The 57109-nt window shown below is 75.6% G+C and carries 53 protein-coding genes (1 of these 53 cut by a window edge); 30 read left to right on the plus strand and 23 right to left on the minus strand.

What is annotated here, in order from left to right; genetic code table 11:
• From EPD83_RS02645 to EPD83_RS02665, 5 genes are all read left to right on the plus strand, one after another.
• A partial coding sequence (locus EPD83_RS02645) for an ammonium transporter (RefSeq protein WP_165566175.1) occupies positions 1-1070 on the plus strand: 1070 nt, incomplete at its 5' end.
• The gene (locus tag EPD83_RS02650; protein WP_128367876.1) at positions 1067-1405 is read left to right on the plus strand and encodes a P-II family nitrogen regulator; all 339 of its coding nucleotides are present in this window, start codon (positions 1067-1069) and stop codon (positions 1403-1405) included. The genes EPD83_RS02645 and EPD83_RS02650, both read left to right, overlap by 4 nt.
• Before the next feature lie 3 nt (positions 1406-1408).
• Positions 1409-3805 carry a [protein-PII] uridylyltransferase gene (locus EPD83_RS02655; RefSeq protein WP_165566176.1) on the plus strand — a complete coding sequence of 799 codons (2397 nt, stop codon included), beginning with the start codon at positions 1409-1411 and terminating at the stop codon, positions 3803-3805.
• 159 nt (positions 3806-3964) lie between these two features.
• On the plus strand, positions 3965-5578 hold the full coding sequence (ffh, locus tag EPD83_RS02660; RefSeq protein ID WP_165566177.1) for a signal recognition particle protein: 1614 nt from the start codon (positions 3965-3967) through the stop codon (positions 5576-5578).
• Between the two features lie 516 nt (positions 5579-6094).
• Positions 6095-6901, plus strand: coding sequence for an alpha/beta fold hydrolase (locus tag EPD83_RS02665; protein WP_128368409.1), 807 nt, complete (start codon positions 6095-6097; stop codon positions 6899-6901).
• An 8-nt stretch (positions 6902-6909) separates the two neighbouring features.
• On the opposite strand, the gene EPD83_RS02670 is transcribed toward EPD83_RS02665, so the two are convergent.
• The 4 genes from EPD83_RS02670 to EPD83_RS02685 all read right to left on the minus strand — a co-directional run bounded on the left by EPD83_RS02670 (position 6910) and on the right by EPD83_RS02685 (position 10576).
• Entirely contained in the window at positions 6910-7773 is an 864-nt protein-coding gene (locus tag EPD83_RS02670) for a helix-turn-helix transcriptional regulator (protein ID WP_165566178.1), read from the minus strand.
• 31 nt (positions 7774-7804) lie between these two features.
• Positions 7805-8587: an SDR family NAD(P)-dependent oxidoreductase gene (locus EPD83_RS02675; protein ID WP_128367777.1), complete on the minus strand. Its 783-nt coding sequence runs from the start codon at positions 8585-8587 to the stop codon at positions 7805-7807.
• A 68-nt stretch (positions 8588-8655) separates the two neighbouring features.
• Positions 8656-10002, minus strand: a complete 1347-nt coding sequence (locus tag EPD83_RS02680; RefSeq protein ID WP_128367778.1) for an MFS transporter — start codon at positions 10000-10002, stop codon at positions 8656-8658.
• On the minus strand, positions 9995-10576 hold the full coding sequence (locus EPD83_RS02685; RefSeq protein WP_205859383.1) for a winged helix-turn-helix domain-containing protein: 582 nt from the start codon (positions 10574-10576) through the stop codon (positions 9995-9997). Before EPD83_RS02685 ends, EPD83_RS02680 begins: the two co-directional genes overlap by 8 nt.
• A 315-nt stretch (positions 10577-10891) precedes the next feature.
• Between EPD83_RS02685 and EPD83_RS02690 the strand changes: the two genes are divergently transcribed.
• A complete protein-coding gene (locus EPD83_RS02690; RefSeq protein ID WP_205859384.1) occupies positions 10892-11977 on the plus strand; it encodes an amidohydrolase family protein in 1086 nt (361 codons plus the stop codon).
• A gap of 155 nt (positions 11978-12132) precedes the next feature.
• Positions 12133-14241: a transglycosylase domain-containing protein gene (locus EPD83_RS02695; protein WP_165566179.1), complete on the plus strand. Its 2109-nt coding sequence runs from the start codon at positions 12133-12135 to the stop codon at positions 14239-14241.
• Here the strand turns inward: EPD83_RS02695 and EPD83_RS02700 are convergent.
• Positions 14231-15154 carry a sulfite exporter TauE/SafE family protein gene (locus EPD83_RS02700; protein WP_128367268.1) on the minus strand — a complete coding sequence of 308 codons (924 nt, stop codon included), beginning with the start codon at positions 15152-15154 and terminating at the stop codon, positions 14231-14233. The two genes, EPD83_RS02695 and EPD83_RS02700, sit on opposite strands and share 11 nt — an antisense overlap.
• Positions 15155-15274: 120 nt before the next feature.
• Here EPD83_RS02700 and EPD83_RS02705 point away from each other — a divergent pair, with 120 nt between their 5' ends.
• The 5 genes from EPD83_RS02705 (at position 15275) to trmD (ending at position 18491) form a co-directional block, all read left to right on the plus strand.
• A complete protein-coding gene (locus tag EPD83_RS02705) occupies positions 15275-15733 on the plus strand; it encodes an RrF2 family transcriptional regulator (RefSeq protein ID WP_128367269.1) in 459 nt (152 codons plus the stop codon).
• 181 nt (positions 15734-15914) lie between these two features.
• Positions 15915-16400 carry a 30S ribosomal protein S16 gene (gene rpsP, locus EPD83_RS02710; protein ID WP_128367271.1) on the plus strand — a complete coding sequence of 162 codons (486 nt, stop codon included), beginning with the start codon at positions 15915-15917 and terminating at the stop codon, positions 16398-16400.
• Between the two features lie 2 nt (positions 16401-16402).
• A complete protein-coding gene (locus EPD83_RS02715; protein WP_128367270.1) occupies positions 16403-16645 on the plus strand; it encodes an RNA-binding protein in 243 nt (80 codons plus the stop codon).
• A gap of 76 nt (positions 16646-16721) precedes the next feature.
• Positions 16722-17258: a ribosome maturation factor RimM gene (gene rimM / locus EPD83_RS02720; protein WP_205859385.1), complete on the plus strand. Its 537-nt coding sequence runs from the start codon at positions 16722-16724 to the stop codon at positions 17256-17258.
• A 6-nt stretch (positions 17259-17264) separates the two neighbouring features.
• The gene (gene trmD / locus EPD83_RS02725) at positions 17265-18491 is read left to right on the plus strand and encodes a tRNA (guanosine(37)-N1)-methyltransferase TrmD (RefSeq protein WP_128367057.1); all 1227 of its coding nucleotides are present in this window, start codon (positions 17265-17267) and stop codon (positions 18489-18491) included.
• A gap of 33 nt (positions 18492-18524) precedes the next feature.
• Here the strand turns inward: trmD and EPD83_RS02730 are convergent, their stop codons facing one another.
• Positions 18525-19283 carry an ABC transporter permease gene (locus tag EPD83_RS02730; protein WP_128367056.1) on the minus strand — a complete coding sequence of 253 codons (759 nt, stop codon included), beginning with the start codon at positions 19281-19283 and terminating at the stop codon, positions 18525-18527.
• A 258-nt stretch (positions 19284-19541) separates the two neighbouring features.
• Here EPD83_RS02730 and rplS point away from each other — a divergent pair, with 258 nt between their 5' ends.
• Genes rplS through EPD83_RS02755 form a run of 5 tightly spaced genes read left to right on the plus strand, consistent with a single transcriptional unit; the run spans position 19542 to position 22324 of the window.
• A complete protein-coding gene (gene rplS / locus EPD83_RS02735; protein ID WP_128367060.1) occupies positions 19542-19901 on the plus strand; it encodes a 50S ribosomal protein L19 in 360 nt (119 codons plus the stop codon).
• Between the two features lie 56 nt (positions 19902-19957).
• Positions 19958-20326 carry a S26 family signal peptidase gene (locus EPD83_RS02740; protein ID WP_128367055.1) on the plus strand — a complete coding sequence of 123 codons (369 nt, stop codon included), beginning with the start codon at positions 19958-19960 and terminating at the stop codon, positions 20324-20326.
• Complete coding sequence (lepB, locus tag EPD83_RS02745; protein WP_235950306.1) at positions 20323-21132, plus strand: signal peptidase I; 810 nt, start codon at positions 20323-20325, stop codon at positions 21130-21132. Before EPD83_RS02740 ends, lepB begins: the two co-directional genes overlap by 4 nt.
• Positions 21129-22013, plus strand: a complete 885-nt coding sequence (locus tag EPD83_RS02750; protein ID WP_322095764.1) for a ribonuclease HII — start codon at positions 21129-21131, stop codon at positions 22011-22013. The genes lepB and EPD83_RS02750 overlap by 4 nt, the downstream gene beginning before the upstream one ends.
• A complete protein-coding gene (locus tag EPD83_RS02755) occupies positions 22010-22324 on the plus strand; it encodes a DUF2469 domain-containing protein (protein WP_128367054.1) in 315 nt (104 codons plus the stop codon). The genes EPD83_RS02750 and EPD83_RS02755 overlap by 4 nt, the downstream gene beginning before the upstream one ends.
• A gap of 19 nt (positions 22325-22343) precedes the next feature.
• Here EPD83_RS02755 and EPD83_RS02760 read toward each other — a convergent pair whose 3' ends face one another.
• Positions 22344-23723, minus strand: coding sequence for an aldehyde dehydrogenase family protein (locus EPD83_RS02760; RefSeq protein WP_165566180.1), 1380 nt, complete (start codon positions 23721-23723; stop codon positions 22344-22346).
• 196 nt (positions 23724-23919) lie between these two features.
• Between EPD83_RS02760 and EPD83_RS02765 the strand changes: the two genes are divergently transcribed.
• The 5 genes from EPD83_RS02765 to EPD83_RS02785 all read left to right on the plus strand — a co-directional run bounded on the left by EPD83_RS02765 (position 23920) and on the right by EPD83_RS02785 (position 29633).
• Complete coding sequence (locus tag EPD83_RS02765) at positions 23920-24306, plus strand: YraN family protein (RefSeq protein ID WP_128368322.1); 387 nt, start codon at positions 23920-23922, stop codon at positions 24304-24306.
• Positions 24303-25847 carry a YifB family Mg chelatase-like AAA ATPase gene (locus EPD83_RS02770; RefSeq protein WP_128368292.1) on the plus strand — a complete coding sequence of 515 codons (1545 nt, stop codon included), beginning with the start codon at positions 24303-24305 and terminating at the stop codon, positions 25845-25847. Before EPD83_RS02765 ends, EPD83_RS02770 begins: the two co-directional genes overlap by 4 nt.
• Positions 25844-26965: a DNA-processing protein DprA gene (gene dprA / locus EPD83_RS02775; RefSeq protein WP_165566181.1), complete on the plus strand. Its 1122-nt coding sequence runs from the start codon at positions 25844-25846 to the stop codon at positions 26963-26965. Before EPD83_RS02770 ends, dprA begins: the two co-directional genes overlap by 4 nt.
• Positions 26966-27160: 195 nt before the next feature.
• Positions 27161-28072: a tyrosine recombinase XerC gene (locus tag EPD83_RS02780; protein WP_235950307.1), complete on the plus strand. Its 912-nt coding sequence runs from the start codon at positions 27161-27163 to the stop codon at positions 28070-28072.
• On the plus strand, positions 28065-29633 hold the full coding sequence (locus EPD83_RS02785) for a hypothetical protein (RefSeq protein WP_128368251.1): 1569 nt from the start codon (positions 28065-28067) through the stop codon (positions 29631-29633). Before EPD83_RS02780 ends, EPD83_RS02785 begins: the two co-directional genes overlap by 8 nt.
• Before the next feature lie 6 nt (positions 29634-29639).
• Here EPD83_RS02785 and EPD83_RS02790 read toward each other — a convergent pair whose 3' ends face one another.
• The 3 genes from EPD83_RS02790 to EPD83_RS02800 all read right to left on the minus strand — a co-directional run bounded on the left by EPD83_RS02790 (position 29640) and on the right by EPD83_RS02800 (position 32870).
• Positions 29640-30290 carry a M23 family metallopeptidase gene (locus EPD83_RS02790; RefSeq protein ID WP_128368250.1) on the minus strand — a complete coding sequence of 217 codons (651 nt, stop codon included), beginning with the start codon at positions 30288-30290 and terminating at the stop codon, positions 29640-29642.
• Positions 30291-30443: 153 nt separating this feature from the next.
• A complete protein-coding gene (locus tag EPD83_RS02795) occupies positions 30444-31610 on the minus strand; it encodes a pyridoxal phosphate-dependent aminotransferase (protein ID WP_165566183.1) in 1167 nt (388 codons plus the stop codon).
• 9 nt (positions 31611-31619) lie between these two features.
• Entirely contained in the window at positions 31620-32870 is a 1251-nt protein-coding gene (locus EPD83_RS02800; RefSeq protein WP_128365501.1) for an MFS transporter, read from the minus strand.
• Positions 32871-33175: 305 nt separating this feature from the next.
• On the opposite strand from EPD83_RS02800, the gene rpsB reads away from it, so the two are divergent.
• Entirely contained in the window at positions 33176-34225 is a 1050-nt protein-coding gene (gene rpsB, locus EPD83_RS02805; protein ID WP_128365500.1) for a 30S ribosomal protein S2, read from the plus strand.
• A gap of 78 nt (positions 34226-34303) precedes the next feature.
• Positions 34304-35140 (plus strand): translation elongation factor Ts, encoded by an 837-nt coding sequence (gene tsf / locus EPD83_RS02810; protein WP_128365499.1) that lies wholly within the window; start codon positions 34304-34306, stop codon positions 35138-35140.
• 75 nt (positions 35141-35215) lie between these two features.
• On the opposite strand, the gene EPD83_RS02815 is transcribed toward tsf, so the two are convergent.
• The gene (locus tag EPD83_RS02815; RefSeq protein ID WP_128365498.1) at positions 35216-35599 is read right to left on the minus strand and encodes a nuclear transport factor 2 family protein; all 384 of its coding nucleotides are present in this window, start codon (positions 35597-35599) and stop codon (positions 35216-35218) included.
• An 83-nt stretch (positions 35600-35682) separates the two neighbouring features.
• Between EPD83_RS02815 and EPD83_RS02820 the strand changes: the two genes are divergently transcribed.
• Entirely contained in the window at positions 35683-35880 is a 198-nt protein-coding gene (locus EPD83_RS02820) for a hypothetical protein (protein WP_128365497.1), read from the plus strand.
• A gap of 48 nt (positions 35881-35928) precedes the next feature.
• Here the strand turns inward: EPD83_RS02820 and EPD83_RS02825 are convergent, their stop codons facing one another.
• From EPD83_RS02825 to EPD83_RS02875, 11 genes are all read right to left on the minus strand, one after another.
• A complete protein-coding gene (locus tag EPD83_RS02825) occupies positions 35929-37116 on the minus strand; it encodes an MFS transporter (protein WP_165566184.1) in 1188 nt (395 codons plus the stop codon).
• 50 nt (positions 37117-37166) lie between these two features.
• Positions 37167-37802 carry a flavoprotein gene (locus tag EPD83_RS02830; RefSeq protein ID WP_128365495.1) on the minus strand — a complete coding sequence of 212 codons (636 nt, stop codon included), beginning with the start codon at positions 37800-37802 and terminating at the stop codon, positions 37167-37169.
• The gene (locus EPD83_RS02835; RefSeq protein ID WP_128365494.1) at positions 37799-39070 is read right to left on the minus strand and encodes an ABC transporter permease; all 1272 of its coding nucleotides are present in this window, start codon (positions 39068-39070) and stop codon (positions 37799-37801) included. Before EPD83_RS02835 ends, EPD83_RS02830 begins: the two co-directional genes overlap by 4 nt.
• Positions 39067-39774 carry an ABC transporter ATP-binding protein gene (locus EPD83_RS02840; protein WP_128365493.1) on the minus strand — a complete coding sequence of 236 codons (708 nt, stop codon included), beginning with the start codon at positions 39772-39774 and terminating at the stop codon, positions 39067-39069. The genes EPD83_RS02835 and EPD83_RS02840 overlap by 4 nt, the downstream gene beginning before the upstream one ends.
• Entirely contained in the window at positions 39719-42388 is a 2670-nt protein-coding gene (locus EPD83_RS02845; protein WP_128365492.1) for a S41 family peptidase, read from the minus strand. Before EPD83_RS02845 ends, EPD83_RS02840 begins: the two co-directional genes overlap by 56 nt.
• A 385-nt stretch (positions 42389-42773) precedes the next feature.
• A complete protein-coding gene (locus EPD83_RS02850) occupies positions 42774-43421 on the minus strand; it encodes a GNAT family N-acetyltransferase (RefSeq protein ID WP_128365491.1) in 648 nt (215 codons plus the stop codon).
• Entirely contained in the window at positions 43414-45945 is a 2532-nt protein-coding gene (lanKC, locus tag EPD83_RS02855) for a class III lanthionine synthetase LanKC (protein WP_128365490.1), read from the minus strand. Before lanKC ends, EPD83_RS02850 begins: the two co-directional genes overlap by 8 nt.
• Complete coding sequence (locus EPD83_RS02860) at positions 45938-47572, minus strand: thiamine pyrophosphate-binding protein (RefSeq protein ID WP_164896123.1); 1635 nt, start codon at positions 47570-47572, stop codon at positions 45938-45940. Before EPD83_RS02860 ends, lanKC begins: the two co-directional genes overlap by 8 nt.
• The gene (locus EPD83_RS02865; RefSeq protein ID WP_128365488.1) at positions 47569-48831 is read right to left on the minus strand and encodes a beta-ketoacyl-[acyl-carrier-protein] synthase family protein; all 1263 of its coding nucleotides are present in this window, start codon (positions 48829-48831) and stop codon (positions 47569-47571) included. Before EPD83_RS02865 ends, EPD83_RS02860 begins: the two co-directional genes overlap by 4 nt.
• Position 48832: 1 nt before the next feature.
• The gene (locus EPD83_RS02870) at positions 48833-51505 is read right to left on the minus strand and encodes an aldehyde dehydrogenase family protein (RefSeq protein WP_128365487.1); all 2673 of its coding nucleotides are present in this window, start codon (positions 51503-51505) and stop codon (positions 48833-48835) included.
• A 129-nt stretch (positions 51506-51634) separates the two neighbouring features.
• Entirely contained in the window at positions 51635-52384 is a 750-nt protein-coding gene (locus EPD83_RS02875; protein WP_128365486.1) for a GAP family protein, read from the minus strand.
• 110 nt (positions 52385-52494) lie between these two features.
• Between EPD83_RS02875 and EPD83_RS02880 the strand changes: the two genes are divergently transcribed.
• The 5 genes from EPD83_RS02880 to EPD83_RS02900 all read left to right on the plus strand — a co-directional run bounded on the left by EPD83_RS02880 (position 52495) and on the right by EPD83_RS02900 (position 56872).
• Positions 52495-53736 (plus strand): sensor histidine kinase, encoded by a 1242-nt coding sequence (locus EPD83_RS02880; protein ID WP_165566185.1) that lies wholly within the window; start codon positions 52495-52497, stop codon positions 53734-53736.
• The gene (locus tag EPD83_RS02885) at positions 53733-54404 is read left to right on the plus strand and encodes a response regulator (protein ID WP_128368625.1); all 672 of its coding nucleotides are present in this window, start codon (positions 53733-53735) and stop codon (positions 54402-54404) included. The genes EPD83_RS02880 and EPD83_RS02885 overlap by 4 nt, the downstream gene beginning before the upstream one ends.
• A gap of 123 nt (positions 54405-54527) precedes the next feature.
• Positions 54528-55265, plus strand: a complete 738-nt coding sequence (gene pyrH / locus EPD83_RS02890; protein ID WP_205859388.1) for a UMP kinase — start codon at positions 54528-54530, stop codon at positions 55263-55265.
• Positions 55266-55353: 88 nt separating this feature from the next.
• Positions 55354-55911, plus strand: a complete 558-nt coding sequence (gene frr, locus EPD83_RS02895; protein WP_128366388.1) for a ribosome recycling factor — start codon at positions 55354-55356, stop codon at positions 55909-55911.
• A 7-nt stretch (positions 55912-55918) separates the two neighbouring features.
• Positions 55919-56872, plus strand: coding sequence for a phosphatidate cytidylyltransferase (locus tag EPD83_RS02900; RefSeq protein ID WP_128366387.1), 954 nt, complete (start codon positions 55919-55921; stop codon positions 56870-56872).
• A gap of 117 nt (positions 56873-56989) precedes the next feature.
• Here EPD83_RS02900 and EPD83_RS02905 read toward each other — a convergent pair whose 3' ends face one another.
• Positions 56990-57109, minus strand: partial view of a hypothetical protein gene (locus EPD83_RS02905; RefSeq protein WP_128366386.1) — the 3' end only. It continues 636 nt past the right edge of the window; 120 of the gene's 756 nt are visible here — the last part of the coding sequence; the start codon falls outside the window, past its right edge — the gene reads right to left on this strand; its stop codon occupies positions 56990-56992.

A 57109-nucleotide genomic window follows, 5' to 3' on the forward strand; every position in this document is an offset into this window, starting at 1 on the left:
CCGAGCTCGCCTTCGTCGGGTTCCAGCTGACCTTCGCCGTCATCACCGTCGCCCTCATCAGCGGCGCCGTGGCCGACCGCGTGAAGTTCTCGACCTGGATGGTCTTCGCCCCCATCTGGGCCACCCTCGCCTACTTCCCGATCGCCCACATGGTCTGGGGCGGCGGCATCCTCGGCGGCTCCGGCAGCAGCATCTCCGGACTGCTCTTCGGGTCCACCGACGGTGCGGCCGACGTCGCGCCGATCGACTTCGCGGGCGGCACCGTCGTCCACATCAACGCCGGTATGGCGGGCCTCGTCCTCGCCCTCGTCGTCGGCAAGCGGGTCGGGTTCGGCAAGGTCCTCATGCGCCCGCACAACGTGCCGCTCGTCATGATCGGCGCGGGCCTGCTGTGGTTCGGCTGGTTCGGCTTCAACGCCGGCTCCGAGCTCGCGCCCGACGAGACCGCCGCGCTCGTGTGGGTCAACACCACCGTCGCCACCTGCGCCGCGATGCTCGGCTGGCTCGTCGTCGAGAAGGTCCGCGACGGCAAGGCCACCTCGGTCGGCGCCGCCTCCGGTGTCGTCGCCGGTCTCGTCGCCATCACCCCGGCCTGTGGCAGCCTCTCGCCCATCGGCTCGATCATCCTCGGCGCCGTCGCCGGTGGCCTCTCGGCCCTCGCCGTCGGCCTCAAGTACAAGTTCGGCTACGACGACTCGCTCGACGTCGTCGGCGTCCACCTCGTCGCCGGCCTCTGGGGCACCGTCGGCGCCGGCCTCCTCGCGACCGAGACCGGCCTCTTCTACGGCGGCGGCATCCAGCAGACCGTCGTCCAGGTCGTCGTCGCCCTCGCCACGGTCGTCATCTCCGGCGTCGTCACCCTCGTCATCGCCCTCGCGCTCAAGGCCACGATGGGCTGGCGCATCGACGAGGACGTCGAAGTCTCCGGGATCGACCAGGAGGAGCACGCCGAGTCCGCCTACGAGTTCGCCACCCGGGGTGGCCGGATGGGCGGCTCGTTCGCCCCGGCCCCCACCGCCTCGGCCCGTGAGCACGAGGAGACGCACGACCTCGAAGGAGTCCAGCGATGAAGCTCGTCACCGCCATCATCAAGCCGCACCAGCTCGACGAGGTGAAGGAGGCCCTCGAGGCCTTCGGGATCCAGGGCATGACCATCAGCGAGGCCCAGGGCTACGGCCGGCAGCGCGGGCACAGCGAGGTCTACCGCGGCGCGGAGTACACCGTGGACTTCGTGCCCAAGACCCGCCTGGAGGTGCTCGTCGACGACATGGACTCCAGCTCCGTCGTCGACGTCGTCCTCAAGGCGGCGCAGACCGGCCGCATCGGTGACGGGAAGGTCTGGGTGACCCCCGTCGAGGAGGTCGCCCGGGTCCGCACCGGGGAGCGCGGGGTCGAGGCGATCTGAGCGATGCCGACCTCCTCGAGCGACATCGGCTCCCGGAGGCTCGACCTGGCCGGCACCCGCGACTTCAACGTCGCCGGTGCCGGCCGGGCGCGCCGGGAGGCGTTGTCCGCGTTCAACCGATCGTGGCTCGCCGAGGTGTGGCGCTCCGCGACGGGCGGGGCGCGCACCGAGGGGGTGGCGCTCGCCGCCGTCGGCAGCCTGGGCCGCGGTGACGCCGGCCCGCTGTCCGACTACGACCTGCTCCTGCTGCACTCCGAGCGCTCGATGCCCGCCAAGGAGCTGACGGCGCTCGCCGACCGGGTCTGGTACCCGATCTGGGACGCGGGGGTCCGCCTCGACCACGGGGTGCGCACCGTCACCCAGTGCCGCCAGGTGGCCGCGTCCGACCTCACGGCCGCCGTCGGGCTGCTCGACCTCTCGGCGGTCGCGGGGGACGCCGAGATCGTCGCCGCCGCCCGTTCGACGGTCGCCCACGACTGGCGCGGCAACGCCCGCAAGCGGCTGCCGCAGCTCGTCGAGGCGCTCGCCGCCCGCTACGCCCGCCAGGGCGAGCTCGCGCAGACCATCGAGCCGGACCTCAAGGAGGCCCGCGGCGGCCTGCGCGACATGACCGTGCTCACCGCCCTGGCCGAGGCCTGGCTCGCCGACCGCCCGCACGGCGGGCTCGACGCCGCGTACGGGCTGCTGCTCGACGTGCGCGACGCCGTCCACGTCGTCACCGGCCGGGGCCGCAACCGGCTCGGCCGCGAGGACCACGACGCCGTCGCCGCGCTGCTCGGGCACTCCGACGCCGACGACCTCCTCACCTCCGTCTCGGACGCGGGCCGGCTCATCGCCTACGCCCTCGACGGCACGATGCGCCGGGCCGGGCAGTCGCAGCGCGCCCGCACCCTGCGCGTCGGGCCGCGCCGGCCGCAGATGACCCCGCTGGGACACGGCCTCTTCGCCAGCGACGGGGAGGTCGTCCTCGGCTCCTCGCGCCTGGCCGAGGCCGACGCCGGCATGCCGCTGCGGGCCGCGGTCGTCGCCGCCCGGGCCGGGCTGCCGCTCGCCCCGGCGACGCTGGACAACCTCGCCGGCGCCGGTCCGCAGCTGCCCGTGCCGTGGCCGGACCACGCCCGCGACCTGCTCGGCGACCTGCTCGCGTCCGGGCCCGGGCTCGTCACGGTGTGGGAGGGCCTGGACCAGGTCGGCATCGTCGAGCGCTGGCTGCCGGAGTGGACCGACGTGCGCTCTCGGCCGCAGCGCAACGCCGTCCACCGGCACACCGTTGACCGGCACCTCGTCGAGACCGTCGTGCGCGCCGCCGGGCTCGTGCGCCGCACCTCGCGTCCGGACCTGCTGCTCGCCGCCGCGCTGCTGCACGACATCGGCAAGGTCCGCGGCGCGCACGACCACTCCGTCACCGGGGCCGCGATCACCCGCGCCGTCGCTTTGCGCTGGGGCTTCCCCGAGCGCGACGTCGACGTCCTCGAGCTGCTCGTGCGCGAGCACCTGACCCTCATCGAGCTCGCCACCCGCCGCGACCACCAGGACCCGGCCACCGTCGACGCCGCCGTCGCGACGGTCGGCGGGGACCGCGAGGTCTTCGAGATCCTCCTCGCCCTCACCGAGGCCGACGCCTCCGCCGCAGGACCGCTGGCCTGGACCGACTGGCGCGCGACGCTGCTCGAGCAGCTGGCCGTCGCCGTCCGGGCACGGCTCGACGCGCCCCGGCCGGCGGCGGGGGAGGACGTGCCGGTCGCCGTCACCCCGGTCGGCGCGCTCGACCCGGCCGTCGCCGACGCGGTGCGCTCCGGCGAGCCGCAGGTGCGGGTCGTCTCCGGGGGCGGGTCGCACCGCCTCGACATCCTCGACACCGACAGGGTGGGGCTGTTCGCCGACACCGCCGGGCTGCTCGCCGCCGAGGGGCACACCGTGCGGACCGCGATCCTGCGCACCGTCGACGGGGTCGCCGCCAACGAGTGGCACGTGGAGTCGCCGAGCGGCGCCGTCCCCGAGCCGGAGCGCATCGTCCGCGGCCTCTCCCGGCTGGCCCGCGGCGACCGCGGCCCGCTCCAGACCCTCGACCGCCGCCGGGCGCACCTGGCCCGACCCTCGCGCGACTCCGGCGTCGGCTCGCCCGGCCAGGCCCGTGCCCTCGTCGTCCCGGGCGCGAGCTCGGAGGCGACGGTGCTCGAGGTCCGCGCCCAGGACCGGCCCGGCCTGCTCTACGAGCTCGGGGCCGCGTTCGCCAGGGCCGGCATGTCGGTGCGGTCGGCCCACATCGCCACCTACGCCGGGCAGACCCTCGACACCTTCTACCTCACCGGCAGCGACGGCCTGCCGCTGCCGCCCGCCCGCGTCGCGCAGGCCGTGAGCCTCGTCATCGACACCTGCGACGGCGTCACCCCCTCCTAGTCCGCCGCGACGTCTCCCACGTCCGGGGTGGGCCGACGCCGGCGCTTCTCGCCGGGGCAGCGTGTGCCGGCGGAGCGCGGTCCACCCGCGGCGGCCCGGGACGCGGGTGGCGGACGCGGTCGGGGCGGGCGGGGGCGGGCCAGCCGTTAGGGTTGACCGGTGTTCACGAGCCTGTCCGACCGCCTGACCGAGACCTTCCGCAACCTGCGGACCAAGGGCCGCCTCAGCGAGTCCGACGTCAACAAGACGGTCCGCGACATCCGGCTGGCGCTGCTCGACGCCGACGTCGCGCTGCCGGTCGTCAAGGCCTTCACCGCCAACGTCCGCGAGCGGGCCCTCGGCGCCGAGGTCAGCGAGGCGCTCAACCCGGCGCAGCAGGTCGTGAAGATCGTCAACGAGGAGCTCGTCGACATCCTCGGCGGCGAGACCCGCGGCATCCGCTTCGCCAAGCAGCCGCCCACGGTCATCATGCTCGCCGGGCTCCAGGGCTCCGGGAAGACGACGCTCGCGGGCAAGCTCGGGTACTGGCTGCGCGAGAAGGGGCACACCCCACTGCTCGTCGCCGCCGACCTCCAGCGCCCGAACGCCGTCACCCAGCTCGAGGTCGTCGGCGAGCGGGCCGGGGTCAAGGTCTTCGCCCCCGAGCGCGGCAACGTCGCCGGGCACGACGCCGTCGGCGCCGACATCGAGGGCACCCGCTCGCACGGCGACCCCGTGTCCGTCGCGCGGGCCGGCATCGCCGAGGCCACCGCCCGCCAGCACGACGTCGTCGTCGTCGACACCGCGGGCCGGCTGGCCGTCGACGCCGACCTCATGCAGCAGGCCGCCGACATCCGCGCGGCCATCGAGCCCGACGAGGTCCTTTTCGTCATCGACGCGATGATCGGCCAGGCCGCCGTCGAGACCGCCGAGGCGTTCCTCGAGGGCGTCGGGCTCACCGGCGTCGTCCTGTCCAAGCTCGACGGCGACGCCCGCGGCGGCGCCGCGCTGTCGGTCGCCTCGGTCACCGGGCAGCCGATCATGTTCGCGTCCACCGGCGAGAACACCAAGGACTTCGAGGTCTTCCACCCCGACCGGATGGCCTCGCGCATCCTCGACATGGGCGACGTGCTCACCCTCATCGAGCAGGCCGAGAAAGCGTTCGACCGCACCCAGGCCGCGGAGATGGAGCGCAAGTTCCTCGCCGCCGAGGACTTCACCTTCGACGACTTCCTCCAGCAGATGGCGGCCATCAAGAAGATGGGCTCGCTGAAGTCGATCCTCGGGATGATGCCGGGCATGGGCCAGATGAAGGCCCAGCTCGACTCCTTCGACGAGCGCGAGTTCGACCGCGTCGAGGCCATGGTGCGCTCGATGACGCCGTTCGAGCGGACCCACCCCAAGCAGATCAACGGCTCGCGGCGGGCCCGCATCGCGAAGGGCTCGGGCGTGACGACCTCCGAGGTCAACCAGCTGCTCGAGCGGTTCGGCGACGCGCAGAAGATGATGAAGCAGCTGGCCAAGGGCGGGGGCATGCCGGGGATGCCCGGGATGCCGGGCATGGGCGCCGGTCCCGGCAAGCGCGGCGGGAAGCAGCAGCCGCAGCGCAAGAAGTCCAAGTCCGGCAACCCGGCCAAGCGCGCGGCCGAGGAGCGCGCCGCCCGCGAGAAGTCGACGCAGCCCCGGCCCACCGGCACGAGCTTCGGCGGCGCCGACGGCCCCGGCGGCTTCGACCCCTCCTCCATCGACCCCTCGCAGCTGCCCAAGGGGTTCGAGAAGTTCCTCGGCAAGTGACCGCCCGGCCGGCGACGCGACCCGTCGTGTCGCCGCCCCCGTCGCCGCGCGCCACCCCGTCGCCGACGAGCGGACGACACGATGGTCGTCGGACCCGGCGACACGCCGCTGTCGGTGGCTTGCGGACCCCGTCGTGTCGTCCTCCCGTTGCGTCACGCACCCAACGGGCGGACGACTCGACGGTCGTCAGGCCCGGCGACACGCCGCTGTCGGTGGCTTGCGGACCCCGTCGTGTCGTCGCCCCGCTACCCCGCGCCACCCCCGTCCCCGACGAGCGGACAACACGCTGGTCGTCGGACCCCACCGACACGCCGCTCCTGGGGGTTTTTGGCCCCGTCGCGTGTCGTCGCCCCGCTGCCCCGCGCCACCCCCGTCCCGGACGAGCGGACGACACGACCGTCGTCGGACCTCACCGACACGCCGCTGTCGGCGGCTTGCGGACCGCGTCGTGTCGCCCCCCCGTCGTGCCGTCGTCCCCGGCCGCCGTCGGCGTCGACCGGTGAGTAGGCCCGCCGCATGAGCACACCCCTCAACACCCTCGCCGTCGGCACGGCCGGGCCCCGGGTCGCCTTCCTCCACGGCCTCTTCGGGCAGGGCCGCAACTGGACCCAGATCGCCAAGGCCCTGAGCGGCCCGGACGGCGACGCCGCGCGCTGCCTGCTCGTCGACCTGCCCGACCACGGCCGCTCGCCGTGGTCGGAGGATTTCTCCTACGCGGGGTACGCCGACGCCGTGGCCGCGACGCTCGAGGCGCACGCGCCGGGGGAGCAGTGGGTCGTCGTCGGGCACAGCCTCGGCGGCAAGGTGTCGATGGTCCTCACCCTGACCCACCCCGACCTCGTGGCGAGCCTCGTCGTCGTCGACATCGCGCCCAGGGGCTACGGCAGCCTCGAGCGCTTCCAGGGCTACATCGACGAGATGCGCGGGCTGCCGCTGGCCGCGCTGACGAGCCGGGCCGACGCCGAGGGCCGGTTCGCCGAGCCCGACCCGGGCGTCAAGTCCTTCCTCCTGCAGAACCTGCGCCGCAGCGGCACGGAGTGGTCCTGGCAGGCCAACCTCGACCTCGTCCACGCCGACGCGGAGCGGGGGAGCGGCTCGCTCATCGCGGGCTTTCCGGACCTCGCCGGCGCGCGCTGGGACGGGCCCGTCGTCTGGCTCGCCGGCGGCGAGTCGGAGTACGTCCGCGACGAGGACGTCCCGGCGATGCGCGCCCTCTTCCCCCGCACCCGGCTCGTCCGGGTCAACGGCGCGGCGCACTGGGTCCACACCGACGCCCCGGGCGTCGTCGTCGAGACGCTGCGCCGGGTGCTGCGCGCCCTCTGACCGAAGCCTCAGGCGGGCTCGTCACCGGGCGGGAAGGACGTCGTCCCGATGACGCCGAGCAGCCGCAGCCGCTCCGCCGTCTCGGCGCTCGCCGCGGTGAAGACGAGCAGCGACTGGCTCTGCTCGGCGTCGAACAGGGTCGTGCAGTAGACCTCGAGCAGGCCGACGTCGGAGACGAGCCGCTTGCGCTGGGAGTGCTTGTGTCGCACGTCGTGGCGCGCCCACAGCGCGCGGAACTCGGCGCTCTCGGCGGTCAGCGCGGCGACGACCTCGCCCGCGGTCGAGGCGTCCCCGTGCCGGGCGTAGGCGGCCCGCAGGTCGGCGACCATCTCGGCCCCGCGCTGCTCCCGGTCCTGCGCGGGGTAGACCTCGCGCGAGGCCGGGTCGGTGAACCACCGGTGGACGGCGCTGCGCCCCGGCCCGTCGGCGCCGGTGTGGTCGCCGAACACCGCCGCCGCGGGCGGGGTGATCGCCAGGCACTCGCCGGCCGCGCCGAGGACCATCGCCGGGGTGTCCTGGAGCCGGTCGAGGATCCGCATGATCCCGGCGTCGACGTGCTGGTGGCGCCCGGCCCGGCTCGGCGTCGGGAAGCCGCCGAGCCGGAACAGGTGGTCGCGCTCGTCGAGGCTGAGCCGCAGCCCGCGGGCGAGGGCGGCGAGCATCGGCTCGCTCGGGTGCGGGCCGCGCTGCTGCTCGATCCGGCCGAGGTAGTCGCTCGACATCCCGGACAGGGCCGCGACCTCCTCGCGGCGCAGCCCGCCGGTCCGGCGGCGCGGACCGCGAGGCAGGCCGACGTCCTCGGGCCGGAGCGCCTCGCGACGGGTCCGGAGGAAGTGCGCGAGCTGCGCGCGGTCGCCTCTGGTGCCGGTCACGCGTCCATCCTCGCGCGGGAGGCGGGCCCGGTCACAGGAGCATCCCGCCCGAGGCCTCGATCCGCTGCCCCGTGACCCAGCCCATGCGGTCGGAGGCGATGGCGGCGACGGCCGACCCGATGTCCTCGGGCCGCCCGACGTGGCCCATGGCGATGACCTGCGCCAGTCCGGCGCGGATGCCCTCGTCGTCGCGCAGGCCACCCCCGCCGAAGTCGGTGGCGGTCGCCCCCGGCGCGACGGCGTTGACGGTGATCCGGCGCGGCCCCAGCGCGTGCGCGAGGTAGCGGGTCCAGACTTCGACGGCGCCCTTCACGGCGCCGTAGACGGCGTAGGTGAACATCGAGCTGAAGCGGGCCAGGCCGCTGGAGGTGTTGACGACGCGCCCGCCGTCGACGAGGTGCGGGACGAGGGCGTCGGTGAGGAGGACGACGCCGGTGAAGTGGACGTCGACGAGCGAGGTGACGTGCTCCCTGGTGATCTGGCCGAGAACGGTGTCACCGGAGATGCCGGCGTTGTTCACGAGGACGTCGAACGTGTCGCGGCCCCACGTCGAGCGCAGGGTGTCGACGAAGGTCGCGGCGAACGCGGGGATCGCGTCGTGGTCGGCGGTGTCGAGCCGCAGGGCGGCGGCGCGGCGTCCGAGGCCCTCGACCTCGGCGACGACGGCGCGCGCCTCGTCCTCGTGGCTGCGGTAGGTGACGACGACGTCGACCCCGTCCCGGGCGAGGGCGAGCGCCTCCTCGCGGCCGAGACCGCGGTTGGCCCCCGTGACGAGGGCGATCTTCTGCTGGGTGCTGGTGGTGTTCTCGGTCATGGCTCCAGCGTGCGGAGTCGACGCGAGCGGAGGAAGGCCGCACCTAACCCCGGACGAGGAGTCCCCGGCTACGGCCGCCGGAGTCGGCGGGGCGGGGCGGCGGGAACCGGCAGGTCCTCGATGGTGCGCAGTCGCAGGACGGGGGAGCGGACGATCCAGACGAGGCAGAGGACGCCGCCGAGCCCGCCCACGACGATCGCGGGGCCGGTGCCGACGAGCCCGGCGAGCAGGCCGCCGCTCGCCGCCCCGAGCGGCCGGACCCCGTAGTTGACGGTGGTGAACGCCCCGCTGACCCGGGCCCGCACGGCGTCCGGGATGACGACCGTCTTCACGGCGTTCGCAGGGATGTCGAAGAGCATGACCCCGAACGCGCTCACGCACTCGACGGCGCCTAGGACCACGGCCTTGCCCAGCTGGCCGCCCTGAGCCAGCGGCATCGCGGCGAGCGGGGCGGTGAAGAGCAGTGCGCCGACCGCGAGGGTCCGGCCGACGCCGAGCCGGGTGATCGTCCGGCTCGTGACCGCCGCCCCGACGAGGCCGCCCACCGCCCCGACCCCCATCGCCAGGCCGATCGTGCCGGCGGGCAGGCCGAGGTCGCGGCTCGCGAAGACGACGGTCAGCGAGAACACGACCATCGTGAAGAAGTTGACCCACGTGACGCAGCGCAGCAACGGGGCGAGGTAGGGGTCCCGCAGCAGGAAGCCCACGCCCTCCGCGAGGCGGCGGCGCAGCGACGTTCCGTCGTCGGGGTCGGGCGCGGGCTCGGTGACGTCCACCGTGCGCAGCAGCAGGGCGGACGCGAGGAAGGACAGCCCGTCGACGAGCAGGGCGACCGGGGCGGTGAGCAGCTGGACCAGCCCGCCGCCGACGGCCGGTCCGGCGACGAACGACCCGGACCTCGTGGCGCTGAAGAGGCTGGTGGCCTCGACGTACTGCGAGCGGTGGACCAGGGCGACGAAGAAGGGGTTCCACGCCGAGCGGAAGAACGTCGACCAGGCACCGAGCAGCACGGCGACGGCGAACAGGTGCGCCAAGCCGAGGACCCCGAGCAGTGCGGCGACGGGCACGGTGACGACGACGGCGGCGCGCACGACGTCGGCCAGCACGAGCAGCCGGCGCTTGCGGTGCTGCCGGTCCACCCACGACCCGACGAGCAGGGCGAGGACGTTCGGCAGCCAGACGACCGCGGTCAGCAGGGCGACCTCGGTTGCGCTCGCGTCCAGGAAGGTGACGGCGACGAGGGGCAGGGCGAGCTCGGAGACGCGGTCGCCGAGCTCGGAGACCCCCTGGGCGCCCCAGGCCCGGACGAACCGGCCGGTGCGCCACAACGGCAGGCGTGACGGGACCGGCGCGTCCGGCGGGTCGTGCACCTCTCGCGGCGGGCCGCCGGCCGCGACGCCGGTGCCGTCAGTCATCGCCGGGGGCCGCGTCGGGGAGGGTGTGGCGCAGCAGCCGGACCATCCGGACGCCCGGAGGAGCCGACGACGGGTCATCCTTGCGCAGGACGTAGGGCGCGAGCAGCTGCTCGACCGCGGCCTCGAACGCCTGCGCCTCCTCGACGGTGACGAGCACGCGGGTGCTCGACCGCCCGGACACCGCGAGCCACTCCGGGTCGAGCCGGGGCTCGACCTCGCGGTGCCAGTCGCCGACGACGTCGCCCTCCGTCTCCTCGATCACGCGGGAGAGCAGGCGGGCCGCCTCCGTCCCGCCGGGGGACGTGCGCTGGAAGCGGAAGCCGCGCGCCGACGCCTCCCACCAGCGCTCGCGGCCGCTGCCGGCGGTGGCGGCGTCGCGGACGAGGCCGTGCTCGGCGAGGTGGCGCAGGTGCCAGCTCGTGACCGACGGCGAGGCGCCGACCTCGGGGGCGAGCCGGGTGGCGGTACTCGGGCCGCCCAGCTGCAGGCGGGTGAGGAGGCGGACGCGCACCGGGTGGGCCAGCGCGCGCATGCCGCGGGCGTCGAGCTCGATGTCGCCGTACGGGTTCGTCACGGTTGCTCCAGATCGTCGTGGCGGTCAACGTGAGAGAACCCTATCGAGAGGTTCCTCTCACGTCTACGGCGCGCGTGAGCTTTCTCGCCTGATCCCGCGAGGTTCGGGTTCGCGCAGGAACCGAGGGTGCGCGAACCCGAAGGTTCCGGGATCAGGCGAGAAAGTTCGGACGGGGGGAGGACGGCAACGGGACGAGGTCGAGCACGGGGGCGGGGACGGGGGACGGGTCGGGAGGGGACGGGGGCCGGGGGCGGACGGGGTGGGGCTGGGTCGCGGAGGGGGTGTCGGGGCGGGGGGCCTCGCTAGGGTCGGGCCATGGCATCGGTGCTGCACCTCACGGGTCCCGTCCTCGTCGGCCGCGAGGAGGAGCGCGCCGAGGCCTGGGTCGTCGGCGGCCGGATCACCTACGACCGGCCGGCGGGGGACCACGAGGTCACGACGGTCGACGGCTGGGTGCTGCCGGGGCTCGTCGACGCGCACTGCCACGTCGGCCTCGTCGCCACCGGTGCGACGGACGCGGCGACCGCCGAGCAGCAGGCCCTCACCGACCGCGACGCCGGCACGCTCCTCATCCGCGACGCGGGCTCGCCGAGCGACACCCGCTGGGTCGACGACCGCGCCGACCTGCCGCGCATCGTCCGGGCCGGCCGGCACATCGCCCGGACGAGGCGCTACATCCGCAACTTCGCCTGGGAGGTCGAGCCCGAGGACCTCGTCGCGCAGGTCCGGACCGAGGCCCGTGCCGGCGACGGCTGGGTCAAGCTCGTCGGCGACTGGATCGACCGCGACGCCGGCGACCTCACCCCCTGCTGGCCGGCCGACGTCCTCGCCGAGGCCGTCGCCGCCGCCCACGAGGAGGGCGCCCGCGTCACGGCGCACTGCTTCGGCGAGCAGAGCCTGCACGACCTCGCCGCCGCCGGCACCGACTGCGTCGAGCACGCCACCGGGCTCGTCCCCGAGAGCATCGACGCCTTCGCCCGGCAGGGCATCGCCGTCGTCCCCACGCTCGTGAACATCGACACCTTCCCGCAGATCGCCGAGCCGGCACGCGAGAAGTTCCCCGACTACCACCGGCACATGCTCGACCTGCACGCCCGGCGGTACGAGACCGTCGCCGCGGCGCGGGAGGCCGGGGTCCCCGTCTTCGTCGGCACCGACGCCGGCGGCTCGCTGCCGCACGGGCTCGCCGGCGAGGAGGTGCAGCGGCTCACCCGGTGCGGCTTCTCCGCGCTCGAGGCCCTCGACGCCGCCACGTGGGCGGCCCGCGCCTGGCTCGGCCGGCCGGGCCTGGAGGAGGGGGAGGAGGCCGACCTCGTCGTCTACGCCGCCGACCCGCGCACCGACGTCGGCGTCCTCGCCCACCCCCGGGCGGTCGTCCTGCGCGGCGCCGTCGTCGGCTGACCCGGGTCTCTCACAGGTCCGGTCCAGCCACCTCGGAGCCGGCGTCGAGCCGCGGGGCGCAGCGTCGGGAGCGTCCCGCCGCACGGGTGGCGCAGGCCCGCGGAGCCGTCCCGGACCCGCCGGCCCGGGCCTCGCGGCGGACCGGAAGGACCACCATGCGCCGCCTCGTCCACGGGCTCGCCGCCCTCGTCGTCGGGTCGCTCGCGGTCGGGCTGCTGCTCGCGGGGCTGGCGGCCCCGGCCACGGTGGCCCTCGACGCCGCGACGACGAGTGGCATCGACGCCTTCGACGACCTCCCGGCCCGGCTGCCCGCCGACGGGCTGCTGCAGCCCACCCGGATCCTCGACGCCGACGGCCACGTCCTCGCCACCGCCTACGGGGTCGACCGCGTCGTTGTCCCCCTCTCGCGCATCGCGCCGGTGATGCAGCAGGCCCAGGTGGCCATCGAGGACAGCCGCTTCTTCAGTCACGGTGCCCTCGACCCGCGCTCGCTGGCCCGGGCCGCCGTCGCCACCGCCGGCGGCACGGTCGAGGGCGCGTCCACCCTGACCATGCAGTACGTCAAGCTCGTCGAGGAGGAGAACGCCCGGGTGCGCGGCAGCGCCGCGGCCGAGCGGGCCGCGACGACCCAGCAGGGTGCCGCCGGCATCGCCCGCAAGGTCCGACAGCTGCGACAGGCCGTCGCCCTCGAGCAACGGGAGTCCAAGCAGCAGATCCTCGCCGGCTATCTCGACCTCGCCTACTACGGCGACCAGGCCTACGGGGTGCAGGCGGCGGCGGAGCGCTACTTCTCCCTCCCCGCCTCCCGGCTGGACCTCGGCCGGGCCGCGCTGCTCGCCGGGATCGTCCGCGAGCCGTCGGCCTTCGACCCGCTCCAGCACCCGAGGGCCGCACAGGCCCGCCGCGACGTCGTCCTGGCCCGGATGGCCCAGCTCGGCGTCGTCACCCGGCGTCAGGCCCGGGCCGCCCGGCGGGTGCCGGTGTCCGCGCTGCTGCGGCCGAGCGTGCCGCGGGGCACGTGCGCGAGCTCGGCGCACCCCTACGAGTGCACGTACGTGCTGTCCTGGCTCGCCCAGGACCCCGCCCTCGGGCCGACGCCGGCGGCGCGGCGGGCGGCGGTCGACCGCGGCGGCCTGACGATCCGCACCACCTTCCGCCCGGGCCTGTCCGACACCGTCCGGCGGGTGCTGGAGTCGCGCGACCCCGCGGGCGATCCCTCGGGCGTCGGCTCGGCGGCCACCGTGATCCAGCCGGGCACCGGCCGGATCCTCGCCCTCGGGCAGACGAGCCGCTTCACGGGCAGCCCGAGCACCGAGGTCGACTGGGCCGCCGACCGCGCCGACGGCGGGTCGACCTACGGCTTCCAGAGCGGCTCGACGGCCAAGCTGTTCGTCCTCGCGACGGCGTTCGCGCAGGGCATCCCCGAGGACGCGACGGTCGACGCGCCGGCGGCCGGGCCCTCGCAGCCGACGACCTTCACCCCGAGCGAGAACTCCGACTCGTGCACGGCGTGGAACGTCTGGCAGGTCCGCAACGACGAGCCGTGGGCCGGCGGGCCGATCTCCCTGCGACAGGCGACCGCGCAGTCGGTGAACAGCGCCTTCGCCGCGCTGACGATGCGGGTCGGGCTCTGCCACGTCGTCGCGACCATGGACGCCCTCGGCATGCACCTCGGCGACGGTTCGCCGGTGCCGTCCGTGCCCACCGTGGCCCTCGGGGCGGCCACCGTGAGCCCGGTGACGCTGGCCGCCGCCTACGCCGCGGTCGCCGCGCACGGCGTGTACTGCACGCCGGTCCCCGTCGAGTCCGTGACGGACGCCGCCGGGCACCGGCTGCCGGTCCGCGGCGCGGGCTGCCACCAGGCGATCTCGGCCGACGTCGCCGCCCAGGTGGCCGACATCCTCCAGGCGCCGCTCGACGACCCGCTCGGCACGGCCACCGGTCTCGGCCTGCCCGGGCGGCCCGCCGCCGGCAAGACCGGGACGACGGACAGCCACGCGCAGACCTGGTTCGCCGGCTTCACCCCGCAGCTCGCGACGGCGGTGTGGGTCGGCACGCCGACCGTGCCGTTCGGGATGACGGACGTGACCGTCGGCGGGACGTTCTACCCGGGCGTCTACGGCTCGAGCATCGCCGCGCCCGACTGGCACGACATCATGACGGCGGCCTCGCAGGGCCTGCCGGTCGTGCCCTTCCCGACCCCGCCGGGCGGCGGGACCGGGTCGGACGCGACCGGCGCGACCCCCGCCCCGCTCAGCGGCTGACCGGCTCGGTGTCCTCGTCGAGCCGCGCGAGCTCGGCGTCCAGCTCGTCGCGCTCGGCGCGGTGCGCCCGGACCGACCACGCGACGGCCCCGGCCCACAGCACGGCGACGAGGGCGTAGACGGCGTACCGGGTGGCGTCCGGGGCGTCGACGTAGTCGCTGCGCAGGATCGTCCGGGAGTTGGTGAGGACGATGAGCCCGCCGACGGCCGAGCCGAGGACGCGCGGCGGGACGTGCCGCACGAGCCACGCGGCCACCGGGGCGGCGACGAGCCCGCCCGCGAGCAGGGCCGCGACCCACGCGAGGTCGATGCCCGCCGACCCCAGGGCCAGGAGGAAGCCGAGGCTCGCCGCGACGGAGACGAGGAACTCCGAGGTGTCGATGGAGCCGACGACCTTGCGCGGCTCCAGCCGTCCGCTGGCGAGGAGGGCGGGGGTCCCGACCGGGCCCCAGCCGCCGCCGCCGGTGGCGTCGACGAACCCGGCGACGAGCCCGAGCGGGGTGAGGAAGCGCCGGCGCAGCGGCCGGCCGATCCGGTCGCGCCGGATCCCGCGGACGGTGAAGCGGGTGAGGACGTAGAGGCCGAGGCCGAGGAGCAGCACCGACATCAGCGGGGCGGCGACCGAGGTGTCGAGGGAGGAGAGGAAGGTCGCGCCCGCGAAGGAGCCCAGGGCGCCGGGGATGCCGATGCGCAGGACGACGCGCCAGTCGACGTTGCCGAAGCGCCAGTGGGAGGCGCCGGAGGCGAGCGTCGTCCCGATCTCCGCGAGGTGGACGGTGGCCGAGGCCGCCGCGGGGTTGGCCCCGACGGCGAGCAGCAGCGTCGTCGAGGTGACGCCGTAGGCCATGCCGAGCGAGCCGTCGACGAGCTGGGCGCCGAGCCCCACGAGGGCGAGGAGGATGAGTCTGCGCATGGGTCTAAATCCGATCGAGTCAGTAGGAAATTAATCCAGAGCATAGCGGTAGGAATTGACGGCCGACACCACCGTCCACGGCGCGTGTCGCCCGGACCCGCCGCCTGCGAGGATGGACGCGTGGACATCTCCGCCCGCACCGACTACGCCGTCCGGGCGATGCTCGCCCTCGCGGCGGCCGAGGGGGAGGGGCCGGTCAGCGTCGACGCGCTGGCCCGGGCGCAGGGCCTGCCGGGCAAGTTCCTCGAGGCGGTCGTCGCCGACCTGCGGGTCGCGGGCCTCGTGCAGAGCCGGCGCGGCGCCCACGGCGGGTACGCGCTCGCCCGTCCGGCCGCCGAGATCGTCGTCGGCGAGGTGTTCCGGGCCGTCTCCGGCCCGCTGGCCGAGGTCCGGGGGCTGCGGCCGCAGGACACCAGCTACACCGGGGTGGCCGAGCACCTGCCGGCGCTGTGGGTCGCGGTCCGCTCCAGCCTGCGGGACGTGCTCGACCGCACGACGCTCGCCGACCTCCTCGCGGGTGACCTGCCCGCCCACGTCCGCGACCTCCTCGAGCAGCCCGAGGCCTGGGTCAACCGCTGACCCGGCGGCCGATTCGGTCGCCGCGGCCCGCTCTGGCAGACTGGACGGCTGTACCCGTCCGGTCGCCCCCTCCCTCCCGGGAGGCCGCGCGCCGGACCGGACGCCTACACACCGGGTGGTCGGCACCCCGCACGCACCGTGCGGTCTCGCCGCGCCCACGACGTACGAGGAGACCACGAGCGTGGCCGTCAAGATCAGACTCAAGCGGATGGGCAAGATCCGCACCGCCATCTACCGCGTCGTCGTCATGGACTCCCGCACCAAGCGGGACGGCCGGGCGATCGAGGAGATCGGCAAGTACGACCCCAACCAGGAGCCCTCGCTCATCGAGATCGACACCGAGCGCGCGGACTACTGGATCTCCCAGGGCGCCCAGCCCACCGAGGCCGTCGCCGCCCTGCTCAAGCACTACACGGACGGCACCCTCAAGGTCGCCGAGCCGAAGAAGAGCAAGAAGGACGTCTACGAGGCCGCCCTCGCCGCCGCCGGCTCCACGAGCAGCGACTCCTCCGGTGCGACGACGCCGCGCAAGCGCGCCGCCAAGAGCGCCGAGGCCGAGGCCCCGGCCGAGACCACCCCGGCCGAGACCGCCCCGGCGGCCGACACCGACTCGGGCAGCGCCGCGGCGGAGTCCACCGACGCCGACGCCGACGCCGCGAAGGCCTGACCGTGCTCGAGGAGGCTCTCGAGCACCTCGTCACGGGCATCGTCGACCACAAGGACGAGGTCCGGGTCCGTCGCAAGGAGCTGCGCCGCGGGGAGATCCTCGAGGTGCGGGTGCACCCCGACGACCTCGGCCGCGTCATCGGCAGATCCGGCCGCACCGCCAGCGCCCTGCGCACCGTCATGGGTGCCCTGGCCGGTGGGCGCGGGGTCCGGATCGACATCGTCGACACCGACCGGGTCCGCTGACCCCACCACGTCCCGGCGGGGCGCCCCCGGCAGTGTCCGGGCGGCGCCCCGCCGTCGTCGTCCCCGAGGAGGCATCGTGAGCGAGCGACCCGTCGTCGCCCGGATCGGCCGGCCGCACGGCCTGCGCGGCGAGGTCACCGTGCAGCTCCACACCGACGAGCCCGAGCGACGGCTCGCCGACGACACCGTCCTCGCCACCGAGGCCGCACCCGGCTCCGGCGTGCCGCGGGCCCTCACGGTGCGCTCCACCCGCGTGCACCGCGGCATCTGGCTCGTCGCGTTCCACGAGATCCCCGACCGCACGAGCGCCGAGGGCCTGCGCGGCACGCGGCTGGTGCTCGACGAGGCCGAGGACGGGCCGGTCGAGGACGACCCCGACACCTTCGCGGAGGAGCAGCTCGTCGGGCTGGCCGCGGTCGACCCCGAGGGCGCGCCGGTGGGGGAGGTCGTCGGGCTCGAGGTCGGCGCCGCCCAGGACCGGCTGCTCGTCCGGCGGCCCGACGGCCGGGAGGGCCGCGTCCCGTTCGTCGCGGCGCTCGTGCCCGAGGTCGACCTCGCGGGCGGGCGGGTCGTGCTCGACGTCCCGGCCGGGCTCTTCGACCTCGAGGGCTGAGCGGCCGTGCGCGTCGACGTCGTCTCGATCTTCCCCGAGTACCTCGCGCCGCTGGACCTCTCGCTCATCGGCCGGGCCCGCCGTGACGGGCTGCTGGACCTCGCCGTCCACGACCTGCGCGACTTCGCCCACGACCGGCACCGCACCGTCGACGACACCCCGTTCGGTGGCGGGGCGGGCATGGTCATGAAGCCCGAGCCGTGGGCCGCCGCGCTCGCGCACGTCGTCGCCGCCGGGTCCCGGCCCGGCGCCCCGGTGCCGCATCTCGTCGTGCCCGGCCCCGGCGGCGTGCCGTTCACCCAGGCCCTGGCCCACGAGCTCGCGGACCAGGAGTGGCTGGCCTTCGCCTGCGGCCGCTACGAGGGCATCGACGAGCGGGTCTACGAGCACGCCGCCGAGCGGATGCCGGTGACCGTGGTCTCGCTCGGCGACTACGTCCTCAACGGCGGCGAGGTGGCGGTGCTCGCGATCGTCGAGGCCGTCGCCCGGCTGCTGCCCGGAGTCGTCGGCAACGCCGCGTCGCTGCTCGAGGAGTCGCACGAGGGCGGGCTGCTGGAGTACCCGGTCTACACCCGGCCGGCGGTCTGGGACGACGACGGCACGACGCGCGAGGTCCCGCCGGTCCTGCTCTCCGGCCACCACGCGGAGATCGGCGCCTGGCGGCACGCGCAGCGGGTGGAGCGCACGGCGGCGCGGCGTCCCGACCTCGTGCCCGCCGCGGCGACGGTGACCGGGCTGGACGACCTCGAGGTGCGCGTGGCGACCCCCGCGGACGCCGCCGATCTGCTCGTCCTCCAGCGGGCGTGCTGGATGCAGGAGGGGCGGATCTCCGGGTCGTGGCACATCCCTCCGCTGGAGGAGGACCTGGACCAGGTGCTGGCGGGGCTCGGCGCGTGGACGACGTGGGTGGCGCGGGTGCCGGTGGACGGGCGTGCGCCCGGCCGGCTCGTCGCGTCGGTGCGCGGGCGGCAGCGGCCGGGCGAGGCGTCGGTGTGGGAGACCGGCCGCCTCATGGTCGCCCCGGACCTCCAGGGCCGCGGGCTCGGGCGGGCCCTCCTCGCCCTCGCCGAGGCCGCCGCCCCCGCGGCGGTGGCGACCTACTGGATCAACACCGGCCGGGTCAGCGAGGGCAACATCCGCCGCTACCGGCGCTCCGGCTACCGGCTGCTGCCCGGCGAGGGCACCTTCCCCGGCACCGTCGACCTCGTCAAGGCGCGCCGGACCGGCGGCTGAGGACGCCGCCGCGTCGACGTCACCGTCCTGCGGTCAGGGCCTCAGGGACGCGCGCAGGTCGGCCGGGAGCAGCAGCGCGGCGCCGACGAGCCGCTCGGCGACCACCGCGGTCACGGTCTGCGCGGCCATGATCCCGACGAGGACCAGCACCTGCGCGGCCGCCGCCTGCGCCGGGGAGCCGCCGCCGAGCAGGACCCCGATGAACGCCCCGGGCAGCGTGACGACCCCGGCGGTGCGGACCTGGTCCAGGCCGGGGACGAGCGCCTCCGGGACGCGGCGGTGGACGACCTCCTCGATGGCCTGGGCCCGGGTCAGGCCGAGCGCGAGAGCGGCCTCGTACTGGCCGTGCTCCTCGCGCAGGGCCGCGAAGGCCCGCCGGCAGGCGAGGGTGTGCCCGTTCATCGTGTTGCCGGCGATGATGCCGACGACGGGCACGAGCGCCAGCCCGGTGGGCGGCACCGTCCGGGTCGCGAGGACGACGACGACGACCGGCAGCAGCCCGGCCAGCATGGCCAGCGTCGCCCACGGCCAGGCCTCCCGGGCCTCGATCCGGCCCGTCGTCGTGACGACGGCGACGGCGAACATCGCGCAGAGGAGCAGCACGGAGAGCCACAGGGAGCGCACGACGGCGGTGATGACGAGGGCCGCCGCGCCGAGCTGGCCGACCGCTCGGGCCATCGCGAGCACGGGGGAGCCGGGGCCGGGGAGCCGGCCGAGGACGTAGCCGGCGACGGTGATGCCGAGCAGCAGCACGACGGCCAGCGCGACGGGGATCCCCGGGTCGATCGTCACGTGCCGCAGGATAGGCGGCGGCGGTGACGGCGCCGTGCGGGCCCGGCCGGGACGGCGCGGCTCGGATTTCGCCGGGCCCCTCCGCCTCTGGCAGACTGGGGCGCTGCGTCCCGCCGACGAACGGCCCCCGCCACAGGGGGAGTGCCCCGGACCCCGGTCCGAGCAGGGCATGAGGCCCGGCCGGACGCACCCGATCGACCAGTGCAGCACCGAGAACCGCGGATGACCTGTGGCAGCCCGCGAGAAAGCGACACCGTCATGCAGCGTTTCGACGAGCTCGACCGCGCGTCGATGAAGACCGACGTCCCCGCCTTCCGCGCCGGCGACACGGTCAACGTCCACGTCAAGGTCGTCGAGGGCACCCGCTCGCGCATCCAGGTCTTCAAGGGCGTCGTCATCCGTCGCCACGGCGGCGGCGTCGGCGAGACGTTCACCGTCCGCAAGGTGTCCTTCGGCGTCGGTGTCGAGCGCACCTTCCCGCTGCACACCCCCATCGTCGACAAGATCGAGGTCGTCACCCGCGGTGACGTGCGGCGCGCCAAGCTGTACTACCTGCGCGACCTGCGCGGCAAGGCCGCCAAGATCCGCGAGAAGCGCGACACCCCGGCCGGCGTCTGAGCGACCCCCGGGGAGCGGGGGCCATCCGTCCGGGAACGGCGGTTACCCTCGCTCCAGTGACGGCCGCATCCCACCCCGACCCCGGTCCCGCCCTCGCGGCGGCGCCGGGGCGAGGGCGTCGGGTGGTCGCCACCCTCGCCATCGGTGTCGTCGTCGCGGCCCTCGTGCGCGGGCTGCTCATCGAGTCCTACTTCGTCCCGTCGGCGGCCGACGCGCCGACCTTCGAGCCAGGAGACCGCGTGCTCGTCCTGAAGACCGACCACCGCGCCGAGGCCGGTGACGTCGCGCTCGTGCAGGGCGCGGACGGCGCCGCCCGGCTCGTCCCGTCGACCGCGGCCCGCGGCGACGTGGTCGGTTCGGTGGTGTGGCGGTTCTGGCCGCTGGACCGGTTCGGTCCGGTCGACCTCGTGCGGACCGGCTCGTGAGCGCGCCCGAGCAGTCCCGCGAGGACGTCGACGAGCCGCGGGCCACGTCGACGTCCCGGGACGGGGCCGCGTCGTTCGGCCGCTGGGTCGGCGCCGCCCTCAAGGAGGTCGTCCTCGTCCTCGTCATGGCGATGGTGCTGTCCTTCGTCGTCAAGACCTGGCTGCTGCAGGCGTTCTACATCCCCTCGGGGTCGATGGAGAACACGCTGCTGGTCGGGGACCGGGTCGTCGTCTCCAAGCTGACCCCGGGCCCGATCGACCTCGAGAGGGGGGACGTCGTCGTCTTTGAGGACCCGGGCGACTGGCTCGGCGGGCTCGGCACCGTCGACGACCGCACCGGCGTCGCCAAGGTGACGCACGACGCGCTCGTCTTCGTCGGGCTGCTGCCGAGCGAGTCCGAGGACCACCTCATCAAGCGGGTCATCGGCATGCCCGGCGACCACGTCGTGTGCTGCGACGCGCAGAAGCGGCTCACCGTCAACGGTGCCCCGCTGAACGAGCCCTACATCCACCCCGGCGACGTCCCGAGCACGATGACCTTCGACATCACCGTGCCCGCGAACCGGGTCTGGGTCATGGGCGACCACCGCTCCGACAGCGAGGACTCGCGCTTCCACGACCCCGACGGGACGGGCCGTGGTGGCTCGGTGCCGATCGACAAGGTCACCGGGCGCGCCGTCGCCGTCGTGTGGCCGTTCTCGCGGTTCGGCTGGCTCTCCGACTACCCGGCGACGTTCTCCGGCGTCCCGGCGCCGTCGTCGGCCCCGGCCACGACGACGTCCCCGTCGCCGACCGCGTCCCCGTGAGCCCGGCCGCCGCGGGCCGGACGACCCGTGCCGCCCGCCCGCCCCAGGGGCCCCGCCGGCCCAGCCTGCGGGTCGAGCGGGCGCTGCAGCGCGACGGGCACCGGGTGCTCGCCGGGATGGACGAGGTCGGCCGCGGCGCGCTGGCCGGGCCGGTCACCGTCGGCGTCGTCGTCATCGACGAGACCTGCCGGAGCGCCCCGCAGGGGGTGCGGGACAGCAAGCTGCTGCAGCCGCAGGTCCGCGAGGCGATGGTGCCGCGTATCCGGCGCTGGGCGCTCTGCCACGCCGTCGCCCACGCCAGCGCCGCCGAGATCGACGAGATCGGGATCATCGCCGGGCTTCGGCTGGCCGGCACCCGCGCGCTCGCGGCGTGCGGGGTGCGTCCCGACCTCGTCATCCTCGACGGCAACCACGACTGGCTGACCTCGCCCGAGGACGTCGGGCTGCTCGCCTTCGCGCACGAGGACGAGGTCGTGACGCCTCCGGTGACGACGATGGTCAAGGCCGACCTCAGGTGCTCGTCGGTGGCGGCCGCGAGCGTGCTGGCCAAGGTGACCCGGGACCGGATCATGGTCGACCTCGGCGCCGAGGACGGTGAGCACGCCCGGTACGGCTGGGTCGGCAACAAGGGCTACGCCGCGCCGGACCACCTCGAGGCGCTGCGCGTGCACGGCCCGTCGGTGTGGCACCGACGCTCGTGGCGGCTGCCCGGCGCGATGGACGATGATGGCGGGGTGCTCTCGCCCGTCCCCACCCCCTCCGGCGAGCCCGCCGACCGTGCCGGGGTGGCCGGTCCGGTCGGCCCCGCCCCGGCCCACCCCGGGGACGAGGTCGCCGACCCGTTCCCGCCCGACCGTCTGATGCGAGCAGGAGAGCGATGAGCTCGGAGGACCTCGAGAAGTACGAGAGCGAGGCGGAGCTCGCGCTCTACCGCGAGTACCGCGACGTCGTCGGGCTGTTCAGCCACGTCGTCGAGACCGAGCGCCGCTTCTACCTGTGCAACAGCGTGGACGTGAAGGTCCGCAGCGACGGCGGGGAGGTCTTCTTCGACGTGACGATGCACGACGCCTGGGTGTGGGACATCTACCGGCCGGCGCGCTTCGCCAAGACGGTGCGGGTCGTGACGTTCAAGGACGTCAACGTCGAGGAGCTGGCCAAGAGCGAGCTCGAGCTGCCGAAGGGCGACTTCTGAGCCCGGCCCCGCCGAGGTCCTAGCCGGCGGGGTCGTAGATCAGCTTGGTGTTGACGAACTCGCGGATGCCGAGCCGGCCGAGCTCGCGGCCGGTGCCCGAACGCTTGGTGCCGCCGAAGGGCAGGTCCGGCATCGAGCCCTGCATGCAGTTGAGCCAGACCATGCCGGTCTCGAGGCGGTCGGCGACGTCGGCGACGACCTCGGGGTCGCCGCCGAAGACGACGCCGCCGAGCCCGAAGGCGCTCTCGTTGGCGCGGGCCACGGCCTCGTCGGCGTCGGCCACCCGGTGCACGACGGCCACCGGCCCGAAGAGCTCCTCGTCGTGGGCGCGCATGCCGGGGCGGACGCCGGTGAGCAGGGTCGGGGTGACGTAGGCGCCGGGGCGGTCGGGGCGCGCGGCGCCGCCCACGACCGCGGTGGCGCCCTGGTCGAGGGCGTCCTGCACCTGCTCGACGAGCGTGGCGGCGGCCCGCTCGGAGGACAGCGGGGCGAGCGCCGTGCCGTCCTGCGCCGGGTCGCCGGGCTCGAGGGCGCCGAGGGCGGCGGCGAACCTCTCGACGAACTCGTCGTGGACGGCGTCGGCGACGAAGAACCGCTTGGCGGCGTTGCAGGCCTGGCCGGTGTTCTGCATCCGACCCGAGACGGCGTGCTTGACGGCGCGGCCGAGGTCGGCGTCGGCGAGGACGACGAAGGGGTCGGAGCCGCCGAGCTCGAGGATGACCTTCTTGAGGTTCCGCCCGGCCTCGGCGGCGACGGCCGCGCCCGCCCGCTCGCTGCCGGTGACCGAGACCCCGGCGACGCGGGGGTCGGCGACGGCGCGGGCGACCTGGTCGTCGGAGGCCAGCAGCACCTCGTAGGCGCCCTCGGGCAGGCCGGCGTCGCGCCAGACCTGCGCCGCCGCGGCCGCGCTCTCGGGGCACTGCGGGGCGGGCTTGAGGAGGACGGTGTTGCCGGCGAGCAGGTTCGGTGCGGCCAGCCGCACGGCCTGGTAGTGCGGGAAGTTCCACGGCATGACCCCGAGCAGCACCCCGACGGGCTCGTGCCGCAGCACCGCCCGCCCGCCGGCGCGGGGGGTGAAGACCTCGTCCGCCAGCATGTCCGGGCCGTCCTGCGCGTAGTAGTCGAGGATGTCGGCGACGAGCCCGACCTCGCCCAGGGCCTCCTTTCGGCGCTTGCCCATCTCGCGGGTGACGACGGCGGCCAGGTCCTCGCGCCGTTCGCGGGTCAGCCCGGCGGCGCGGGCGAGGACGGCGGCCCGCTCGGCCACAGGGGTGGCGCGCCAGGTCCGGGCGGTCTCGTGCGCCCGGCCGAGCGCGGCGTCGACGTCCTCGTCGGTGGCGCCCGGGTGGGTCGCCAGCGTCTCGCCGGTGGCGGGGTCGACCACGTGGTAGTCGGTCATCGGGGGTCCTCACGTCGTCGGGAGCGTCCTCGTCCCCGATGCTCGCACGCCGCGCCGACACCCGGACCGTCCGGACAGCGGGGCCGGGCCGAGGCGTCGGCCCCGGTCGTCCACAGGCGCCCCGTCGGCCCGCCGTCGTCCACAGATCCGCCGCGCGGGGTGTCCCCGCCCGGGGTCGTCGGCTTCGCTCGGACCCATGACGACACACGCGGACGACACGGCGCGGCCCGAGCGGGCCCGGCTCGGGGCCTACGGCGAGGACCTCGCCTGCCGCTACCTGCGCGAGCAGGGGCTGGAGGTGGTCGAGCGCAACTGGCGCTGCGAGCACGGCGAGATCGACGTCGTCGCACGGGACGGGCCGTGCCTCGTCGTCGTCGAGGTGAAGACCCGGCGCGGCACCGGCTTCGGCGACCCCGTCGAGGCGGTCACCGTCGCCAAGGCGCTGCGGCTGCGCCGGCTCGCCGCCGCCTACGTCCGCGAGCACGGACCGCACCGGGGGCCGATCCGCCTCGACGTCGTCGGGGTGCTGTGCCTCCCGGGCTCGCCGCCCCGCCTGCGGCACGTCGTCGGGGTGGGGTCGTGACCCTCGGACTCGGGCGCACCCGGTCGGTGGCGCTGAGCGGTCTGGACGGCACACTGGTCGAGGTCGAGTCGCACATCGCCCAGGGCCTGCCCGCGTTCATCGTCGGCGGCCTGCCGGACGCCGCGTGCGCGCAGGCGGGGGAGCGGGTCAAGGCCGCGGCGTCCACGGCCGGGACCCCGGTCCCGCCCCACCGGGTCACGGTGAACCTGTCGCCGGCGTCCATCCCCAAACGCGGCTCGGGCTTCGACCTCGCCATCGCGGTCGCCGTCCTCGCCGCGGCGGGGGTGCTTCCGCGCGAGGCGGTGCAGGACGTCGTCCACCTCGGCGAGCTCGGGCTGGACGGCCGGCTGCGCGGCGTCCGGGGGGTCCTGCCCGCGGTGCTCGGCGCGCAGCGACGCGGGGTGCGCCACGTCGTCGTCCCGGAGGAGAACGTCGCCGAGGCCCAGCTGGTCGACGGCATCGCCGTGCACGCGGCGTCCGGCCTCGCCGAGGTCATCGGCTGGTACCGCGAGGCGGCCGACGGCGGGGTGCTGCCGCTCGCCCCGCGGCGGCCCGCCGACGCGCCGGTCGATCGGGTGCCCGTGGACCTGGCCGACGTCGTCGGGCAGGACACCGCCCGCACGGCCCTGGAGCTCGCCGCCACCGGGGGCCACCACCTGCTGCTCTCCGGGCCGCCGGGGGTCGGGAAGACGATGCTCGCCGAACGGCTCGTCACGGTCCTGCCGCCGCTCACCCGCGAGGAGGCGCTGGAGGTGCACGCCGTCCGCTCGCTCGTGGCGCCGGTCGGGGAGGTCACCGCCCTCGACCGGACCCCGCCGTTCGTCGCTCCGCACCACACGACGACCGAGGCGGCGCTCACGGGCGGCGGCTCGGGCACGATCGTGCCCGGGGCCGTCTCGCAGGCACATCGCGGCGTCCTCTTCCTCGACGAGGCGCCCGAGTTCCGCACCGGGGTGCTGCAGACGCTGCGGCAGCCCCTGGAGTCCGGGGAGGTCGTCATCGCCCGCTCGCGCCAGGCGGTGCGCTACCCGGCGCGCTTCCTCCTCGTCCTCGCGGCCAACCCGTGCCCGTGCGGGCGCCGGTTCGGCAAGGCCGTCGACTGCACGTGCTCGGCCCGCGAGCTGCGCTCCTACGGCGGACGGCTGAGCGGGCCGCTCATGGACCGCGTCGACCTGCAGGTGCAGGTGGCGCCGGTCCGGCCCGCCGCACTGGGGGAGGGCAGCGGCGAGCCCAGCGCCGAGGTCGCCGCCCGGGTCCGGGCGGCCCGCGAGGTGCAGGCCGAGCGCTGGTCCGAGGGCGGCTGGGGTCTCAACGGGCTCGTGCCCGGACACGTGCTGCGGCGGGCGCCCTACCGCCTCGCCCGGGCCACGACGGCCGTGGTCGACCGGGCGCTCGACCACGGCCGGCTCACCCTGCGCGGCTACGACCGGGTGCTGCGGGTGGCGTGGTCCGCGGCCGACCTCGCGGGGCGCACCGTGCCCACCCACGAGGACCTCGCGCTCGGGCTCTCCCTGCGCCGCGGTGAGGACGTGGCGGCGTGACCGCGCCCGCCGCGCCCACCGCCGACCCCGGGGACGAGCGCTGGGCCCGGGTCGCCCTGTCCTTCCTCGTCGAGCCGCGGAACGCCGTCCTGCGCGACCTCCTGCCCCGGGAGGGTGGGGCCGCCGTCCTCGCCGCGATCCGGGAGGGCCGCGGCCGGGTGGGCGAGCTCGGCGTCCGGCTCGGCGAGCTCGACCTCGACGCCCTGGCCCGGGAGGTCCGCCGCCGCCGTCTGCGGGTGGTCGTCCCGGACGACCCGGACTGGCCACCCGCGCTGGACCGCCTCCTCCACCCGCCGTACTGCCTCTACGTCGCAGGCGACCTCGACCTCGGCCTCCTCGGCGAGCGGTCGGTGGCGGTCGTCGGGTCGCGCATCTGCACGGAGTACGGGCGGGAGGTGGCGACCGAGCTCGGGGACGGCCTGGCCCGACGGGGGTGGGTCGTCGTCAGCGGCGCCGCGGCGGGCATCGACGCCGCGGCGCACCGCGGGGCCCTCGCCGCCGAGGGCGACACCGTCGCGGTGCTCGCCTGCGGTCTCGACCGGGCCTACCCGACGCAGAACACCGCGCTCATCGCGCAGATCGGCCGGACGGGGGCGCTCGTCGCGGAGGTGCCGCCCGGTGCCCTGCCGCTGCCCCGCCGCTTCCTCGCCCGCAACCGCCTCATCGCGGCCCTCGCCCGCGCGACGGTCGTCGTCGAGGCCGGTCTGCGCTCCGGGTCGCTCTCGACCGCGCGGGAGGCGCGCGACCTGCACCTGCCCGTCGGCGCGGTGCCCGGGCCGGTCACGAGCGCCGTGTCCGCAGGCACCCACCAGCTGGTGCGCGAGTACGGCGCCGACCTCGTCACCGACGCCGCCGAGGTGCTCGAGCTCGCGGCGCCCGTCGGCGCCGAGCTCGCGCCGCTGCGACGGGGGGAGTCGCGGGTCACGGACGGGCTGTCCGCGCTCGAGCAGGACGTCCTCGCGGCCGCGCCGCGCCGGCGCTGGGCCGAGGTACCCCGTCTGGCGGTGCTGTCGGGGGTCGACCCGGGCCGGGTTCCGGCGGCGCTCGCCGTCCTGGAGATGCTCGGTCTCCTCGAACGCGACGGCGACCGCTGGCGCAGGACCGCCTCCCCGCCCTGACCCCCGTCGCCCCGCAGCCCGCCGGCCGGGTACGGCGCGCGCCGTCGGGCGGGTGGCCCTGCCCGGGCACTCACACCGAGGAAAAGCGCGGGGAATGTCCTCGACGCGCCGCAATCCCCCTTTCGGTATGGGATTCCCGGGTCATTCCTTCGCATTTCGTTGCGGATGGGGTCCGTGGGATGACACGGTGTGCGCGTGACCGTCGTCAGTCCCGACGCTGTCGCCGCGTTCGAGCGCCACCTCCGCGCCGAGCGGGGGCGGTCGGACCACACCGTGCGCGCCTACGCGCGCGATGTCGGCGCGTTCCTGGACGGCGCCGGAGTGGTCGAGGACGCCGACCTGCGTTCGGTCACGCTCGCGGACCTGCGGGCCTGGCTCGGCACGGTCGCCCGCCGCGGCGCCGCCCGCTCGACGGTGGCCCGCACCTCCGCCTCGCTGCGCACCTTCTTCCGGTGGTGCGAGCAGACCGGCCTCGTCGAGCACGACCCCGCCCTACGCCTCGCGGCCCCCCGGCGGCACCGCACGCTGCCCCCGGTGCTGGCCGAGCAGGCGGCCGCCGGCCTGCTCGACGTCGCCGCGACCGCCGCCGACGACGCCGACCCGCTGCACCTGCGCGACCGCGCCTGCCTCGAGCTCCTCTACGCCACCGGGATCCGGGTCGGCGAGCTCGTCGGGCTCGACGTCGACGACGTCGACCTCGACTCCCGCGTGCTGCGCGTTATCGGGAAGGGCGACAAGGAGCGCCGGGTCCCCTTCGGCGTCCCGGCCGCCGACGCCGTGCGCCAGTGGCTCGCCGCCGGCCGCCCGGCCCTGGTCACCACCGAGAGCGGCCCCGCGCTGCTGCTCGGACGACGCGGACGCCGGGCCGACCAGCGACAGGTCCGCGAGGTCGTCCACCGTCTGCTGCGCGAGGTGCCGGACGCCCCCGACCTCGGGCCGCACGGCCTGCGGCACAGCGCCGCCACCCACCTGCTGGACGGCGGCGCCGACCTGCGGATGGTCCAGGAGCTGCTCGGCCACGCCTCGCTCGCGACGACCCAGATCTACACGCACGTGTCCGTCGACCGGCTGCGCCGGTCCTACGCCCAGGCGCACCCCCGTGCGTGACGACGAGGACGCGGTGGCCGACGTCGCGCCCGAGAGGAGCGCACCCGAGCACATGCGGCCAGCGAGCCCCGCCGCGCCGATGACGCCCCACGGGCTGGCCGCCGAGCCGCAGTTCACGCACGTCCCCGAGTGGGTCTCGGAGTTCCGACGCATGTACGTCGAGCCCAAGAGCCGCGCTGAGATGCGCGAGCGCGGCTGGCGTCCGGTCCGGACCACGCGCGCGACGGCGCCCGTCGGCGGCGAGGGCGGCGAGGACGCCGAGGCCCCCGCCGCGGGCGCCGATGGGGAGGTCGCGACGTACCCGCGCCGGTCCGACCTGCGGTCCGGGCGGCGTGGCCGCTCCACCTCGACGGGCCGGGGCGAGGGTGCGCCCGGCACCGGTGGCGAAGCTGCCGCCGTCATGGCCACCACGGACCAGGGAGACACCGCGCCGGCCACCGGCGTGAACGGCGCGACCCCGACGTCGCGGCCCGAAGAGACCCTCACCCTGGCCGACCGCCTCGACAGCTACGGGGCGCGCCGGTCCGCGATCCGGTCCGGCGCCCGGCCCCCGGCGCCGCAGCCCGAGCCCGAGATCGAAGGAGCCTCCGCGGAGGACGGCGACCTCGAGCCGGCGACCGGCGACGCGGCCCCGACGGCCGAGGCCGACGACACCGTGCGGGACCGCGGCACCGGCCGTGGACCCGACGGCACGCCGCCCGCCGACGAGACGGTCGCCGACCGCGCCCCGCTGCGTGACGACGGTCCGCGGACCGCCCCGTCCGGGGTCGACGGCACCGCTCCCGAGGCGAACGTCCCCGATGGTGGCCCGGTCCTCGCGGGCCCGGGTGCGGACTCGACCGGGCCCCGCGACACCGACCCGCCGCAGGGCGTCGACGATCGTGCTCTCGACCCGGCAGCCCAGCACGGCGTGTCACGGCCGGCGGTCGACGGGGAGTCGCAGGTCGCGGCGTTCCGCCCGGGGCCGGGGGGACCGCCGGCATCCGCGACCCCCGCGTGGTCCGCCTCCCCGGAGGAGCCGACCACGCTCGCCCCGACCGCGGCGGCGACGCCGGCGGCACCGGTGAACGACGCTGGTGACGGCCTGCCGGCACGGTCGCAGGCGGGTCGCGGTACCGGGCCGGACGACCGACCGGCCGACGCCGGGACCACCTCGATCCTCGACGCCATCCAGCCGCCGGTGGACTCGCTCGCCTGGGGCGACTCACGGGACGGGACCGCCGGGCCGAACCGCCGCCGGCGGCGCCCGGCCCCCGAGGCGGACCAGGCCGCTCCGGCCGACACCGCGGCTCCCGGCGCCGCCGCTCCCGACTCGGCGCCGGTGCCGCAGTCCCGGGCCGAGGCCAGGGAGGCCGCCCGTCGGGCCCGGTCCGCCCGCCGGGGGAAGAAGCGGCTCCTCGTCGTCGTGGCCGCCGCCGTGCTGCTCGTCCTCGCCGTCGCGACGACGTGGTGGATGACGCGCTCCAGCGGCCCGGTCGCCGCCCCCTCGACGAGCCACGTCTCCGCGCCGCTCGTCGCCGGTGCACCCGGCGGTCCCGGCGCGCCGGCCTCGCTCGCCTGAGCCTTCTCACGGCCCGCCCACCGGGTACAGCCGCACCCGCCCGGCCGCGAGCAGCGGCCGGGGGTCGAGGTAGCTCCCGTCCCGGACCGCGCCGAGGTGCAGGCAGGCGGTCGCCCCGCAGTGCGCTCCGGGCCGCAGCCGTCCGAGCACCTGCCCTCGCCGGACCGGGTCACCGGTCCGGACCCGGGGGTCGAGCGGCTCGTAGGTGCTCCGCAGCCCGTCGGCGTGACGGACGGTGACCGTGCCGCGGCCCGCGACGACGCCGGCGTGGCTGACGACGCCGTCCTCGACCGCCCGCACCGCGGTGCCCCCGGGGGCGGCGAGGTCGAGACCGCGGTGGCCCGCGCCGAACCGCGAGACCGGCGCCCGGTAGGCCCGCACGACGGCCGGGCGAGGACGGACCGGCCAGTCCCACCGCGGCCCGTCGGCCCGCTGGGACGACGGGGTGTCGGCCGCGCGGACGCCCGCGCCACCGGGCGCCGGCGCGGGGGCCGGGACCGGGGCCGGGGCCGCCGCACCGGTGGCCGCGGGACCGGGTGCCGTCAACGTCGGTCCCGCACGGACGGTCGGGACACCGCCCGGGGCGCGCACGACGGCGCCCACGGCGCTGGCGGCGAGGACCCCGGCGAGGACGAGGGCGGACGGGCGGGCGGGCATGTCACCGACCCTCGCGGGCCGCGTCGTCGCCGGCCAGACGCTCCCGCCGATCTGTGGACGGACCCCGCCCGGGGGAGGCACCTGTGGACGGCCGGTTCGCCGCCCACGGCCCGCCGGACGACGACCGTCGCCCGCGGGTCACGACCGGCGGGGTCAGCCCGCCCGCAGCGTCCCGAGCCGGCGGATCCCCTCGTCGAGCACCTCGTCCCGCTTGCAGAACGCGAACCGGACCAGGGTGCGCCCGGCGTCGGGGTCGTCGTGGAAGGCCGACGCGGGCACCCCGACGACGCCGGCGGTCTCCGGCAGCTCGAGGCAGAAGGGCGTGGCGTCCGCGACCCCGAGCGGCGCGGCGTCGGCGAGGACGAAGTAGCCGCCCTCGGGCACCGGCACCTGAAAGCCGGCCGCGCGCAGCCCGGCCACCAGCCGGTCGCGCTTGGCCGCCAGCGAGTCCGCGAGGCCGTGGAACACGGCGTCGGGCAGGCCGAGGCCGGCGGCGATGGCCGGCTGGAACGGGCCCGACCCGACGAAGGTGAGGAACTGCTTGAGCGCCCGCGCGGCCGCGACGACCTCGGCCGGGCCCGTCATCCACCCGACCTTCCACCCGGTGGTCGAGAACGTCTTCCCGCCCGAGGAGATGGCGAGGGTCCGCTCCGCCATCCCCGGGAGCGTCGCGAGCGGCACGTGCCGGCGGCCGTCGAAGGCGAGGTGCTCGTAGACCTCGTCGGTGACGACCCAGGCGTCGTGCTCCCGGGCCAGCTCCGCGACGAGCTCGAGCTCCTCGCGGGTGAAGACCTTGCCCGTCGGGTTGTGCGGGGTGTTGAGCAGGACGACCCGGGTGCGGTCGGAGAACGCGGCCCGCAGCGACGCCTCGTCGACGCCGAAGTCGGGGAAGCGCAGCAGCGAGGTGCGGCGCACCCCACCGGCGAGGGCGATCGTCGCCGCGTAGCTGTCGTAGTACGGCTCGAAGGTGACGACCTCGTCGCCCGGCCGGACGAGCGCGAGCATCGCCGTGGCGATGGCCTCGGTGGCGCCGACGGTGACGAGCACCTCGGTGTCGGGGTCGGGGCGCAGGCCGTAGAAGCGCTCCTGGTGCGCGGCGACCGCCCGGCGCAGCTCGGGGACCCCGGGACCGGGCGGGTACTGGTTGCGCCCGGAGCGGATGGCCTCGACGGCGGCGTCCAGCACCTCGCCCGGCCCGTCGGTGTCCGGGAACCCCTGGCCGAGGTTGACCGCGTCCTTCTCCAGCGCCAGCTGGGTCATCGTCGCGAAGATCGTCGTGCCGAAGGCGGCGAGGTCCGGGTGGCCGGGAGTGGAGGGCATCCCGCCAGGCTAGGTGTCCTCGGCCCCCTCGTGCGCCGTGGCGTCGGCGTGCGCGATCAGGTCCAGCCGCCGCCACAGGACGACGAGGGTGGCGCCGGACCCCGCGAAGGCGAACCAGAACGGCGCCGCGGGGCCGAGGTGCTCGGCGAGGACCCCGCCGAGCAGCTGGCCGACGAGGAGCCCGCCGACGAGCCCGACCCAGTAGACGCTGCCGACCCGCCCCTGGTAGCGCTCGGGCGTCGCGCGCTGCCGCACCGCCGAGGACAGCGACCCCCAGACGAAGGCGTAGCCGCCGAAGACGACCATGATCCCGAGCGCGAGCACCCACACGGTCGTCAGGGCGAGGGCCAGGTGGGTGAGCACCTCGAGGGTCAGGCACGCCTTCATGAGCGCGCCGAGCGGGACGCGTCGCTCCAGCCGGTCGTAGCCGAGCACGCCGGCCACGCCCCCCACGGCGGCGGCCGAGGTGAGCAGCCCGTACCCCACGGCGTCGACCCCGAGCCGCTCCTGCGCCCAGTACACGAGCACCCCCCACGGCGCGCCCCACGTGACGTTGAAGAGCAGGATGACGACGGTGAGCGTGCGGACCGAGGCGTTGTGGCGCATCCACCGCAGGCCGTCGACGACGTCCCGGCCGACGTGCTGCACCGGGCCGTCGCGCTCGACGGCGGGCAGGCGGATGCGGGCGAAGAGGACCACCGACAGGAGCAGGACGGCGGCCTGCACCCCGAAGGGCACGGCGCGGCCGAGGGCGAAGAGGGACGCCCCCACCGCCGGCCCCACGAGCTGGTTGGCCACGAGGAAGCCCGACATCATCCGGGCGTTCGCGATCCCGAGGTCGGCCGGCGGCACGACCATCGGGGTCACGGCCCGCCAGGCGCTGTCGGCGAAAACCTCCGCGACGCCGAGGAGGAGCAGCACGAGGAGCAGGACGCCGATCGACACGAGGCCGGTGACGACGGAGGCGACGAGGACCACGAGGACGAGCACCCGGGCGAGGTTCGCCGCGAGGACCACCCGGCGGCGGTCGACCCGGTCCGCGACGGCGCCCGCGTAGAGGCCGAGGACGAGGGCCGGGGCCTGCTGCACCATCGCCGCGGCCGCGATGAGGACGGGGGAGCGGGTCTGGGACGCGACGAGCAACGGCCCGGCCGCGAGGGCGACGCCGTCCCCGACCTGCGCGACCCACGACGACGAGAGCTGCCACCGGAACGCGGTCCCCAGGCGCGGCGGCACGACGACGTCCAGGAGCCTCCCCACGAGGATGGGACGCTACCCCGACGGCCGCCCGCGGCCGAGCGGATTTCCGCTGCGGACCGCTCGCCCCGTATCCTGTCCGATGGCCTCCGTGCGTCCGCGCACGGGGACCGACATTTCGCGCGTCACCCTCCGGCGACGAGGTCTCCTCGGACCCGGGGCGCACCACGGCAGTGACGGACACCGGCCCCCGGGCCGTCGTCCGTCCGGGGTGCGTCGCGACGCCAGGCAGGTGGGTCCACCCCGTCACCGGGGCTCGGACACCACCGACGCAACTGACAACCGCACCCACACCAAGGAGAACGACGATGGCCGTCGTCACCATGCGCCAGCTCCTCGAGAGCGGCGTCCACTTCGGGCACCAGACCCGTCGCTGGAACCCGAAGATGAAGCGCTTCATCATGACCGAGCGCAACGGGATCTACATCATCGACCTGCAGCAGTCGGTGACGTACATCAACAACGCGTTCGAGTTCGTCCGCGAGACCGTCGCCCACGGCGGCACGGTCCTCTTCGTCGGCACCAAGCGCCAGGCCCAGGAGCCCATCGCCGAGCAGGCGACCCGGGTGGGCATGCCGTACGTCAACCACCGCTGGCTCGGTGGCATGCTCACGAACTTCCAGACGATCTCCAAGCGCCTCACGCGCCTCAAGGAGCTCGAGGAGATCGACTTCGACGACGTGGCCGGCAGCGGTCGCACGAAGAAGGAGCTCCTCATGATGAAGCGGGAGAAGGACAAGCTCGAGAAGACGCTCGGCGGCATCCGCTCCATGAGCAAGGTGCCCTCGGCGGTGTGGATCGTCGACACCAAGAAGGAGCACCTGGCCGTCGACGAGGCCCGCAAGCTCGGCCTGCCCGTCATCGCCATCCTCGACACCAACTGCGACCCCGACGAGGTCGACTACAAGATCCCCGGCAACGACGACGCGATCCGCTCGGTCACCCTCCTGACCCGGGTCATCGCCGACGCCGCCGCCGAGGGCCTCATCGCCCGCTCCGGGGGCCGCTCGGCCGGCGGTGAGCAGGCCGAGACCGAGGAGCCGCTGGCCGAGTGGGAGCGCGAGCTGCTCTCCGGCGAGGCCGAGCAGTCCGCCGAGCAGGTCGCCCCGATGGCCGGCGAGACCGCCGCCGCGTCCGCGCCGGAGGCCGAGCCGGCCGCCGACGCCGCCCCGGCCGAGGACGTCGCCGCCGCTGCGGAGGAGACCCCCGCCGAGGCGCAGGAGGCGGAGGTGGCCGCCGACCAGGGCGGGTCCACCGAGGCCGGCGACACCGCCGAGGCCACCGACACCGCCGACGCCACCGACACCGCCGACGCCACCGAGGCGGAGACCGCCGGGGCCGGGGCCGAGCAGGCCTGACCTCCACCGCGGGTGGCGGGCCCCTCGGCCCGCCGTCCGCGCTGCCCATCCACCACCGAACGAGCGAGATAGGAACCCATGGCGAACTACACCGCCGCTGACATCAAGGCGCTCCGGGAGAAGACCGGGGCCGGGATGATGGACGTCAAGAAGGCGCTCGACGAGGCCGACGGCGACAGCGCGAAGGCCGAGGAGATCCTGCGGGTCAAGGGCCAGAAGGGCGTGACCAAGCGCGAGGGACGCACGACGTCCAACGGGCTCGTCACGGCCGAGGCCGGGGCCGGCGCGGGGACCCTCGTCGAGGTGCTCTGCGAGACCGACTTCGTCGCCAAGGGCGAGAAGTTCGGCGCGCTCGCCGACCAGGTGCTCGCCCAGGCCGTCGCGACCAAGGCCGGCGACGCCGACGCGCTGCTCGGCTCGACGCTCTCGGACGGCAAGACCGTCCAGCAGCTGCTCGACGAGGCCAACGCGAGCATCGGCGAGAAGATCGAGATCAAGCGGGTCGCCCGCCTCGAGGGCGAGCACGTCGTCTCCTACCTGCACAAGACGAGCCCCGACCTGCCCGCGCAGATCGGCGTCCTCGTCTCGACCACCGGCGGCGACGACGTCGTGGCCCGGGACGTCGCGATGCACGTCGCGGCGTTCAGCCCCAAGGTCCTCACCCGCGACGAGATCGACGCCGAGACCGTCGAGAACGAGCGCCGGGTCGCCGAGGCCACGGCCAAGGAGGAGGGCAAGCCCGAGGCCGCCCTCCCGCGGATCGTCGAGGGCCGGGTCAACGGGTTCTTCAAGGAGCAGGTGCTGCTGGAGCAGCCCTTCGCCAAGGAGCCGAAGAAGACGGTCGCCACGGTCCTCGACGAGGCCGGCGCCGAGGCCACCGGCTTCGCGCGCTTCCGCGTCGGCGCCGACGCCTGACCGCGGGCGCGCCCGCGAGGGCGCACCGCCGAGAGGCCCCCACCGGATCCGGTGGGGGCCTCTCGCCGTCCCGGCTCAGTCCTGCAGCTCGGAGAGGTGCGCGCGGCCCGCCGGCCGCTCGTACGGCGCGGGCCACCAGTCCTCGACCGCGACGATCCGGCCCTCGGCGTCCATGCGGAAGAGGCACAGGCCCGTCATCTCCTCGCCGCCGACCGTGAACGTCGTCCGGCTCATCGCGCCCTCCTCGTCGCCGAGCACCCGGTCGATGTCCAGGTGCCAGTCGCCGGGGTACTCGCGGTTGAACCGGAGGTAGGCGTCGAGCCCCCGCACCACCTCACGGGTCTGCGGGCAGCGGTAGACGACGTCGGGGGAGAGGGTCGCCGCGAACGACTCCCAGTCGCGTGCCTCGGCGGCCGCCCAGTACCGGCGGACGGTCTCGCAGTGCTGGTCGCTGCTCATGCTCGGCACGCTAGTCCGGAGGACCGACACGCCCACCCCGGGCCACGGCGCCGTGCGACGATGGTCCCACGGAGGTGGTCCCCATGGCGCGACCCGACGGGCAGCGGGCACAGGCAGCCGACCGGAGCGAGCTCGAACGGCGGGTGCACGTCGACCTGCCGCGGCTGCGCCCCGAGGACCTCACGACGTCCCAGGCGAGCCGGCCCGCGCGCGACCCGTTCGGCGGGCGCGACCCCGAGACCGAGTTCATGCTGCGCCAGGCCGGCGCCTTCTGGCCCTGAGCGGGCCGGGGACGAGAGCGCCGGGACCCCGGCCGCCCCGACGCGACGTCACGCTCCGCGACGCCGGGTCCCGACCCCCACGGTCGCCGTCAGGGCCACCGCGACGGCCGCGAAAGCCACGAGCACACGGTGGTCGAGCGCCGTCACCACCGCGGCGGTCAGGGCGACCATGACCGTCTGCGGCACGTTGACGACGAGCATCGTGGCGGCGGCGACCCGGCCCTGGAGATGACCGGGGGTCAGCCGCTGCCGCAGCGTGACGAACGCGACCATCATCCAGGTCACCGCCCAGCCGGCGAGGGCGAGCCCCACCAGGCCGGTCACGAGGTGCTCGACGAGCAGCAGGGCGATCCCCGTCGCCATGACCACCAGCCCGAGACGGCACACCCGCGCCTCGCCGAGGCGGGAGGTGACCCGGCCGGCGGTGAGGGCCCCGCACGCCGCGCCGACGCCGTTCGCGGCGACGAGCACGCCGAGCGTCCCCGGCGGGCTGTCGAGGCCCTGCTCCACGAACGGGAAGATCGCGACCTGGACGGTGCCGGTGGCACCGAGCCCGACCGCGAGGGTCAGGGTGAGGGTGCGCAGGGCGGGCACCGAGCGCAGGTGCCGGAAGCCGGCCACGGCCTGGACGAGCCACCGCTCGCCGGACACCGGGCGCACGCCGCTCGTCGGGGGCCGCCCGCGCAGGAGCAGCGCCCCCGCCAGGACGAAGCCGGCCGCGGCCACCACCGCGACCACGTGGGGCCCGAGGACGACGTAGGCCCCCGTCGCGACGAGGGGGACCACCAGGCGTGCCCCCTGGTCGATCCCGGCCAGCAGCCCGTTGCCCCGCGCCAGGAGGGCGTCGGGGAGGAGGTCACGGACGAGCCCGGACTGGGCCGCCGCCCCGAGCTGGGCGGCCCCGGCGTAGACGACGGTGACGACGTAGATCCACCCCACCCATCCGGGCCCGTCGACGAGCAGGAGCGTGGCGACGACGACGCCGGCGACGAGGTTGGACCAGCCGAGGACCGATCGCCGGGGCCACCGGTCGGCGAGGCCCGCGAGCAGCGGCGAGAAGAGCGTCGCGGCGCCGAGCAGGGCGAAGGTGAGGGCGGCGGCGCCGTCGTTCCCGGTGAGCTCCTTGACCCAGATGGCGAGGACGAGCAGCAGGGCGCTGTCGGCCAGGTTGGCGAGGACCCACGAGACCGTGAGGCGCCCGAAACCCGGCGTGCGCCACCAACGGCGGCCCTCCACCGGCCGGTGACGGTCCTCGACGTCGCTCCCCTCCCGGGGGTGCGCCGTGCTCACCCCGGCGCCGCACCCGCGGCGAGGGCGTCGCCGGACGCCACCGACCGGGCGCGCACGCTGCGGGCCAGCGCCAGGAGCACGGTGTGGATCGGGGCGGGGGACCCCGGCTCGACGGTGCGCGAGCTCGCCGACCGGCCCTCGACGGAGTCCAGGACGACTCTCCCGCCGTCACGGAGCCGCTCGACGTTCGCGAGGTGGATCGGTGAGGTGGCCACCACCGGCGAGACCGCGGGGACGACGACCACGGGGCAGCGGGCGTTCTGGACGACGGTGAGGGCGAAGGTGTCCGCCAGACCCATGGCCAGCTTGGCGACGGTGTTCCCGCTGGCGGGGAGGACGAGCAGCCCGTCGGCCCAGTCGGCGAGGTCGCGGTGCGGGACCGGCAGGGCGTCGTCGGCGGGCCAGTCCGGACCGAGCAGGCGACCGCCCGTGGCCGCTCGCAGCGTCGTCGGGGTGACGAAGCGCAGCGCGTTCGGCGTGACGACGACCCTGACCTCGACGCCCGGGTACCAGGCCCGCACCGTCTCGACCCAGCCCGGCAGCAGGGACACCGACAGCGCCCCGGTGCCGACGACGAGCAGGTGGCCCCGCGGCAGGTGCAGGTCGGCCGGCCGGAGCCCGACGGAGCTCATCGGTTCTCCCGCAGGGCGTCCATGGGATCCATCCGCGCCGCGCGGAGAGCCGGCGGCAGGGCGGCGACGAGCGCGGCGACCGTGACGCCGAGCACGATGGCCACGAGGCTCGTGGCGTCGAAGGCGAAGAGCTCCAGACCCGGCAGGTCGAGCCCGGCGAGGTCGAGGGCCATCGGACCGAGCAGTCGCCCGGCCAGCACCCCGAGCGCCACGGCGACGACGCTGCCGATGACGCCCAGCAGCGCGGCCTCCAGGGCCACCGAGGAGAAGACGCGACGACGCCCCATCCCGAGGGCGCGGAACATCCCGATCTGCCGCGTGCGCTCCTGGATCGACATCATCAGCGTGTTGACGATCCCGAACATGGCCGCGACGATCGCGACCCCCGCGAGCAGGTTGAGCAGCAGCAGGATGCCGTTCACGATGGACTTGTAGTCCCCGACCGTCTGCTCGGCGGTGGCGGTGGCGTAGCCCTGCGCGGCGACGTCCCGGCTGATCCGGTCCGGGTCCTCGCCGGTCACCAGGACGCTGGAGTACCACTGCGCGTCGTCCTCGGCCGAGCCCGCCCACGAGGCGTCCTGCAGCGCGTCGTCGAGGACCTGGTTGCCGAAGGGCAGGTTCCCGCCGATGAGCGACTTCTCCTGCACCCCGACCACCGTCCCGGGCACGGTGCGCACCTCGCCGTCCTGCCCGAGCACACCGATCTCGACCGTCCGGCCGACGGCGTCCTGCGCGCTCGCGAAGCCGAGGGGCCGGGTGGCGTACGACGGGACGATCAGCTGGGCCTGGTCGGTGTCGTCGCGCAGCTGGTCGCCGGCGACGAGGTTGGCCGTCTTGCCCGGCCAGTAGCCGTTGTAGACGAACCGGTAGCGCTGGCCGCCGTCGTGGGAGTAGTAGAGGGCGCTCACCTGGCGGTTCGCCGAGTACTCGTCGTCCGGTCCGAGGGCCGAGGTGATCCGCTGCAGGTCCTCCTCGCCGAGGATGCCGGAGCCGACGTCCATGCCGCGCGCGGTGTCCATGTCGTCGCGGTAGACCTCCATCCGCTCGTTGAGGAAGGACATGACGCTCGTCCCGGTGACCTGGACGGTCCGGCTCGCCCCGACCGCGCGGGTCTGGGAGTCGATGTAGGTGTTGATGCCCGTGCCGAGGCCGCTCGTGACGGTGAAGGTGAAGGCGCCGATGGCGATGGCGACGATGGTGAGGAAGGCCCGCAGCGGACGGCGGAAGGTGTTCCGGCCCGCCGACCTGAGCAGGTCGCGGGGGGTCATCGGACCGGCTCCGTCGCCGCCGGGTCGTCCGGGGCGAGCTCGCCGTCGACGATGGTCACCCGTCGCCCACAGCGCCGCGCCAGGTCGGTGCTGTGCGTGATGAGCACGAGGGTGATGCCGTCGTCCCGGTTGAGCTCGAAGAGCAGGTCGGCGACGGTGGCACCGTTCTCGACGTCGAGGGCGCCGGTCGGTTCGTCGGCGAAGATCACCCGCGGCCGGTTCGCGAGGGCCCGTGCCATGGCCACCCGCTGCCGCTGCCCGCCGGAGAGGTTCGCCGCGTTCTCGTCGGCCCGGTCGGCCAGGCCGAGCCGGTCGAGGACCTCCAGGGCACGCTCGCGCCGCTCCTTGGCCGGGACCTTGGCGATCATCATCGGCAGCGCCACGTTCTCCAGGACGCTGGCCCGCTCCTCCAGGTGGAACTGCTGGAAGACGAAGCCGAACTCCCGGTTGCGCATCCGGTCCTGGTCCCGGGTGCTCATGGTGTCGACGGGTTCGCCCTCGTAGCGGACCCGGCCGCCGTCGGGACGGTCCAGCGCACCGAGCAGGTGCAGGAGCGTCGACTTGCCGGACCCGCTCCGGCCCACGATCGCGAGGGAGTCCCCCGTGCGGGCCGAGAGCGAGACCCCCTTCAGGGCGCGGAACCGGTTCTCACCCGATCCGTAGACCTTCTCGAGGTCCTCGGCCTCCAGCTGTGGCGCGTTCATGGGTGCCTCCTTCGTCGGGTGCTGACGCAGCGGGTTCGGGGTGTCGGTGGGCGCCGTCGGGGGTGGCGGGCGGCGGCAGGGGCAGCAGGTCGAGCAGGGCGTCGTCGTGGGCGGGTCCCGCCGCGAGGTCCTGCTCGCTCCGGCGGTCGGGGTCGAGCCCGCGGTTCTCCAGACCGAGCGATCGGCTGGTGCCCAGGCGGTACTGCGGCAGGACCAGCGACCGGCCGTCGCCGAGCGACCATCGCCGATGGAAGCCGGTGCCCGCCCCGGCGGTCCGTCGGCCGAGGACGAGGACGCGGGGGTGGCCGGCCAGGGCCGCCGCGAGGTGCTCGCCGCCGGACCCGGTGTGCTGGTCGACGAGGACGTCGACGTAGCGCGGGCCGCGCAGCAGGGCGTGCTCGCCGGTCCCCGGGGGGCGGGCCACGGCGTCGCGGGTCAGGAGGTGCAGCAGGAGGGCCGCCAGGTGGTCCGCGAACGGCCCTCCGCGGTTGTACCTGAGGTCGAGCACGAGCGGCTCGTCCCCGCGCCAGGACCGGCACAGGGCCTCGACGGCACGCAGGCCGGCGGCGGCCACGTCGGGGACGGCGAGGTAGCGCGCCCGCCCGTGGAGCCGGCCCGCGGCTCGGGCGCGCGCCTCGTCCACTCTCGAGGGGCACGGCGACGGTCCGGCGACGGAGCCGGGGGCGGACGCGGCAGTCGACGTGAGGAGGGCTGCGTGCGAGGACCCGAGGTCGCGCAGCGCGCTGCGCAGGGCGGTGTCGAGCTCGTCGTCGCCGACGCAGCGGGCGGCCCAGCGCAGGAGGTCGAGCGAGCGGTCCAGGAACGCCGCGCCCTCGGCCCTGGGGAGCGACCGGCCGGCGAGCAGGTCCAGGCAGCGGCGCATCGTCCGCTCGGCCCGGTCCGGCGGAGCGGGCACGTCGGTCGCGGCGGGCAGGTCCGGCGACGCTCGGTGCCGGGCCCGGGCCTCCCTCGGCCTGGGAGAGCCGGCCGCCCCGACGCCCGGCACCGGGACGAGGCCTGAGCGCTCGCGCACCCAGCACCCGGAGTCGTCCGTGACGACCTCGCGCACGTCGTGGAGCCCGCGGGCCAGCACCTGCACCGGAGGCGCCCCGGTCCTGCCGGCCTGCGCGCGCAGGACCGCGTGGGGGTCGACCGCGCACAGCACGCTGGGCTCGCGGACGGGCGCCGCGCTGCCGGTGAGCGGGCTCACCGGGGTGGAGACGAAGAGCAGCCGGTCGTCGGCCGCGAACACCGGCAGCCGGACGCCGGCCCCCGGCACGGTCACCGTCGCGCCCTCTCCCGAGGACGTCCGGGCGACCCGCAGGACGGCGCCGGCCAGCTCGGTCTCCTCCGTCCACGCGACGACGGAGCCGTCGGCCCTCACCACGGGCGCTCCCCGCCGGTGGGCCGGGCGCGCCTCGAGGCCCCGGACCGGGCCGGTCCGCGGAACCCACACGACCCCGTCCGCGGCGCTCGCCAGCACGACGCCGGTGGCGGCCACGGCCGCGTCGTCGGCCTGGAAGACGACGGCTGCGTCGGGCAGGGCGCGGGGACGGACGGTGGCGGTGGCCGGCTCGACCTCGAGGACGGCGGTGGCACCGCCGACCCGGACCACGGCCGTGAGCGCGCCGTCGCCGGTCCAGTCGGCGTGGGTCACCCACCCGTGCTCGGCGGGCAGTGCCCACACGTCGTCGTCAGTGGTCACGACGAGCCGTCCTGCGCCCACGCGGGCCACGGCCGGCGCCCACGGGCTGCGCGTCGTGGCCTCCGCCGTCCAGGGGCGCGGGCCACCGGCCGGTGCGGTCGCGGCGGCCCCACCGGGGCCGCGGACCTCCAGGACCGCGTCGTCGGCCGGCCGCAGGGTGAGGACGTCGCCGGACACGCCGACGACGAGCCGGTCGCGGCCGCGGCGCAGCGAGGTGACGCGGCCGCGCCGCGCAAGGTGGTGACGGCGGACGGGACCGCCCCCGACCGGGACCGAGTACAGGTCCAGGGGGCCGTCGGGGTCGTCGAGCACGAAGACCCGGCCCCCGAGGAGGCAGGCGTCGGCGGGGTTGCCCCAGGGGTGGGGGTCCGGGGTCCATCGGCCGCCGTCGTCGCGGAGCAGCCGGCGGCGGCTGCCGCCGCGCCACCCGCGCACGTGGGCCGGGTGGACCCCTGCCGTGACCGCGACCCGGTGGCCTGCGGAGTCCTCGTCGAGGGCGCTGAGATGGGAGAGGGCGGAGGGGTGCAGGTCGTGCGGGCCGTGGACGTCGAGCTCGACGAGGGTGACGGGCGCATCGTCACCGTCCTCCTCGGGGACGCCCAGGACGACGGTGCCGCGGCCGCGCCAGGTCAGTGGCACGGGACGGAGCGACCCGGACCAGGCCACGACGGGCTCGGCGTCGGGCCCGGCGAGGACGCGGATCTCCGTCGTGCCGTCGACCTCGACGACGGCGACGCAGCCGTCGCCGTCGGGGTCGCCCAGCAGGTGCCGGACCCGGCCGCCGCCGACGTCGAGGCGGGCCGGGTCGCCGGTGCCGAAGGGCACGCACCACGCCTCGCCGGCGCAGAGGTACAGCACGTGCTCGCCGGCCATCGACGGGCTGCTCACGGCGGCGGTGGGTGTGGACACGCTGTCCTCCTTTCCGAAGGGGCATGGGTCGGCGGGTGGTCGGGGACCGGTGGGGCGACGCCTCGGGCGTCCGGGGTGCCGCCCCACCGGTCCTCCTGCCTGGTCAGCAGGACGTGCTCTGGAAGCTGGCGACGGTGACGTCGGCGGCCACCTCGACGACGTCGAGGTCGTGGATCTCGTCGATGGTCATGGGACACCCCTCCTTTCCTGTGGTCGACGTGACAGGGGCGCTGTGGTCAGCAGGACGTGCTCTGGAAGCTGGCGACGGTGACGTCAGCGGCCACCTCGACGACCTCGACGTCGTGGATCTCGTCGATGGACATGGGCGTTCCTCCTCTCTCGGCTCGTCGGTCGCGACCCGGCGTCGCCGGGTGCGTCGTCTGGGTCAGGCCGACACGTCGGCCCGATCGCGGAGGGTGTCCCAGGAGCGGGACACCCGTGGCGAGCCGAGGGCGGCCCGCAGCGCACGGGCGCCGCGGTCCAGGTCCTGCGGCTCGAAGTTGCGCGTGGGCGAGTAGATGCGCCCGGCCGCGACGTGCTCGCGGTACTCGCCCTCGAGCATGCTGGCGACGACCGTCGAGGCGTACCGGCCGTCGACGAAGATCGTGTCCCGCAGCACCCCCTCCAGCGTCATGAAGCCCGCGCGCAGCATCCCCATCACGTGGTGGTTGAAGGTCGCGGCCCGCAGCTCGATGCGGTGGGCCCGCAGCTGGTCGAAGAGGTGCCCGATGCCCTGCTCGACGATGAACATCCCGTAGCCGCTGCCGACGAGGTGCGGCGCGACGGCGATACCGATGAAGTAGCTGCCCGAGCCCTGGTCCACCCAGTTGAAGACCCCGACGATGCCCTCGTCGTCCGTGACGGCGACGCGCAGCCCGGTCCCGGGGCTCGTGGAGGTGAGGTCCTCGGCCTCCACCTGGCCGTGGACGCCGTGGGCCAGGCGGCCCACCTCGCCCTTGAACCAGCCGAGGATCTCGGGGAGGTCGTCGTCCTCCAGCGGCCGCAGTCGGACCGCGGGGTGGTTCTCAGACATGGCATGTCCTCTCGTCGTGGATGGGGGTCGGCACCGGGGCGGGCAGGGGTCCCAGCAGGGGCAGGAGGTGCTCGGCGGGGTCGGTGACGGCCCGCAGCGCGTGGACGGCGCCGGCGAGCCCGGACCCGAGGTCGCAGGAGAAGCGCAGGCCGAGCAGGCCCGGGAAGTGGACCTCCTCGCCGACGTGGCAGAAGTAGCGGCGCAGCGCGTCGGTCTGGCGGGCGACGGCGGTCGCCGCGCACTCGCCGTCGGTGGCCGCCGCGAACGCCAGTGCCCCGGAGCGTCCCTCGAGCAGCCCTTGGGTGGCCCAGCCGGTGACGAGGCACACCCGGAGGGCGGCAGCCCGGACGTCGGCTCCGTCCGCGACGGTGCGGTGCCGGCCGAGCTCGCGGGCGGCCACGGCGACGCCCAGGGTGCCGGACAGGACGTCGGGAAGCATCCGGCCGGTGCCGTGGTCGACGAGAGCCGTGCCGTCGGGCCGCGGGACGAGGTGGCGCAGGTCGCGGGCGAGGGCGCGGGTGGCCAGGTCGAGCCACCGCTCGTCGCCGGTGGCCTCGAAGAGCCGGACGGCGAACAGCGCGATCCCGCTGCCTCCGGCGCCCAGCCCCCGGCCCAGCCGTGCGCCGGACTCCAGCAGGTCGGCGACCCGCCGGCCCAGCCGCTCGGCGCCGGACCCGTCGCCCAGGCGGAGGGCGGCCAGGCCGACGCCGGACAGCCCGCGCGCGAGGTCGGGGTTGGTCACGCGCTCCGACCAGCGGACCGCGCGGTCGAGTAGGGCGTGCGCGGTGGCCGGGTCGCCGCAGTCGTGCAGCACGGCGGCGGCGCCCGCGTAGCCGTCGAAGAGGCCCGGAACGGTGCGTGCCGACGCGCCGGCGGCCGCTCCGAGCCAGTCGACGAGCTCGCCGACGCGGGGGGAGGACGCGTGCCGGACGGTCCAGATCGCCCCCGCGGCGCCGTTCGCCAGGCTCCAGGGCACGGCGCCCGGTCCGACGGGCACCGGCGAGCACCGGGCGTCCCGGACCGGGAAGGACAGCAGGGTCCGCTCGGCGAGCCCGATCAGGTCCGTGGTCGGCAGGTCCGGCCGCACCGGGTCCACCCGACCCCAGTCCACGACGGGGGTCCGCGGGCCGGCCGCGGCTCGTAGGGCGGCGAACGTCCCGGGCGCCGGGGCGAACCGGTCCCGCGCCTCGTCGAGGCAGCGCTCCAGCACGCCGTCGGAGAACTCCCAGTAGGTGTTCTGCGGAGTGAGGAACCAGAGGTGGACCAGCTCCAGGCGCAGCAGGTCGGCGTGCTGCGGCGAGGAGGCCCGCACCCGGAACCCCGGGGCGACGGTGTAGCCGTCCTCGACCGGCGCCGAGGCCTGGTGGGCGGTCTCCAGGTCCACGAGGGTGACGGTGTCGTCTGCGCCGAGGAGCAGGTTGCCGGGATGCAGGTCGCCGACGGCGAGCCCGCGCCGGTGGATCTCGGTCACCGTGGCCCGGAGCGCCGCGACGATCCCGGCGACCCGCTCCGCGTACCGGGCGACCTCGGCCGCGGTGGCGTCGGCCCGCACCTCCGGGTGGAACTGCGCGACGAACTCGATGGCGCGGCAGCCGTCGACGAACTCCTGGGCCATGAAGACGCGGTCGTCGAACTCGTGCCACCCGAGGACCCGGGGGACCCCCCGGACGTCGGCGAGGGAGCGCAGGGTGTCGGCCTCGTGCCGCACCCGGCCGGCGGCATCCGAGCCGTCCAGCCCGATGCCCGCGTGCCGTCGCCCCTCCTTGAGGGCGACCTCGGTGCCGTCCGGGCTCGTGGCCTGGTAGACCCCGCCCCCGGCCGAGACGTGCAGGGCCTGGGACACCGAGTACGGCAGGGTGCGCTCCCGGGCGTTGGTCCGCCGGTGCTCCCGGGCCGCGGCGACGCACCGCGGCACCTCGACGCCGCCCGGGACCGCGAAGGCCAGCGAGCGCGGGTCCGGGACGGGCTCGCCGTCCGGACCGGCGTAGGCCAGCGCGTCGGCGCCCGTGGGCAGGACGGTCCACAGCTCGCGGTAGGCGCCGTGCCGCACGTGCACCGGGGCGCCGCCGACGGCGATGTCCGTGAGGATGGCGGGCCCGTGTCGGCCCCGCAGGAGCGCGCCGAGGCGCTCGACGACGAGGTCGGTCTGCGCGGCGTCGACCGGGTAGACGGTGACGAACTTCCCGCTGCTGGCCCGGGGCGCGTACTTGCTGCTCAGGGCGTCGAAGGCCCGGGGCGAGGTGAGGTGCTTGAAGGAGACGCCCAGGTCGAAGCAGGCCGCCGCGACGAGCGCGAGCACCTCGGGGGCCTCGCGGCGCACCGTCGACACGTGCACCTTCCAGCCCGCCGGCGGGAGCGTGGTGTCGCGGCCGACCGTCGTCCAGACGGCCGAGGACGAGGTCCGGTGCCAGCCGTCCGGCAGCTCGGCGTGGACGAACGCGTAGGGCTCGGCGGAGCGGAGGCCGTGGTCGGCGTCGGTGAAGAAGGGCACGCCGGGGGTGAGATGGAGGCCGAGGTCATGCACGATCGCCCACCCCCTCCCGCAGCATCGGGGCGACGTCGTCCCGGGCGACCACCACCCGGACCACCGTCGGCACGCCCGCCTGCGCGGCCGCGACCGCCTGCGCGAGCCGCGGACGGACCTGGGCGGGGCGCTCGACGACGAGGACGTCCCCGCGGTCGGCCGGGCCGAGGAGCCCGCCGGCGCGCTCGAAGCGCTGCGGGGACCCGGCGCCCTCGGCCTGCCGGGCGAGCCACCCCATCGCCCCGTCGTCGAGGACGACGTAGAGCAGCCGGCGACGCGACGCGAGGATCTCGTCGGCGTCGGGACGCAGGGTCGCGAGGGCCGCGTCCCCGGTGACGCACACGACGAGCGGCTGCTCGGTCACCGCCGCCCCGGCGGCCGCGGCGACCCCGAAGCCGAGCGTCGTCTGCTCCGACGGGGCGATCGAGCGGGCCCGGTCCGGCAGCGTGAGGTGCGGGAACGCGTAGCTCCACATGTCGTGCAGCCCGTTCTCGTGGACCACCACCGCGTCCTCGGGCAGCAGGTCCGAGAGGGCGTGCACGACGAGGGCGCCGAGCGTGCCCTCGTCGCCCCGCGACTCCAGGAGGCGCGCCCGGACCCCGGCGACCCGTGCGGCCCACGCCGTCCGCTCGAGGACCGGGCCCCGTGCGACGAGCGCGTCCGCCCAGTCGGCGGCGTCGCGCACCAGGTGCGCCCCGGGCAACCGGTGGTGCACGCCGGCGGGGGTGGCGGTGACCTGCAGCCACGCGGACTCCGTCGGCATGCCCGTCAGCGCGGTCTCCTCGAGCTGGCTGCCGACGGCCACGACGAGGTCGCTGGACGCGACGAGGTCCCGTACGGGACCGGCCATGTACAGGCCGGCGACGCCGAGGAAGCGCGGGTGGGACTCGGGGACGCAGCCCCGGCCGGACGCGGTGACGAGGACGGCGGCGTCGGTCCGCGCGGCGAGGTCGAGGACCTGGGGCCGGGAGAGCGAGCGCGCACCGCTGCCGAGCAGCAGGCACGGCCGGCGCGCGGCGGTCAGGAGGTCGAGCGCCCCGTCGAGGCCCACCGGCACGCTCCGGCCGTCGGGACCGGCGTCGACGGGGGACGGAGCGGCGTCGGGCACCTCGAGGTAGACGGGTCCCGCGGGTGCCGCGACCGCACGGGCCAAGGCCTCGCGGAGCATCGACGCCGCGTGTCGCGGGGTCGGCACCCGTGCCGCCCAGCGCGTGACGGGGGCGACGAGCGCGAGCGTCGGGGCGTCCTGGAAGGCCCGGTCCTGTAGGCGCTCGGTGGCGGTCCCGGCGGCGAGGACGACGACGGGCGCGTGCCCGTGGTCGGCCTCGAGCAGGCCGGGGACGGCGGCGGCGACGGCCGGTCCTCGTCCGACGAGGACCACCGCCGGGCGCCCGGTGGCGAGGGCGGACCCGGCCGCCATGTGGACCGCCGTCCGCTGGGACCGGCACCACTCGACGGTCACGCCGTGGTCCTCCAGGGCCCGTAGCGCCCGCATGTCGTCGTCCGGCAGGCCGAACACGACCCGCACGCCCTGCTCCACGAGGGTGCTCGCCACCTGCGTCCACGGGTCATCGGGGGCGGGGGCCGGGAGGACCGGGGGCGCCGCCACCGCGGTCACGGCGCTCACGACGCCACCCCTGCGAGGACGACCGTCGCGTTGTGGCCGCCGAACCCGAAGGAGTTCGACATGCACAGCTCCGGCGCCGCGGTCCGGGCCACGTGGGGGACCAGGTCGAACTCGGGGAACTCCGGGTCGTCCAGGTTGATCGTCGGCGGCAGCATCCGGTCCCGCATGGCCTGGATGCAGAAGATCGCCTCCAGGGCGCCGGCGGCACCGATGAGGTGGCCGGTCGTCGACTTCGTCGAGCTGATCGGCACCCGGTGCGCGTGCTCCCCGAACACGGCGGCGATGGCGGCCAGCTCGGTCGCGTCGTTGTACGGGGTGCTCGTTCCGTGGGCGTTGACGTACCCGACGTCCGCGGGCGTGCAGCCGGCGTCGGCGAGCGCCTGCCGCATCGCGAGCTGTGCCCCGACGCCCTCCGGGTGGGGGGCGGTCGCGTGGTGGGCGTCCGAGGAGCAGCCGTAGCCCCGGACCTCGGCCAGCACCCGGGCGCCGCGGTCGCGGGCGGATGCCTCGGACTCCAGGAGCAGGGCCGCCGCCCCGGCGGACATGACGAACCCGCTGCGGGACCGGTCGAACGGACGCGAGCCGCGCTCGGGGGCGTCGTTGGAGTCGGTCGCGAGGGCCCGGATGTTGGCCGTCGCGGCGATGTCCTGGACGTTGAGGGAGTGCTCGGCGGTGACGACGAGGACGGCGTCGGCGTAGCCGTGGCGCACCATCCGCATGCCCTCGCCGACGCCGACCGTGCCGCTGGCGCAGGCCGCCGCGACGGCGTGGCTCGGGCCCTGGGCGTGCCACTCGACGCTGAGGTAGGAGCTGAGGCTGTCGTGCGCGCCGTAGACGGCACCGTTCGCCGACACGCCCCGCGGCCCCTTCGCCCCGAGCGACCGGGTGCCGAGATGGGTGACCTCGGTGGGCCCGTAGCCGCTGGCGGCCAGGACGGAGAACCGGTCGGACCGGAAGGGCGGCGCGCCCTCGTCGGTGACGTGGGCGGACATGGCCTCGCGGGCCGCGGCGACGCCGAGCTGCGCGTAGCGGCTCAACCGGCGCTGGTCGGGCCGGGACAGGTGCGCGGAGGGGTCGAACCCCGTCACCTCGCCGCCGATCGTCACCGTCAGCCCGTCCAGCTCGACGTCGGTGAGGGTCGCGATGCCGCTGCGCCCGGACGACGTGGCCGCCCACGCGCTCTCGGCGTCGAGGCCGTTGGGGGCGACCGCCCCGATGCCGGTGACGACGACCCGCGCCGGCTCGTGGTGTGTCCTCATGTCAGGCGTCCCCGATCGTCGAGCCGAACCGCACGGCGGTCTGCGTGATGTTGACGGGCCCGAGCACCCGTCCGCCCCGGTGGGCGACGAACCCGGACTCCACCCCGTGTCCGCCGAAGGGCTCGTACGGCGTCGCCGCGTCGGCGAGGCTCTGGTCCATGGCGACCATGTAGTGGTCGCAGAGGGTGCGGGCGGCGGTCTCCTCGACGGCGTACAGGGAGACCCCGAACCCGTTCTCCAGGTAGTACCGCGTGCGGAGCAGGTCGAGGACCTCGCCGACCGAGCCGAAGCCGGCCATCGTGACGATCGGGGCGAAGTGCTCCACCGGCGCCGCCCGGCCCACGTCGTCCGTGCGCAGGACCGCGGGCGAGAAGGTCCGGCCGCGGTAGTCGACCTCGCCGCCGCTGACGATCGCCTCGGCGTGGGTGGTCAGGTGGCCCAGGGCGTGCAGCAGCGTCTCGTCCTTGAGCAGCGGGGCGAGGGCGCCGTCGTTCGCCCGGACGTACTCCGCGGCGGCCTCGACGACGAGGGGCACGAGCGTGTCGACCACGTCGTCGTGGGCGAGCACCAGGTCGGGGGCGAGGCAGTCCTGCCCGCCGTTGAACAGCCGCGAGATGACGATGTCCTTGGCCGCGGCCCGCAGGTCGGCCCCGCGGTTCACGACGATGGGGTTGACGCCCCGCCCGAAGAACAGCAGGACGTGCCGCTCGCCGAGCGCCTGCAGGATCTCCTCGGCGTTGGAGCGGCGACCCGTGAACAGCACGAGCGACGGCCGGCTCGCCACGGTCTCGACGAAGGCCGCCTGGGTCGAGGTGTCGAGGGCGACGGGGCAGGGTGCCGCAGCGCCGAGCAGCTCGACGACCCGGGCCATGACCGTCTCCGTGCCGCGGGCGGGACGCAGGCGTACCTCGCTCGCCCACAGGGACGGCACCAGGCAGTAGATGGCGAACGACTCCAACAGGGCGTTGCGCGGGAAGAACACGTCGACCGGCACGCGGGGCGGTCGGGTGTAGAGCCCGAGCTCCCCGTCGGCGTGGTTGAGCACGTTGACCAGGGACCAGTAGTCGCGGTGCGCCGTGGCCCGGTCGCTCGTCTCCTCGATCAGGGCGATGAGCTCCTGGCGGTTCTCGCGGACCGTGGCCCGCAGGCGGCCGGCGGGGGAGTCCGCGCGGCACTGGAGCGGGCCCTGGGCCTCGCCGAGTCCCTCGGCCAGGGCCCGCAGGCGGGCCCGGCTCACCTTGCCGCTGGAGTCCACCGGCAGGGTCCCGAGGACGCGGAGGTGGTCCGGCCGCTGGTCCTCGGCCAGCAGCCCGGCGACCCGGCGTCGCCAGACCTCGCGGGGCCGGTGGAGCGGGTCCTGGACGAACAGCCAGTAGCGGGCGGTCTCGCCGCTCTCGTCGGGCACGGCCACGGCCTCGACACCCTCGGCCGTCAGGGCCGCCTCGACCCAGGCGAGGGAGACGAGGCTGCCGCCCCGGCTGATCATCCCGCGGCGCCCGAGCACGACGAGCCCGTCGGCGGTCAGGCGGCCGACGTCCCCGGTGTCGAACCACGCCTGCGGGTCCGCCTCGACCGGGGGCCGCCCGTCGGTCCGTCCGACGAGCACGCGACCCAGCCGGCCGTCGGCGCAGGGCACCCCCGCGTCGTCGAGGACGGCGAGCCGGTAGGGCTCGACCGGGGTGAGCGCCCCGCGCCCCGGCGTCGACGCGAACGCCACGTTGCCCAGCTGGGTCAGACCGTAGCCGTCGGTCAGCGGCCGGTGGAGCCGCGCACGGGCGTCGTCCTGGAGGCGCGGTGACAGACCCTCGCCGCCGACCCCGAACAGGCGCACGGCGTCCAGCCGGGCGGTGCCCGCCGGCCGTTTGTCGAGCTCGTCGAGCAGGGCCCGGTACAGGACGGGCGTCGCGTCCAGGCAGGTGACCCCGTGCCGCTCGACGGTCCGCAGGACCTCGCCCAGCCGGGTGCGGGAGCAGGTGACGAGCCCGGCCCCGACGACGGCGGCGACGAGCACCGCGGAGGAGCCGTACTGCCCGGCGAGGGGGAGCAGCGGGAGCAGGGTGTCGTCGTCGTGGTAGCCCAGCGCCGCCGCGGTGGCCCGGGCGTTCTCGAGGAGGCTCGTCCCCGACTTCCACACCAGGGTGGGCTCGCCGGTCGTCGTGCCGGAGCTGAAGATCCCGAGGGCCCGGGACCGGGCGAACCACGCGCCGAGGTCGACGTCGGCGTCCGTCCGCTCCGTCCGGGCCGCCCACTGTGCCGGGTGCGGCCCCGATCCCTCCAGCGGCCCGAAGACCGCCCGCAGGTCGTGTGCGGTGCCGCCGGGGGCCGCCCGCAGCGTGACCCGGACCGCGTCCTGGGGGACCGTGCCCGGGTGGGCCAGGCGCAGGCGGGCCAGGTCGTCGACGAGGACGACGCCGGCGCCGACGGAGGCCGCGGCCAGCAGGGTCACGATGCCGCGGCCGGTGTCGTCGACCTCCAGGACGACCGTGCCGGAGGCGTCGACGCCGAGCTCCGCGAGGGCCGCGGCGGTGATCGCCACGGCATGCCGCAGCGCGTCGCCCTCGAGCGTCGTGCCGTGCCACGCGACCGAGCGGGGCAGGTGCCGCTTGTTCGGTCCGTCGCCGCGCGCCGGCCCCTCGACCGGCAGCCGCACCGGCCTCGTGGTGGTCGTCGTCATGGCGTGGTCCCCCTTGCTGGTCTCGTCTCCCGGGTGGGTGCTGCGACCCCTCGTCCCCGGCTGTTCTCGACACTAGGAAGGCCGGACCGGCCGCTCCATCCGTCCTTGGTCGCAGCCCTACGACTTTGGTCAGACGCCACCGAACAGCTCCATCACCGCGGGCAGGTTGCGACCCATGAGGACGACCCCGACGATGCCGAGGATCCAGCCGAGGGCCTCGCCGCCGTGCGCGGCGAACCAGCGGTCCAGCCGGCGCAGCAGGGGGTCCAGGAGGGGGGCCGCCACGCGGCGGGCGACCACGAGGACCACCGCCGGCAGCACCATGACGACGCAGTAGCCGGCCAGCACGAGCGCCTTGACGGCGAACGGCCGGTCGGTGCCGGTCAGCAGGCCGATGGCCGCGAGGTAGGGCAGCATCGTGCCGACCTCGACGAGCCCGACCGCCAGGGCCAGTCCCACGAGCGCGCGAGGCCTCGAGGCCCGGCCGGTGTCGTCGGCCCCGGCGGCCGCGGCCCGCCAGCGTCGGAGCCGCGGGTTGCCGCCGCCGGGACGCGTCGAACCGCCCGGCGGGTGGACGACGAAGCTCGCGCCGAGCAGGGCCGCACCAGCGAGGAACAGGACCCGCATGGCCGGCGGGCTCTGCCAGTCGACGTCCAGGGTCGCCACGAGGGCGTCCGCGCCGGCCAGCAGGACCAGCCCGACCCCGACGTAGAAGAGCGCCAGGGCGGCCAGGTACGTGAGGATCCGCCCCGGCCGTGGCCGGCCCGGCGCCAGCAGCAGCCAGACCGGGACGGCGAGGGTGCCGACGCTCAAGGAGTCCACGAGCGCCAGCGCGACCAGCGCCGGACCGAGGGCGAGAAGCGTGGAGGCACCGTCCATGCGGGCAGCCTCACCCGGGCCGCCGTGCCCGTCGTCCGCCGAAGGACCGGCGACGGAGTACCACTTTGGTGTGATGGCCCGCACGCACCGGGGCACCTACGGTGGACACCATGCCGTCCCTGCGCGACCTCGTGAGCGGACCCCGTCCGCCCCGCCGCGCCCCGACCCGTCGGTCCGACGCCGTCATCGCGCTGTCGCTCTTCGCCGTCGGGCTGACGATCCTCTCCTCGGGCATCGGCCCGTTCGCGGAGATCCCGGCGCTGGTCCCGGCGACCACCCCGATGTGGCATCTCGTGCCGCTGGCCGTGGGCTGCGCCGGCGTCACGGTGCAGTCGCGCACGCCGGTGGTCGCGTTCGTCCTCGCGACCGTCGCGCTGGTCGCGGACGTCGTCATCGGCCTGCACATGGCCGTGCTCGGCGTGTGGGTGAACGCGGTGTACGCCGCGGGACGGCACCTGTCCCTGAGCGCCCGGGGTGCGGTGCGGTGGGTCGTCGGCCTGGTCTGCGCCGCGGTGGCGGCCTGGGTCCTGGCCTCCGGGCGCGGCGCCGGGGACGCCGTCCTCGGGACCCTCCAGGTGGGGGTCTTCGCGGCCCTGGCGCTGTGGCTGAGCGGGGACGCCCGCAGCGGCGACGACCGCGCCGAGCGGGAGCGTCGCCGGTCCGCGGACGAGCGGCGGCGTGCCGTCGCGGAGCAGGCCGAGGTGCTGCAGCACGAACGGGCGCGCCTGGCGGCCCAGTTCCACGACACCATCTCCTCGAACCTGTCCTCGATCGCCCTCTTCACGACGGCCGCCCTCGACCGCGACCCCGACACCGACCGCGACCGGTCCGTGCTGCACGAGGCCCGGCGGGCGGCCCTGGACGGCCTCACCGACATGCGCGCTCTCATCGACGTGCTCCGCAGCTACGACGTCGACGTCGACGACGCCCGCGACGTCGAGCAGCCCAGCCTCGAGGAGATCGTCGCCGGGCTCGAGCCGGCCGGGCTCGAGGTCGACGCCGACCTGGCCACGGTCGAGCTCGGGCCCGCGCAGGAGCAGGCCCTGGCCCAGGTCGTCAAGGAGTCACTGACCAACGCCCTCAAGCACGGTGACGGCCGCGCGACGGTGCGGCTCGTGTCCACCGGGACGGGGGTCCGGCTCACCGTGAGCAACGGCCTCGCGGCCTGCGCGGACGGTGACCGCCGGCCGCCGGTCATCGCCGGCGGCATCGGCCTGGGGTCGATGGCGGCGCGGGTGTCGGCGGTCGGTGGCCGGTTCCGGTCGGGAGAGACCGAGACCGGGCAGGAGCGCCGCTGGAGCGTCGACGCCGAGATCCCGCGGGTGCCCTCCCGCGACGGGGGACCGAGGTGATCCGGGTCCTCATCGTCGACGACCACTCGACGATCCGCGCCGGCCTGCGGCTCATCCTCAGCGACGCCCAGGACGTCGTGGTCGTGGGCGAGGCCGCGGACGGTGACGCCGCAGTGCACAACGCCCGGGCCCTGTCGCCGGACGTCGTCCTCATGGACGTCCGGATGCCGCGGACGGACGGGGTCGAGGCGACCCGGCGGCTGCGTGCCGAGGGGTACCGCGTGCTCGTGCTCACCACCTACGACCACGACGAGGTCGTCTACGGCGCCATCCGCGCCGGAGCGGCCGGGTTCCTCCTCAAGACCGCGGAGTCCTCCGAGCTCGTCGCGGCCGTGCGACGGGTGGCGGCCGGCGACGGCGCCCTCGCGCCCGAGGTGACGGGGCGGGTGCTCGCCCGGCTCACCGAGACCGCCGACGCCGCGGCGCAGGGCCGGGCGGACCGCAGCGGGCTCGAGCGCCTCGAGCAGGCGGGCCTCACCAGCCGCGAGGTCGAGGTGCTCGCCCACATCGGCCACGGCCGCTCGAACATCGCGATCTCGCGGCGGCTCGACATCAGCCTGGGGACGACCAAGACGCACGTCTCGCGCATCCTCATGAAGCTGGGACTGGAGTCGCGGACCCAGGCCGCCCTCATCGCCCGGGACAGCGGCCTGGGCGCGGACGGGTAGGTCCGGTCGCGCTCGTCACCGACGGATCGTCCGCGTTGGGTGGGTGTCGTCCCGGTGTGACAGGATTCGGTGACCGCCCTGATCCCCGCCGAGGAGGCTCTTGTGACGACGCCTGCCACCGCCGTGGCCCCCCGAGCCGAGAGCACCGGTGACCGTCCGCGCCGGGTCCTGCTCAAGCTGTCCGGCGAGATGTTCGGCGGCGGCAAGCTCGGCGTCGACCCCGAGGTCGTGCGCGGCGTCGCCCGGCAGATCGCCGAGGCCGTCCGCGAGGGCGTCCAGGTGGCGATCGTCGTCGGCGGCGGCAACTTCTTCCGCGGCGCCGAGCTGCAGCAGAAGGGCATGGAGCGGGCGCGGGCCGACTACATCGGCATGCTCGGCACGGTGATGAACTGCCTCGCCCTCCAGGACTTCCTCGAGAAGGAGGGCGTCCAGACCCGGGTGCAGACCGCGATCACGATGGGACAGGTCGCCGAGCCGTACATCCCGCGGCGGGCCATGCGCCACCTCGAGAAGGGCAGGGTCGTCATCTTCGGCGCCGGCGCCGGCATGCCCTACTTCTCCACCGACACCGTGAGCGCGCAGCGCGCGCTGGAGTGCAAGTGCGACGCGGTCCTCATGAGCAAGAACGGCGTCGACGGCGTCTACGACGCCGACCCGCGGACCAACCCGGACGCGACCAAGCTCGAGGAGGTCACCTTCGCCGAGGCCCTGCGCACCGGGCTGCGGGTCGTCGACGCCGCCGCGTTCAGCCTGTGCATGGACAACGAGCTGCCGATGGTCGTCTTCGGCATGGACGGCGAGGGCAACGTCACCCGAGCCCTGCGCGGCGAGCCCATCGGCACGCTGGTCCACGCCGGCTGAGGCGCCTCGGGGCGCCGGGGCGTCCCGTTTGACACACTAGGCACGCAGCGCCGCAGCACCGCGGCGTCCACCGAAGGAGAGCGCCGCGATGATCGACGAGACCTTGTTCGAGGCCGAGGAGAAGATGGAGAAGGCCGTCGAGGTCGCGAAGGAGAACTTCTCCGGGATCCGCACCGGCCGTGCGCACCCGGGCATGTTCCAGAAGCTCCTCGTCGACTACTACGGCGCCCCGACCCCGCTGCAGCAGCTCGCGTCCTTCCAGACGCCCGAGGCGCGCACCATCATCATCAGCCCGTTCGACAAGTCCTCGATGCACGCCATCGAGAAGGCGATCTCGCAGGCCGACCTCGGGGTCAACCCGAGCAACGACGGCAACATCATCCGCTGCACGATGCCGCAGCTCACCGAGGAGCGCCGCCGGGAGTACGTGCGGATGGCCAACTCCGAGGCCGAGGAGGCCCGGGTGTCGGTGCGCAACATCCGCCGCTCGGCCAAGACGACGCTCGAGAAGCTCGTCAAGGACGGCGAGGTCGGCGAGGACGAGGGGACCCGCGCCGAGAAGGAGCTGGAGTCGGTGACCAAGCGGCACGTCGACCAGATCGACGACCTCCTCAAGCACAAGGAAGCCGAGCTCCTCGAGGTCTGACCTGCCCATGCCCGACCCCGACACCGACGCCGGACCCGCCGACGGCGTGCCCGCCCCGGACCGCACCCACTCCGGGGAGGTCCTCACCGAGGCGGGGGACGCCGGGCGGGGTCCCGGCGACGAGCGGTCAGCGGGGGCGGAGCCGCGCCGGGTCCCGAGCGCCGGCCGCGACCTGCGCGCCGCGATCGGCGTGGGGCTCATGCTCGGCGCGCTCGTCATCGCGACCCTCGTCCTGGACGCCCGCGCCTTCCTCGTCGTCCTCGCCCTGGCCATCGCCACCGGGTCCTGGGAGGTCCGCCGGGCGGTCGCCGCGAAGTCGATGCGGGTGCCCCTGGCGCCGCTGCTGCTCGGCACGGTCGGCATGGTCGTGTCCGCGTACCTGCGCGGGGCGGAGGCACTCGTCCTCACCTTCGGGCTCACGGTCGTCGGGCTGCTCGTGTGGCGGGTGGCCGACGGCCTCGACGGCGCGGCCCGCGACCTCGCCGCCTCCTGCCTCGCGGCGTTCTACCCCGCCTTCCTCGGCGGCTTCGCCTCGCTCATGCTCGCCGAGCCCGACGGCCGGCAGCGCATCATCACCTTCGTCCTCGTCACCGTGGCCTCGGACGTCGGCGGCTACGCGGCCGGGGTGTTCCTCGGCCGGCACCCCATGGCACCCTCGCTGTCGCCGAAGAAGTCCTGGGAGGGGTTCGCGGGCTCGGTGCTCACCTGCGCCGTCGTCGGCGCCGCCGCGGTGCCGCCCCTGCTCGGCGGGCCCTGGTGGGCCGGCGCCGCGCTCGGGCTCGTGACCGCCGCGGCCGCGACCTCCGGGGACCTCATCGAGTCCAGCATCAAGCGCGACCTCGGCATCAAGGACATGGGCAACCTGCTGCCGGGGCACGGGGGCCTCATGGACCGCCTCGACTCGCTCGTCGTCGTCGCTCCGGTGGCCTGGGCGCTGCTCCTCTGGCTCGTCCCCGCCTGAGCGGGGCGACCGCTCGGCGGCGCGCCGCCACGAGAGCCTCGCACGACCGGCCCCACCCCTCCGGAAGGAGGGGCCGGTCGCGCCCGGGACCAGGGGTCGCCGGGCGCGACCGGGGTCTCAGCCGACGTGGCGTCGGGGCTCGACGAGGGACTCCAGCAGCGGCGTCGGCCGCAGCGCCAGGGTGCCCTCGGGTGTGAGGTGCGTGAGCGTCGTCACGTGCCGGTCGTGCCAGTGGTA

Origin of the sequence: Phycicoccus flavus, assembly GCF_004025965.2 — a bacterium.
In the GTDB taxonomy this organism is placed as follows: domain Bacteria; phylum Actinomycetota; class Actinomycetes; order Actinomycetales; family Dermatophilaceae; genus Phycicoccus; species Phycicoccus flavus.

Coding starts and splice junctions, on each gene's coding strand:
- rpsB (WP_128365500.1), top strand. CDS start 33,176: ATGGCCGTCGTCACCATGCGCCAGCTCCTCGAGAGCGGCGTCCACTTC.
- EPD83_RS02665 (WP_128368409.1), top strand. CDS start 6,095: ATGAGCACACCCCTCAACACCCTCGCCGTCGGCACGGCCGGGCCCCGG.
- EPD83_RS02795 (WP_165566183.1), bottom strand. CDS start 31,610: ATGCCCTCCACTCCCGGCCACCCGGACCTCGCCGCCTTCGGCACGACG.
- EPD83_RS02755 (WP_128367054.1), top strand. CDS start 22,010: ATGAGCTCGGAGGACCTCGAGAAGTACGAGAGCGAGGCGGAGCTCGCG.
- EPD83_RS02835 (WP_128365494.1), bottom strand. CDS start 39,070: ATGACCCCCCGCGACCTGCTCAGGTCGGCGGGCCGGAACACCTTCCGC.
- EPD83_RS02700 (WP_128367268.1), bottom strand. CDS start 15,154: ATGCGCAGACTCATCCTCCTCGCCCTCGTGGGGCTCGGCGCCCAGCTC.
- EPD83_RS02765 (WP_128368322.1), top strand. CDS start 23,920: ATGACGACACACGCGGACGACACGGCGCGGCCCGAGCGGGCCCGGCTC.
- EPD83_RS02675 (WP_128367777.1), bottom strand. CDS start 8,587: ATGACCGAGAACACCACCAGCACCCAGCAGAAGATCGCCCTCGTCACG.
- EPD83_RS02880 (WP_165566185.1), top strand. CDS start 52,495: ATGCCGTCCCTGCGCGACCTCGTGAGCGGACCCCGTCCGCCCCGCCGC.
- EPD83_RS02840 (WP_128365493.1), bottom strand. CDS start 39,774: ATGAACGCGCCACAGCTGGAGGCCGAGGACCTCGAGAAGGTCTACGGA.
- EPD83_RS02820 (WP_128365497.1), top strand. CDS start 35,683: ATGGCGCGACCCGACGGGCAGCGGGCACAGGCAGCCGACCGGAGCGAG.
- EPD83_RS02850 (WP_128365491.1), bottom strand. CDS start 43,421: ATGTCTGAGAACCACCCCGCGGTCCGACTGCGGCCGCTGGAGGACGAC.
- EPD83_RS02870 (WP_128365487.1), bottom strand. CDS start 51,505: ATGACGACGACCACCACGAGGCCGGTGCGGCTGCCGGTCGAGGGGCCG.
- EPD83_RS02865 (WP_128365488.1), bottom strand. CDS start 48,831: ATGAGGACACACCACGAGCCGGCGCGGGTCGTCGTCACCGGCATCGGG.
- EPD83_RS02655 (WP_165566176.1), top strand. CDS start 1,409: ATGCCGACCTCCTCGAGCGACATCGGCTCCCGGAGGCTCGACCTGGCC.
- EPD83_RS02680 (WP_128367778.1), bottom strand. CDS start 10,002: ATGACTGACGGCACCGGCGTCGCGGCCGGCGGCCCGCCGCGAGAGGTG.
- rplS (WP_128367060.1), top strand. CDS start 19,542: ATGCAGCGTTTCGACGAGCTCGACCGCGCGTCGATGAAGACCGACGTC.
- EPD83_RS02695 (WP_165566179.1), top strand. CDS start 12,133: ATGCGCCGCCTCGTCCACGGGCTCGCCGCCCTCGTCGTCGGGTCGCTC.
- EPD83_RS02650 (WP_128367876.1), top strand. CDS start 1,067: ATGAAGCTCGTCACCGCCATCATCAAGCCGCACCAGCTCGACGAGGTG.
- EPD83_RS02760 (WP_165566180.1), bottom strand. CDS start 23,723: ATGACCGACTACCACGTGGTCGACCCCGCCACCGGCGAGACGCTGGCG.
- EPD83_RS02815 (WP_128365498.1), bottom strand. CDS start 35,599: ATGAGCAGCGACCAGCACTGCGAGACCGTCCGCCGGTACTGGGCGGCC.
- EPD83_RS02875 (WP_128365486.1), bottom strand. CDS start 52,384: ATGGACGGTGCCTCCACGCTTCTCGCCCTCGGTCCGGCGCTGGTCGCG.
- EPD83_RS02790 (WP_128368250.1), bottom strand. CDS start 30,290: ATGCCCGCCCGCCCGTCCGCCCTCGTCCTCGCCGGGGTCCTCGCCGCC.
- tsf (WP_128365499.1), top strand. CDS start 34,304: ATGGCGAACTACACCGCCGCTGACATCAAGGCGCTCCGGGAGAAGACC.
- EPD83_RS02830 (WP_128365495.1), bottom strand. CDS start 37,802: ATGAGCTCCGTCGGGCTCCGGCCGGCCGACCTGCACCTGCCGCGGGGC.
- EPD83_RS02690 (WP_205859384.1), top strand. CDS start 10,892: ATGGCATCGGTGCTGCACCTCACGGGTCCCGTCCTCGTCGGCCGCGAG.
- EPD83_RS02900 (WP_128366387.1), top strand. CDS start 55,919: ATGCCCGACCCCGACACCGACGCCGGACCCGCCGACGGCGTGCCCGCC.
- frr (WP_128366388.1), top strand. CDS start 55,354: ATGATCGACGAGACCTTGTTCGAGGCCGAGGAGAAGATGGAGAAGGCC.